General features: G+C 63.4%; 58 protein-coding genes and 1 pseudogene (1 of these 59 cut by a window edge). 35 read left to right on the top strand and 24 right to left on the bottom strand.

The window, feature by feature from the left end:
- The 5 genes in view from PMI42_RS02530 to PMI42_RS02510 are tightly spaced (at most 25 nt apart) and all read right to left on the bottom strand, a layout consistent with a single transcriptional unit that may run on beyond the window.
- A protein-coding gene (locus PMI42_RS02530) for an ABC transporter ATP-binding protein (protein WP_008130286.1) crosses the window boundary here: on the bottom strand, positions 1-488 show its 5' end (the start). 1,045 nt of this gene lie to the left of the window's left edge; the window shows 488 of its 1,533 coding nt (coding positions 1-488); the start codon lies at positions 486-488; its stop codon lies beyond the left edge, outside the window.
- Entirely contained in the window at positions 485-1,168 is a 684-nt protein-coding gene (biuH, locus tag PMI42_RS02525; RefSeq protein WP_008130283.1) for a biuret amidohydrolase, read from the bottom strand. Before biuH ends, PMI42_RS02530 begins: the two co-directional genes overlap by 4 nt.
- 25 nt (positions 1,169-1,193) lie before the next feature.
- A complete protein-coding gene (locus PMI42_RS02520; RefSeq protein ID WP_008130281.1) occupies positions 1,194-2,120 on the bottom strand; it encodes an ABC transporter permease in 927 nt (308 codons plus the stop codon).
- Positions 2,120-3,232, bottom strand: coding sequence for an ABC transporter permease (locus PMI42_RS02515; protein WP_008130279.1), 1,113 nt, complete (start codon positions 3,230-3,232; stop codon positions 2,120-2,122). The genes PMI42_RS02520 and PMI42_RS02515 overlap by 1 nt, the downstream gene beginning before the upstream one ends.
- Complete coding sequence (locus PMI42_RS02510) at positions 3,229-4,341, bottom strand: BMP family ABC transporter substrate-binding protein (RefSeq protein WP_008130277.1); 1,113 nt, start codon at positions 4,339-4,341, stop codon at positions 3,229-3,231. Before PMI42_RS02510 ends, PMI42_RS02515 begins: the two co-directional genes overlap by 4 nt.
- Positions 4,342-4,748: 407 nt before the next feature.
- Between PMI42_RS02510 and PMI42_RS02505 the strand changes: the two genes are divergently transcribed.
- On the top strand, positions 4,749-6,008 hold the full coding sequence (locus tag PMI42_RS02505; RefSeq protein ID WP_008130275.1) for an allantoate amidohydrolase: 1,260 nt from the start codon (positions 4,749-4,751) through the stop codon (positions 6,006-6,008).
- A gap of 111 nt (positions 6,009-6,119) precedes the next feature.
- Positions 6,120-7,499 carry a hypothetical protein gene (locus PMI42_RS02500; RefSeq protein WP_008130272.1) on the top strand — a complete coding sequence of 460 codons (1,380 nt, stop codon included), beginning with the start codon at positions 6,120-6,122 and terminating at the stop codon, positions 7,497-7,499.
- Here PMI42_RS02500 and PMI42_RS02495 read toward each other — a convergent pair.
- A complete protein-coding gene (locus PMI42_RS02495; protein ID WP_008130269.1) occupies positions 7,496-8,815 on the bottom strand; it encodes a dicarboxylate/amino acid:cation symporter in 1,320 nt (439 codons plus the stop codon). The genes PMI42_RS02500 and PMI42_RS02495 overlap by 4 nt on opposite strands.
- A gap of 86 nt (positions 8,816-8,901) precedes the next feature.
- On the bottom strand, positions 8,902-9,915 hold the full coding sequence (locus PMI42_RS02490; RefSeq protein ID WP_008130268.1) for a formamidase: 1,014 nt from the start codon (positions 9,913-9,915) through the stop codon (positions 8,902-8,904).
- 242 nt (positions 9,916-10,157) lie between these two features.
- Here PMI42_RS02490 and PMI42_RS02485 point away from each other — a divergent pair, with 242 nt between their 5' ends.
- From PMI42_RS02485 to PMI42_RS02475, 3 genes are read left to right on the top strand one after another with little or no spacing between them, the layout of a single operon-like run.
- On the top strand, positions 10,158-10,820 hold the full coding sequence (locus PMI42_RS02485; protein ID WP_008130267.1) for a TetR family transcriptional regulator: 663 nt from the start codon (positions 10,158-10,160) through the stop codon (positions 10,818-10,820).
- A 13-nt stretch (positions 10,821-10,833) separates the two neighbouring features.
- Positions 10,834-12,699 (top strand): adenine deaminase, encoded by a 1,866-nt coding sequence (locus PMI42_RS02480; protein ID WP_008130266.1) that lies wholly within the window; start codon positions 10,834-10,836, stop codon positions 12,697-12,699.
- A gap of 19 nt (positions 12,700-12,718) precedes the next feature.
- On the top strand, positions 12,719-14,101 hold the full coding sequence (locus PMI42_RS02475; RefSeq protein ID WP_240535195.1) for an NCS2 family permease: 1,383 nt from the start codon (positions 12,719-12,721) through the stop codon (positions 14,099-14,101).
- Positions 14,102-14,109: 8 nt separating this feature from the next.
- On the opposite strand, the gene PMI42_RS02470 is transcribed toward PMI42_RS02475, so the two are convergent.
- Positions 14,110-14,331 carry a hypothetical protein gene (locus PMI42_RS02470; RefSeq protein WP_008130262.1) on the bottom strand — a complete coding sequence of 74 codons (222 nt, stop codon included), beginning with the start codon at positions 14,329-14,331 and terminating at the stop codon, positions 14,110-14,112.
- A 351-nt stretch (positions 14,332-14,682) separates the two neighbouring features.
- On the opposite strand from PMI42_RS02470, the gene PMI42_RS39615 reads away from it, so the two are divergent.
- Complete coding sequence (locus PMI42_RS39615; protein ID WP_008130260.1) at positions 14,683-14,865, top strand: hypothetical protein; 183 nt, start codon at positions 14,683-14,685, stop codon at positions 14,863-14,865.
- Positions 14,866-14,891: 26 nt separating this feature from the next.
- On the opposite strand, the gene PMI42_RS02460 is transcribed toward PMI42_RS39615, so the two are convergent.
- The 3 genes from PMI42_RS02460 to PMI42_RS02450 form a co-directional block, all read right to left on the bottom strand.
- Positions 14,892-16,280, bottom strand: a complete 1,389-nt coding sequence (locus PMI42_RS02460; protein WP_008130258.1) for a vWA domain-containing protein — start codon at positions 16,278-16,280, stop codon at positions 14,892-14,894.
- Positions 16,281-16,285: 5 nt separating this feature from the next.
- Positions 16,286-17,233 (bottom strand): AAA family ATPase, encoded by a 948-nt coding sequence (locus PMI42_RS02455; RefSeq protein ID WP_008130256.1) that lies wholly within the window; start codon positions 17,231-17,233, stop codon positions 16,286-16,288.
- Between the two features lie 147 nt (positions 17,234-17,380).
- Positions 17,381-17,581 (bottom strand): hypothetical protein, encoded by a 201-nt coding sequence (locus PMI42_RS02450; RefSeq protein ID WP_008130254.1) that lies wholly within the window; start codon positions 17,579-17,581, stop codon positions 17,381-17,383.
- A gap of 224 nt (positions 17,582-17,805) precedes the next feature.
- On the opposite strand from PMI42_RS02450, the gene PMI42_RS02445 reads away from it, so the two are divergent.
- Complete coding sequence (locus PMI42_RS02445; protein ID WP_008130251.1) at positions 17,806-18,780, top strand: quinone oxidoreductase family protein; 975 nt, start codon at positions 17,806-17,808, stop codon at positions 18,778-18,780.
- A 40-nt stretch (positions 18,781-18,820) separates the two neighbouring features.
- On the opposite strand, the gene PMI42_RS02440 is transcribed toward PMI42_RS02445, so the two are convergent.
- Complete coding sequence (locus tag PMI42_RS02440) at positions 18,821-19,096, bottom strand: hypothetical protein (protein ID WP_008130249.1); 276 nt, start codon at positions 19,094-19,096, stop codon at positions 18,821-18,823.
- A 99-nt stretch (positions 19,097-19,195) separates the two neighbouring features.
- Complete coding sequence (locus tag PMI42_RS02435) at positions 19,196-19,804, bottom strand: S24 family peptidase (RefSeq protein ID WP_008130247.1); 609 nt, start codon at positions 19,802-19,804, stop codon at positions 19,196-19,198.
- Between the two features lie 167 nt (positions 19,805-19,971).
- Here PMI42_RS02435 and PMI42_RS02430 point away from each other — a divergent pair, with 167 nt between their 5' ends.
- Together PMI42_RS02430 and PMI42_RS02425 are read left to right on the top strand one after the other, a co-directional pair.
- Complete coding sequence (locus PMI42_RS02430) at positions 19,972-20,505, top strand: GcrA family cell cycle regulator (RefSeq protein ID WP_008130245.1); 534 nt, start codon at positions 19,972-19,974, stop codon at positions 20,503-20,505.
- 47 nt (positions 20,506-20,552) lie between these two features.
- A complete protein-coding gene (locus tag PMI42_RS02425; RefSeq protein ID WP_008130242.1) occupies positions 20,553-21,128 on the top strand; it encodes a hypothetical protein in 576 nt (191 codons plus the stop codon).
- Between the two features lie 45 nt (positions 21,129-21,173).
- Here the strand turns inward: PMI42_RS02425 and PMI42_RS02420 are convergent, their stop codons facing one another.
- Positions 21,174-21,530 (bottom strand): hypothetical protein, encoded by a 357-nt coding sequence (locus PMI42_RS02420; RefSeq protein WP_008130240.1) that lies wholly within the window; start codon positions 21,528-21,530, stop codon positions 21,174-21,176.
- 299 nt (positions 21,531-21,829) lie between these two features.
- Here PMI42_RS02420 and PMI42_RS02415 point away from each other — a divergent pair, with 299 nt between their 5' ends.
- The 3 genes from PMI42_RS02415 (at position 21,830) to PMI42_RS02405 (ending at position 23,245) form a co-directional block, all read left to right on the top strand.
- Positions 21,830-22,189 carry a hypothetical protein gene (locus tag PMI42_RS02415; protein ID WP_008130238.1) on the top strand — a complete coding sequence of 120 codons (360 nt, stop codon included), beginning with the start codon at positions 21,830-21,832 and terminating at the stop codon, positions 22,187-22,189.
- Positions 22,190-22,578: 389 nt separating this feature from the next.
- Positions 22,579-22,764: a hypothetical protein gene (locus PMI42_RS39610; protein ID WP_007601490.1), complete on the top strand. Its 186-nt coding sequence runs from the start codon at positions 22,579-22,581 to the stop codon at positions 22,762-22,764.
- Positions 22,765-22,903: 139 nt separating this feature from the next.
- Positions 22,904-23,245: a phasin gene (locus tag PMI42_RS02405; protein ID WP_008130234.1), complete on the top strand. Its 342-nt coding sequence runs from the start codon at positions 22,904-22,906 to the stop codon at positions 23,243-23,245.
- A gap of 193 nt (positions 23,246-23,438) precedes the next feature.
- Here the strand turns inward: PMI42_RS02405 and PMI42_RS02400 are convergent, their stop codons facing one another.
- The 3 genes from PMI42_RS02400 to PMI42_RS02390 all read right to left on the bottom strand — a co-directional run bounded on the left by PMI42_RS02400 (position 23,439) and on the right by PMI42_RS02390 (position 26,816).
- The gene (locus tag PMI42_RS02400) at positions 23,439-23,759 is read right to left on the bottom strand and encodes a c-type cytochrome (protein ID WP_008130232.1); all 321 of its coding nucleotides are present in this window, start codon (positions 23,757-23,759) and stop codon (positions 23,439-23,441) included.
- A 276-nt stretch (positions 23,760-24,035) separates the two neighbouring features.
- A complete protein-coding gene (locus tag PMI42_RS40320; RefSeq protein WP_008130231.1) occupies positions 24,036-24,866 on the bottom strand; it encodes an alpha/beta fold hydrolase in 831 nt (276 codons plus the stop codon).
- Positions 24,867-25,019: 153 nt separating this feature from the next.
- A complete protein-coding gene (locus tag PMI42_RS02390) occupies positions 25,020-26,816 on the bottom strand; it encodes a ShlB/FhaC/HecB family hemolysin secretion/activation protein (RefSeq protein ID WP_008130230.1) in 1,797 nt (598 codons plus the stop codon).
- A 130-nt stretch (positions 26,817-26,946) separates the two neighbouring features.
- On the opposite strand from PMI42_RS02390, the gene PMI42_RS02385 reads away from it, so the two are divergent.
- Together PMI42_RS02385 and PMI42_RS02380 are read left to right on the top strand one after the other, a co-directional pair.
- Positions 26,947-28,179, top strand: coding sequence for a FecR domain-containing protein (locus PMI42_RS02385; protein WP_008130228.1), 1,233 nt, complete (start codon positions 26,947-26,949; stop codon positions 28,177-28,179).
- Between the two features lie 61 nt (positions 28,180-28,240).
- Positions 28,241-30,982: an EAL domain-containing protein gene (locus PMI42_RS02380; RefSeq protein WP_008130226.1), complete on the top strand. Its 2,742-nt coding sequence runs from the start codon at positions 28,241-28,243 to the stop codon at positions 30,980-30,982.
- Between the two features lie 18 nt (positions 30,983-31,000).
- Here PMI42_RS02380 and PMI42_RS02375 read toward each other — a convergent pair whose 3' ends face one another.
- Positions 31,001-31,264 (bottom strand): hypothetical protein, encoded by a 264-nt coding sequence (locus PMI42_RS02375; RefSeq protein WP_035964294.1) that lies wholly within the window; start codon positions 31,262-31,264, stop codon positions 31,001-31,003.
- 268 nt (positions 31,265-31,532) lie between these two features.
- On the opposite strand from PMI42_RS02375, the gene rocF reads away from it, so the two are divergent.
- The 4 genes from rocF (at position 31,533) to PMI42_RS02355 (ending at position 34,876) form a co-directional block, all read left to right on the top strand.
- On the top strand, positions 31,533-32,510 hold the full coding sequence (gene rocF, locus PMI42_RS02370; protein ID WP_008130224.1) for an arginase: 978 nt from the start codon (positions 31,533-31,535) through the stop codon (positions 32,508-32,510).
- 165 nt (positions 32,511-32,675) lie between these two features.
- A complete protein-coding gene (gene soxC / locus PMI42_RS02365) occupies positions 32,676-33,947 on the top strand; it encodes a sulfite dehydrogenase (protein WP_008130222.1) in 1,272 nt (423 codons plus the stop codon).
- The gene (locus PMI42_RS02360) at positions 33,934-34,476 is read left to right on the top strand and encodes a c-type cytochrome (protein WP_008130221.1); all 543 of its coding nucleotides are present in this window, start codon (positions 33,934-33,936) and stop codon (positions 34,474-34,476) included. The genes soxC and PMI42_RS02360 overlap by 14 nt, the downstream gene beginning before the upstream one ends.
- Positions 34,477-34,579: 103 nt before the next feature.
- Entirely contained in the window at positions 34,580-34,876 is a 297-nt protein-coding gene (locus PMI42_RS02355) for a hypothetical protein (protein WP_008130219.1), read from the top strand.
- Between the two features lie 6 nt (positions 34,877-34,882).
- Here PMI42_RS02355 and PMI42_RS02350 read toward each other — a convergent pair whose 3' ends face one another.
- Together PMI42_RS02350 and PMI42_RS02345 are read right to left on the bottom strand one after the other, a co-directional pair.
- Positions 34,883-36,097 (bottom strand): mandelate racemase/muconate lactonizing enzyme family protein, encoded by a 1,215-nt coding sequence (locus PMI42_RS02350; RefSeq protein ID WP_008130216.1) that lies wholly within the window; start codon positions 36,095-36,097, stop codon positions 34,883-34,885.
- Between the two features lie 139 nt (positions 36,098-36,236).
- Entirely contained in the window at positions 36,237-37,487 is a 1,251-nt protein-coding gene (locus PMI42_RS02345) for an NRAMP family divalent metal transporter (protein WP_008130214.1), read from the bottom strand.
- A gap of 184 nt (positions 37,488-37,671) precedes the next feature.
- Between PMI42_RS02345 and PMI42_RS02340 the strand changes: the two genes are divergently transcribed.
- Entirely contained in the window at positions 37,672-38,361 is a 690-nt protein-coding gene (locus PMI42_RS02340) for a phytanoyl-CoA dioxygenase family protein (RefSeq protein ID WP_008130213.1), read from the top strand.
- Between the two features lie 39 nt (positions 38,362-38,400).
- Here the strand turns inward: PMI42_RS02340 and PMI42_RS02335 are convergent, their stop codons facing one another.
- Complete coding sequence (locus tag PMI42_RS02335; protein ID WP_008130211.1) at positions 38,401-39,132, bottom strand: Crp/Fnr family transcriptional regulator; 732 nt, start codon at positions 39,130-39,132, stop codon at positions 38,401-38,403.
- A 259-nt stretch (positions 39,133-39,391) separates the two neighbouring features.
- Between PMI42_RS02335 and PMI42_RS37750 the strand changes: the two genes are divergently transcribed.
- Positions 39,392-39,565 (top strand): DUF3606 domain-containing protein, encoded by a 174-nt coding sequence (locus PMI42_RS37750; protein WP_008130208.1) that lies wholly within the window; start codon positions 39,392-39,394, stop codon positions 39,563-39,565.
- A 109-nt stretch (positions 39,566-39,674) separates the two neighbouring features.
- Positions 39,675-39,911 (top strand): DUF6894 family protein, encoded by a 237-nt coding sequence (locus tag PMI42_RS02330; RefSeq protein WP_008130206.1) that lies wholly within the window; start codon positions 39,675-39,677, stop codon positions 39,909-39,911.
- A gap of 27 nt (positions 39,912-39,938) precedes the next feature.
- On the opposite strand, the gene PMI42_RS02325 is transcribed toward PMI42_RS02330, so the two are convergent.
- Together PMI42_RS02325 and PMI42_RS37745 are read right to left on the bottom strand one after the other, a co-directional pair.
- The gene (locus tag PMI42_RS02325; protein ID WP_008130203.1) at positions 39,939-40,124 is read right to left on the bottom strand and encodes a hypothetical protein; all 186 of its coding nucleotides are present in this window, start codon (positions 40,122-40,124) and stop codon (positions 39,939-39,941) included.
- Positions 40,125-40,323: 199 nt separating this feature from the next.
- Positions 40,324-40,524, bottom strand: coding sequence for a hypothetical protein (locus PMI42_RS37745; protein WP_008130201.1), 201 nt, complete (start codon positions 40,522-40,524; stop codon positions 40,324-40,326).
- 309 nt (positions 40,525-40,833) lie between these two features.
- On the opposite strand from PMI42_RS37745, the gene PMI42_RS02315 reads away from it, so the two are divergent.
- The 6 genes from PMI42_RS02315 to PMI42_RS37740 all read left to right on the top strand — a co-directional run bounded on the left by PMI42_RS02315 (position 40,834) and on the right by PMI42_RS37740 (position 46,571).
- A complete protein-coding gene (locus tag PMI42_RS02315; RefSeq protein ID WP_008130198.1) occupies positions 40,834-41,220 on the top strand; it encodes a response regulator in 387 nt (128 codons plus the stop codon).
- 211 nt (positions 41,221-41,431) lie between these two features.
- On the top strand, positions 41,432-41,680 hold the full coding sequence (locus tag PMI42_RS02310) for a hypothetical protein (protein ID WP_008130194.1): 249 nt from the start codon (positions 41,432-41,434) through the stop codon (positions 41,678-41,680).
- Positions 41,681-41,805: 125 nt separating this feature from the next.
- Positions 41,806-42,063, top strand: coding sequence for a hypothetical protein (locus tag PMI42_RS02305; protein ID WP_008130192.1), 258 nt, complete (start codon positions 41,806-41,808; stop codon positions 42,061-42,063).
- Positions 42,064-42,540: 477 nt separating this feature from the next.
- Complete coding sequence (locus PMI42_RS02300) at positions 42,541-43,314, top strand: DUF4261 domain-containing protein (RefSeq protein WP_008130190.1); 774 nt, start codon at positions 42,541-42,543, stop codon at positions 43,312-43,314.
- A gap of 207 nt (positions 43,315-43,521) precedes the next feature.
- Entirely contained in the window at positions 43,522-44,154 is a 633-nt protein-coding gene (locus PMI42_RS02295; protein WP_035964279.1) for an imm11 family protein, read from the top strand.
- Positions 44,155-44,921: 767 nt separating this feature from the next.
- The gene (locus PMI42_RS37740; RefSeq protein ID WP_008130186.1) at positions 44,922-46,571 is read left to right on the top strand and encodes an AHH domain-containing protein; all 1,650 of its coding nucleotides are present in this window, start codon (positions 44,922-44,924) and stop codon (positions 46,569-46,571) included.
- Positions 46,572-46,720: 149 nt separating this feature from the next.
- Here the strand turns inward: PMI42_RS37740 and PMI42_RS02285 are convergent, their stop codons facing one another.
- Positions 46,721-48,253 carry an FAD-dependent monooxygenase gene (locus PMI42_RS02285; protein ID WP_008130184.1) on the bottom strand — a complete coding sequence of 511 codons (1,533 nt, stop codon included), beginning with the start codon at positions 48,251-48,253 and terminating at the stop codon, positions 46,721-46,723.
- Positions 48,254-48,945: 692 nt separating this feature from the next.
- On the opposite strand from PMI42_RS02285, the gene PMI42_RS02275 reads away from it, so the two are divergent.
- The 8 genes and pseudogenes from PMI42_RS02275 to PMI42_RS37365 all read left to right on the top strand — a co-directional run.
- Positions 48,946-49,281 carry a hypothetical protein gene (locus PMI42_RS02275; RefSeq protein ID WP_008130182.1) on the top strand — a complete coding sequence of 112 codons (336 nt, stop codon included), beginning with the start codon at positions 48,946-48,948 and terminating at the stop codon, positions 49,279-49,281.
- Between the two features lie 141 nt (positions 49,282-49,422).
- Positions 49,423-50,709 (top strand): PBSX family phage terminase large subunit, encoded by a 1,287-nt coding sequence (locus PMI42_RS02270; protein WP_008130180.1) that lies wholly within the window; start codon positions 49,423-49,425, stop codon positions 50,707-50,709.
- An 89-nt stretch (positions 50,710-50,798) separates the two neighbouring features.
- Complete coding sequence (locus PMI42_RS02265) at positions 50,799-51,059, top strand: hypothetical protein (RefSeq protein WP_008130179.1); 261 nt, start codon at positions 50,799-50,801, stop codon at positions 51,057-51,059.
- 37 nt (positions 51,060-51,096) lie between these two features.
- Positions 51,097-51,441: a hypothetical protein gene (locus PMI42_RS02260; protein WP_008130176.1), complete on the top strand. Its 345-nt coding sequence runs from the start codon at positions 51,097-51,099 to the stop codon at positions 51,439-51,441.
- A 119-nt stretch (positions 51,442-51,560) separates the two neighbouring features.
- Entirely contained in the window at positions 51,561-52,406 is an 846-nt protein-coding gene (locus PMI42_RS02255) for a hypothetical protein (RefSeq protein WP_008130174.1), read from the top strand.
- A 78-nt stretch (positions 52,407-52,484) separates the two neighbouring features.
- Positions 52,485-53,117, top strand: coding sequence for a portal protein (locus tag PMI42_RS02250; RefSeq protein WP_008130172.1), 633 nt, complete (start codon positions 52,485-52,487; stop codon positions 53,115-53,117).
- Between the two features lie 175 nt (positions 53,118-53,292).
- Positions 53,293-54,108 (top strand): Ivy family c-type lysozyme inhibitor, encoded by an 816-nt coding sequence (locus PMI42_RS02245; RefSeq protein WP_008130171.1) that lies wholly within the window; start codon positions 53,293-53,295, stop codon positions 54,106-54,108.
- A gap of 187 nt (positions 54,109-54,295) precedes the next feature.
- Positions 54,296-55,354: pseudogene (locus tag PMI42_RS37365) on the top strand (hypothetical protein); the annotation flags it as partial.

The following is a 55,354-nucleotide window of genomic DNA, read 5'->3' as shown; positions in this document are numbered from 1 at the left end:
TGCTTGAGGATCTCGCATTTCTGCCGTTCGCCGGCGGAGATGTCGGAGACTTTTGCGGAGAGCGGCACCTTGAACGGCATGCGCGCCAGGAAGGACTCGAGCTCCTTCATCTCCTTCGGCCAATTCACCACGGCCGGAACGTCATCGCGCGCCAGCACGAGATTTTCCGCGACCGTCATGGCCGGCACCAGCGTAAAATGCTGATAGACCATGCCGAGGCCGAGCGCGTGGGCGTCCTTCGGGTTGGCAATCGCCTGCTCGCGGCCGCCGACGATGATGTCGCCTTCGGTCGCGTGGTAGTAACCCATGATGCATTTGACGAGCGTCGACTTGCCGGCGCCGTTCTCGCCGAGCAGCGCGTGGAATGAGCCTGGCCGCACCTTCAGCTCGACATTGTCCAGCGCCAGGAAGTCGCCGAAGCGCATCGTCATGGCGATGGCGTCGACGCCGAACGCGCCTGAGGGTGGGGGCGTCTCGCCGATGATCACGAAATCGCTCCGATGAAGGCGTCGGAGGTCGAGACAGCCCCGAACACGCCGCCCTGCATCTTGATCATCTTCAGCGCGTGCTCGTGGTTGCTCTTGTCGGTCGCGCCGCAGCAATCGTGCAGCAGCACGCATTCGAAGCCGCGGTCATTGGCCTCGCGCATGGTGGTGTGGACGCAGACGTCGGTGGTGATGCCGGTGAGCACGATGTTCTCGATGCCGCGCACGCGCAGGATCAGTTCGAGATCGGTGGCGCAGAACGAGCCCTTGCCAGGCTTGTCGATGATCGGTTCACCCGGCAGCGGCGCCAGCTCCTCGATGATGTCCCAGCCGGGCTCGCCGCGCACCAGGATGCGGCCGCAGGGGCCGGGATCGCCGATGCCGGCGCCGATCTGGCGCGAGCGCCAGCGCTTGTTGGCGGGCAGGTCGGAGAGATCGGGGCGATGGCCTTCGCGGGTATGGATGATGTGGAAGCCTTGTGCGCGCATCGCTGCGAGCAGCTTCCTGATCGGCTCGATCGGCGCCCGCGTCAGCGAGAGGTCATAGCCCATCTTGTCGACATAGCCGCCGATCCCGCAGAAATCGGTCTGCATGTCGATGATAACAAGCGCGGTATTCTCGGGGCGGAGATCGCCGTTGTAAGGCCAGGCATAGGGCTCGGACTTAATGTAGCGCTCGGGCATGGACGACCTCTTTGCGTGTCGCGTGTTACCGTGTGATCGAGAGTTCGGCGGGCGCGCCGGTGAGCGTTCGCTTCGGCGAGCAGGTGATGATCATGATCGCCAGCGTCAGGATGTAGGGCGCGGCGTTGAAGAGGTGATAGCCGGAGGTGACGCCGACCGATTGCAGCGCAGGTCCGAGTGCTGCGGCGCCGCCGAAGGCGAGCGAGGCCCACAGGCAGAGCAAGGGATCCCAGCGCGCGAAGATCACGAGCGCGACGGCGGTGATGCCCTGGCCCGAGGACAGGCCCTCGTTCCAGCTGCCGGGATAGAACAGCGACAGGAACGAGCCGCCGATGCCGGCGAGGAAGCCGCCAACCATGGTCGCGCGCAGGCGGATCAGCAGCACGGAATGACCCATCGCACGCGCGGCATCCGAACTTTCGCCGGCGGTGCGGATCAGGAGGCCCCAGCGCGTGGTGCGGAAGGCCCAATAGAGGATCGGCGCAAGCGCGACGCCGATCAGGAAGAGGACATTGACCCGCAACGCGGCGCGCACCTGCGGGACGTCGCTCCACCAGCCGAAATCGATCGCAGGCAGGCGGGGCGCGGTGGGCTCGATCAGCGGCTTGCCGAGATAGAAGGCGAGTCCCGTGCCGAACAGCATCAAGGCGATGCCGACCGCGACGTCGTTGACGCGCGGCAACGAACAGATGCCCGCATGCAGCGCCCCGAGCAGTGCGCCGGTGATGCCGGCTGCGAGGACGCCGAGCCAGGGCGAGCCGGAAAGATAGGAGATGCCATAGGCGCTCATCGCGCCCATCACCAGCGTGCCTTCGAGGCCGAGATTGATGCGGCCGGAGCGCTCGGTGATGCATTCGCCGAGGCTCACGAACAGGAATGGTGTTGAGACGCGAATGGCGCCGCCGAGCACGGCGAGCGGGACGGTCCAGAGTCCGATCGATCCGTCTGCCATCAGGACTTGCCTTTCAGAAATCCGATGCGGCCATAGAGAGCATCGCTGGCCAGCACGAAGACGAAGATGATGCCTTGCAGCACGAGCACGGACGCATCGGGCAATCCGAGCCGGCGCTGCAGCAGGCCGCCGCTGGCGCTGATGCCGCCGAGCAGGATCGCGACCGGGATGATGGCAAGCGGATTCTGCCGCGCGAGGAACGCAACGAGAATGCCGGTGAAGCCATAGCCCGCGGCGAGGTTGGCGTTGGTGCGTCCCTGCACGGCGGCGACCTCGACCATGCCGGCAAGGCCCGCGGCGCCGCCGGCGAGGAAGCAGATGGTCAGGATCAGCTTGCTGACGCCGAGGCCGACGATTTTGGCGGCGCGGATGTTGCCGCCGGCCACGCGCGCGGCAAAGCCGAACACGGTGTGATAGATCAGGATGTAGGCGGCGATCGCGGCGACGAGGCCGAAGACGAGGCCCCAATGCACGTCGGTGCCGGGGATGGAGCCGATCATGTTGGCGGCGCCGATCTCGCGGGTCGACGGCTTGTTGAGGCTGGCGGGGTCGCGCATCATCCCCTCGACGAGATGATTGAGGATCGCGAGCGCGATATAGACCAGCAGCAGGCTCGAGATGGTCTCATTGACGCCGCGGTACTGCCGCAGCGCGCCCGAGAGCATGATCCACAGGCCGCCGCCGGTCACGCCGGCGATGACCATGGCGATCTGCACGACCAGCGGCGGCAGGCCCTGAAGCGCGAGCGCGGCGCTGGTCGCCGACAGCGCGCCGATCAGCAGCGCGCCTTCGCCGCCGATGATCACCATGCCGAGCTGTGCGGGTAGCGCCGTGCAGAGCGCAGTGAGGACCAGGGGCGCCGCGCGCGTCAGCGTGTTCTGCCAGGAGAACCAGGTGCCGAAGGCGCCGTAGTACATATAAAAGTAGAGATCGAGCGGGTTCTTGCCGAACATCGCCACGAAGATGCCGAACACCGCGAGCGCGCCGGCCAGCGCCGCGCCCGGGATCAGGATGTATTCAATTGTCGCGCCGTGGCGCTGGAGGAAGCCGGGATCGGCGGCCGGGGCAATCGTCCCGACCGCTTCAGTGGAATCCGCCGCTTCCGTCGTCACGAAGTCGCTCCGATCACGCCTTCGACGAGGTAGTCCATCTTCTCGAGCTCGGGATCCTTCTGGCCCCGATCGGTGCCGGCCGGGATGACGGTCTTGCCCTTGTTGTCGACCTGTCCGCCCTTGAAGATGGCGTAGCCTTCGGCCGACAGGAATTTTGCCTTGACCTCGTCGGCATGCTTGCGTGCCTCGGCGGAGACAGCTTCGCCATAGGGCGAGGTCTTCACGATCTCTTCCTTGAGGCCGCCGCGATAGAAGTTCGGAATGATTTCGCCGGCGGCGATCATCTTGACGAACTTCGGATAGAGCGCTTCCCAATTCCACTCGGCGCCGGTGAGATACGCCTTCGGCGCCAGCGGCGACTGGTTGACGTGATAGCCGCAGACCATTGCGCCGCGGCGCGCAGCGTTCTCGACCATGGTCTTGGGGCCGTCGACGTGGCAGGTGAGCACGTCGACACCCTGGTCGATCAGGCTGTTGGTCGCCTCGGCTTCCTTGACCGGCATCGACCAGTCGCCGGTGAAGATGACTTGCGTCGTCGCCTTGGGATTTGCGAGCTTGGCGCCGAGCGCGAAGGCGTTGATGTTTCGCAGCACCTGCGGGATCGGCTTTGCCGCGACGAAGCCGAGCTTGCCGGTCTTCGAGGTGTAACCGGCGACGATGCCGGAGATATATTGGGCTTCGTCAATGTAACCGAAATAGCTGCCGGCGTTCTTCGGGTCCTTGTCGCTCCAGAGGCCGCCGCAGTGCTCGAAGCGCAGCTTCGGGAACTTGTTGGCCATCTTGATCATGTGCGGGTTGTAGTAGCCGAACGAGGTCGGGAAGAGCAGGGTGGCGCCGTCGAGATTGATCATGGACTCGATCGTCTTTTCGACCGCGTCGGTCTCCGGCACCTTCTCTTCCTCGACGACCTTCAGTCCGGGAATCTTCTTCAGGGCCGCTGCGCCCTGCGCATGGGCCTGATTGTAGCCGTAGTCATCGCGCGAGCCGACATAGATGAAGCCGATGGTGGTGTCGGCCGCGAAGGCCGGGCGGGCACCGGCGGCCGCGCCGAGGGTGAGGGCCGCGCCGCCTTGCAACAAATGCCGTCGTGAAATCCTGCCAAAATCCATTGCTCGCTCCCTTGGCGGATGCACCGCCTTAATCTCGCGGCTGCGCCGGTCTGGCGGAGCCCGGAACAAGTTGTCGCAAGCTTCGTGCCAGAGATTACCGATCATGCATTTTGATATAAGAGACTGAAATATATAGACTATATCTCGATACTCGATGCTGGCGAGGAAAGCGGCAGGCTAATTTATAAGCACTATCTAATCGTTGTATGCAATTGAGTTGAGCAATCCAAACCCGCTTCAGGGTGTGCATGACCGGGCCCGAACGGTCTGCCGGCAAGGCACATTCATGCTAACCACGCGCGGATTGGGGCGGTGCCGGCTGCACGATCTTGCTGGCACCGAACTTGTATCGATTGTCGTCAGGGCCGCCGCCGCTGTGGTCCCTCGAAGATGGAAAGCTCGCCGAGATGGGTGCTGGTAACGCCGTTCACGATGCATCGCTCGGCAAGGAGATCGTTCGCCGCATCAACGAGCTCGGCGCGATCTCGGAAGACCCCGAAAAGCTCACTCGCATCTATCTCAGCAAGGAGCTGCGCACGGCCGCGGACCTCATCCTGACCTGGATGCGCGATGCCGGCATGAGCGCGCATCTCGATGCGATCGGCAATGTTTGCGGCCGGTATGAAGGCGAGCGGCCGGGTTCACCCTGCCTGATGCTGGGCTCGCATTACGACACCGTGCGCGATGCCGGCAAATGGGACGGCCCGCTGGGCGTCATCACGGCGATTGCCTGCGTCGCCGATCTCAACCGTCGTGGCAAGCGTCTGCCGTTTGCGGTCGAGGTCATCGGCTTTGCCGATGAAGAGGGCGTGCGTTTCGCGTCCACGCTGCTGGGCAGCCGCGCCGTGGCCGGCACCTTTGACGAGAGCCTTCTCAACACGCGCGACCGCGACGGCGTCTCGATGAGCGATGCGCTCGTCACGTTCGGCCTCGATCCCGATCATATTGGCGCGGCCGCGCGGACCCGGCGCGAGCTGCTCGCTTATCTCGAACTGCACATCGAGCAGGGGCCGGTGCTGGAAGCGCAGAACCTCCCCGTCGGCGTCGTCACCGCGATTGCCGGCGCGACGCGGCTTGCCGCACGGCTGACCGGCATGGCCGGTCACGCCGGCACGGTGCCGATGGCGCTGCGCCGTGACGCGCTCACGGGTGCGGCCGAATGCATCGGCGCGATCGAGCAGTTCTGCCGGACCGACGAGGCTGGCCTGGTCGGCACCGTCGGCTATATCCAGGCGCGGCCCGGCGCGACCAACGTCATTCCGGGTGAGGTGTCCTTCACCATCGACATGCGAGCGCCGACCGACATGCATCGCAAGCGCGCGGTGGCCGACATCGTCAGGCAGATCGAGGCGATCGCAAAACGCCGGCAACTGGCGCTCCAGCTCGACGTCACCCATGAAAACCGCACCGCGCCTTGCGCGTCCTGGCTGAAGGGCCAGATCGCGCAGGCAATCGCCGCGGAGGGCTTTTCCGTGTTCGAGCTGCCGAGCGGAGCCGGGCATGACGGCATGGCGATGATCGACATCGCCGACGTCGGCATGATCTTCGTCCGCTGTCGCGGCGGCATCAGTCATCATCCGGATGAGCATGTCGAGCCGGCAGATGCCGACGCCGGAGCGCGCGTGCTGCTGCGGGTGATCGAGAACTTTAAGCCGCGGCAGGGATAGGCCGGCCCGAACGGATCGTCAGGAGTTCGCACGTCATCGAGGCGAGACACGAATCAGCCATGCTTGGAATGGTGACCGGCCATCGCCGGGATCACGAGACGTCAAGCGCACATGAACAGTGATATGTCCTTGCGATCACATCGCGGAAACCGGTTCTACCAGGGCGGCGCTGCGACCTTCGTCGCCAACGTGCTTCAGGCGGTCAATTTTCTCGGTGATCGGTTCCTGAGGCAATCGAAGCATTCGTTCTCGGCCATCGAGGACCTCTACCGGCACTCGATGGACAGCGCGTTTTCGGTGACCGAAGCTTTCCTCGTCACGGGGGCCCCGCACGCCTCCGCCTATTACCCGCGAGACTTCGCCTGGTTCTACCCTGATGTTCTCGACTCCGAAACCATCATGGATGCGCAGGACGCGGTGCGGCGGGCGCGCCTGCTCGAAAGGAGTGTCCGCCTGTTGCTGGAGGCGGTTCGCGCCGACGTCGTCACGACCACCATCGTTCCGGCGGGGCGCGGCCGGTATCTCGGCGTCAACTATTTCTCGCGGCCCTCGGATACGCTGCTCGGCATTCTCGCCGGTCTCCAGCAGATGATTTCTGCCGGGGAGCGGGCGTCATCCTACCTGGCGATGTCGCAGTGCGCGCATGCAGGCCACCTGTTGCTGGCCGAATACAGCGGCGATCTGAAGCGCGCGATCCTGAAGCTCGCAAGCGAGCTTGAGTCATTTGATGCTGACGGCAGCCGATATTTGCTGTGCGATGCGAACGGGCCTCGTTCTGCGGCAACGGACACCCGCGCCGAGCGCCGGCGTTTTGTCACCAACGCCTGCGTCTACACGACCTTCGTGTGGGGTGTGCAGCTCGGGATCGTCAGCGAGAGCGAGCTGAAGCGGCTGCTCGGGCGTGATCTGGTGCAATACAAGAGGGACCTGCTCCGCCTGTTCGGCAAGGGTGGCTATATCAGGCACTCCCTGGATGGTCCGGCCAGCTCGCCGGCCTCATCGGTGGCGCTGGATTTCGTCAGCGTGCATCGCGGCTTCTGGGATATGAGCGATGTGAGCGAGCGTGCGCTGTTCGCTGCCACAACCGATCTGATCCTTGCCGAGCCGCGCTTTCGTATCCCCAGCACGTTCCACTTCCTGGTGTCAGCGGATAATCCCCGCAACAAGATGATCCACAAGATCGCGGCGCCGGCCTATCAGGGGCGGTCCTCCTGGCCGACATTCAACGTCGAGTTTGCCGATCGCATGCTCGACTTCGATGAATTCTCGGGAGGCGATACCTACCGGGCCTGCGCGCAGGGCATATTGAAGGACATCCGGACCGCGACGGAGATCCACGGCGGCTATCAGGAACTGATCTCCGAGCGGGGTCTGAAATATCGCACCTGGGCCTACAAGGGCGCGGTGGCGCACTCCTGGTTTCCCCGCTTCCTGTCCGTCTGGGGGAGGGCGTACGGAACGCCGCTCCTCCGTTGGGATGACGGGCGCTAGCCCGCGGTCACGTCCACGAGCTCGCCGCCTTCGAGCACCTTGGCCGCCTTGGCGCGGTCGAGATCGCCTTCCCAGGCAGCCACGACGACCGTTGCCACGCAGTTGCCGACGAGGTTGCCGAGTGCGCGGGCCATGCCGATGAACCAGTCGACCGAGAGCACCAGCACGAGGCCGATCGCCGGGATGCTCGGCACCGCATTGAGCGTCGCGGCCAGGATCACGATGGCCGAGCCCGGCACGCCGTGCGCGCCCTTTGAGGTGATCAGGGAGACGCCGAGCACCAGAAGGAGATCGCCGAAGGAGAGTGGCGTGTTGGTGGCCTGTGCGATGAAGACGACGGCAAGTGTGAGGTAGATCGAGAAGGCGTCGAGGTTGAAGGAATAGCCGGTCGGAATCACGAGTCCGACGACGGAATCCTTCACGCCCATGCGCTCCAGCTTTTTCATAATCTGGGGCAGCACGGCATCCGAGGACGCGGTCGCGAGCACGATGGTGAGCTCCTCGCGCAGGTAGGCGAGGAATTTGAGGATGTTGATGCCGGCGAGCGCCATCACGCCGCCGAGCACGCCAAGCACGAAGATGCCGACCGAGACGTAGAACAGCATCACCAGCGAGACGAGCTGTTTCAGCGAGCCGACGCCGTATTTGCCGACGGTGTAGGCGACCGCACCGAGCACGCCAAGCGGGGCGACGCGAACGATGAGCCCCATGACGCGAAACAGCACGGTCGAGGCCGCGTCGATCATGTTGGTGACGAGCGCCCCCTTCTCGCCGCCGACGAGTGCGAGGCCGACGCCGAACAGGACCGCGAAGAACAGCACCTGGAGCACGTCGTTGCGCGAGAGCGCATCGAAGGAGGTGGTCGGGATCACATTCATCAGGAAGGCGCCGATGCCGCCGCCGGACAGCTTGTGGGCGTTGTCGGCGTAGGTGTTGAGCGCCTTGGCATCCAGCGTCGAGGGATCGATGTTCATGCCGTGGCCTGGGCCGAACAGATAGGCGAGCAGCAGGCCGACCACGAGCGCGACCGTCGTCATGACCTCGAAATAGAGCAGCGCCTTGACGCCGACCCGGCCGACCTTCTTGAGGTCGCCAGCGCCGGCAATGCCGTGCACGACGACGCAGAACACGATCGGCGCCACGATCATCGAGATCAGCTTCAGGAAGGCGTCGCTGAGGATCTTGAGGCCGATGGCGAAGTCCGGAACGGCCATTCCAAGGATGACGCCAAGCAACAGCGCAGCGAGGACCTGGACGAACAGCGAGGTATAGAGCGGCTTGGACTCGGCGGCCGGGGCCGCAGCAATGGTCGACATGAGAACTCCCCCGTTTTGACGTCCCGATGTCAAAAAAGGGAGCAACTACCGTGCCAGAATGTCGCGGTCACCCGCCTGAAGCCGGGCTATTCCGCCGCCTTCGCGGTCTTGCCGAACATCCGTGTCGGTACCGGGAAGCCGCAGGAGGTGCCGTCGGTAACTTTCACCTGTTCCTCCCAGGGCAGGCGAAACGTGCCCGCGACCATGTCCTGCATGAAGGTATAGGGGCAGTCCATCGCACCGCCCTTCACCGCGACGTAGCCGCGGTGCCAGAGCTGGTAGATATTGTTCTCGACACCCCAATTGATCCGGGCCTCGCGCACGAGGTCGGGGCGCACCTCGGCGGTGATGATCTCGTCGGCGCGGCCGGTGGTGCCATGCGCCAGCACACTGCCGTCGAAATTGACGATCATGCCTTCGCCCATGGAATCGAAAGAGCCGTCAGTGCCGCACATGCAGACGTTCGCAGTGACCATCAGGTTCTGGAACGAGTTGGCCTGGTTGGTGAAGCGCCAGGCGTCGCGGATCGGTGCGGTGTAACCGGCGGTGCGGATCATGATCTCCGCGCCCTTGTAGGCGCATTCCCGCGCCATCTCCGGAAACATTCCGTCATGGCAGATGATCAGCGCGATCTTCGCGCCCTTCGGCCCCTCGATCACGGGAATGCCGATATCGCCGGGCTCCCACGGTTCGACGGGAATCCAGGGATGGAGCTTGCGGTAATACAGTTTGATCTCGCCGACATCGTCGATGATCAGGCCGGAATTGTAGGGATTGCCGTGCGGGTTGAACTCCATGATGGAGAAGCAGCCCCAGATCCTGTTGTCGATGCAGGCCTTCTTGAAGGCTGCGACCTCGGGCCCGTCGAGCCGGCACATGATCTCTGGATTGGTGTCCATCGAGAGGCCGTGCAGCGAATATTCGGGGAACACCACCAGATCCATGGTGGAGAGATTGCGGCGGGCCTTGCCGACCATCCAGACGATGCGTTCGGTCTGTCTGGCCAGATCGGCGCGGGTCACGACGTTCGGCAACTGCAACTGAACCACTCCGATGACCACGCCCTCGGGTGATTTGTTCAATCCGCCAAGCCCGTTCATGACCAGCTCCCTTGCTGTCCGCGCGGCGGCTCCCTTGCCGTCCGCGGCGCCGTTGCGCGCAGTTCTCGGCAGAGCAAATCCGATTTTGGCGGCGGGCAAAAGTCCATTTTTCAGGCGGCAGGCGATCATCGGGCTCGCGGAGGTCGTCAGCCCCGTCGAGCATGCTGACGCCCATTGTTGCGGCGCGGGCTGCCTCAAGTCTCGGCTTGACCCTCCAATCTGCGTGATGTCAGACTTATGACATGAGTACAGCAAAGCGACATATCGCCAGCCTTCGCGACGAATATGCCGAGATGACGCGGCAGCGCATCGTTGCGGCTTTCGTCGAGACGCTGGAGGACGAGGCGGCCGACGACATTTCCATGGCCGCCGTGGCCAAGCGCGCCAAGGTGGCGGAGCGGACCATCTATCGGCACTTCAAGACCCGTGCGGAGTTGTCCGCTGCGGCCGGCGAATGGATCGAGGACAACGTCTTCAGCTACATTCCCTTCACCTCGCCCGATGAGCTGCCCGAGATTTTCCGCAAGCTATGCAAGCGGTTTGATCGTCATCCGCATCTGGCGCGCGCCATTGCGGTGACGCGGGCGGGCAGGCGGATGCGCGCGGACTTCCGGCGGCACCTGATCGGGCAGCATCACAAGGCGATGGCGCCACTGGTGCGGCATCTTCCCCCGAAGGAGGTTCGGCAAGCGGAAGCGCTCGCGTCTTATCTCAACAACGTGCTGGCCTGGAATGCGATGCGCGAGGACTTTGGCATGTCCAGCGCCGAGATCGCAGACGCGATCGAGTGGGCGCTCACCACTCTTTTGAAGGATGTCCGTCAGCGCGACGCCGCCGCGGCGCGCGGCAGCAAGGCCGGGAAACCGGCGCGGAAGCGAGCCGCGGCCGCGAAAGCACCGGCGTAGCGTGAGGCAGGCCATGAATGCGATCCCCGACGACCTCCTGATCAACGCGCCCGATGAAGTTCGCATCCGTCAGGATCTGGTGCTGACGGCGCTCGGCCGCCGCCCGGCCGATCGCGCCTTGCGGGTTGGCAAACTGCTCGACGTGCACAGCCGGACCTGGAGCGAGGATCAGGAGATCGTCTTCAAGGGCCGGCGCATCGCCTGGGTCGGGCCGGCCGGCAGCTATCCCGGCGAGGTGCGCGAGCGCGTGCATCGTCCAGAGCTTGCGGCCGTGCCCGGCTTCGGCGAGGTGCACAAGCATATCGAAAGCTCGCATCTGACGCCGGAATGGGAGGCAGCGCTGGTGCTGCCGCATGGCAATACCTGGACCTGCGAGGCGAGCCACGAATTCTCCAACGTCAACGGCGCGCGCAATCTCGAATTCTGGTTCGAGGCGCGTCGCCGGGGCTCGCCGCTCAAGATCTTTCCTCAGCCTGGGTCGGCGGTGCCACCGACGGGTTACGAATGGGGCGGCGGCTGGTATGGCCACGACGAGCAGGCCGACTTCATGGCCGAGAGCCTGATGGTCACCGGGCTCGACGAGGTCATGGACTGGCCGGCGGTCTGGAATCCCGACAATCCCTCCTACAAACGGCTCTGGGGCATGATCGAGGCGACGTTCGCGGCGCGCGGCGTCGTCGAAGGCCATGCCTCCGGCTTGCGGGATCTGCCCTCCATCAACGCCTTTGCCGCGGCCGGGCTCGCGTCCGACCACGAAGTGCAGACTCCGGAGGAAACCTGGGACAAGCTCACCCGCGGCTTGTTCATCGAGCTGCGTGTCTATGCCATGGACGAGATCGTCAAATGGCTGCTCGCGAAGGGTTTGCAGGACTGGTCGCAGATTGCGTTCACGACGGATGACCGCAGTGCCAGCCACACGCTCGAACTCGGCGCCAGCGACCACAATGCGCGCATCGCGATTGAGGCCGGTCTTGCGCCGGAAATCGCCATCCAGTGTCTCACCATCAATCCGGCGCGGCACATGCGCATCACGCCGTTCGTCGGCAGTCTGGCTCCCGGGCGTTTCGGCGACGTGGTGCTGCTCTCCGATGTTGCCAAGCTGACGATCGCCGAAGTGTGGGCCGATGGCGCGCAGGTGTCCGAAGGCAAGCGCTATCTGGGCAAGGTGCCTGAAATCCAGTGGCCGGAATGGGCGACGAAGACGGTCAACATCAAGCGCACCGTCAAGTCTGAGGATTTCGAGCTGCGGGCCGAGCCCGGCCGCAGCACGATGAAGGCGGCGGTGATCCGTCCCTTCCATTGGCATCCCGAATTCTACACGCTCGAACTCCCGGTGCGTGACGGGGTCGTGCAGCGCGACGAGAGCGAGGCCATCACCAAATTTGCCATCGTCGACCGCTTTTCCGGCGACGGGCGTGTCGCGAAGATGTTTTGGCGCGGCTGCGGGCCGCGCACGCCGGAGACGGCGGTCGCCTGCTCGGTCGCGCACGACAAGCACAATATCTGGGTGGTCGGCTCGTCCGACGCGGCGATGGCGAAGGCGGTGAACGCGCTGATCGAGCTTCAGGGCGGATGGGCGCTGGTGCGCGAAGGCGAGCTCGTTGCCACCGTGCGCTTCGAGGTCGGCGGGCTGATGAGCTGTCGTTCGGCGCATGCGCTCGATGCCGAGATGCACGCACTCTACGCGGAAGGCCGCAAGATCGACTGGATGTACGAGCCGACGTTCCGGCCGCGCTGGTATCCGGGATTCCCGGAGAGGCTGATGTTCGCAACGCTGACCTGCGCGCCCTGGAGCTGGGTGTTGGTGGCGCCGTGCGAGCAGGCGCCGCTCGGTTTCATCAACGTGCAGACCGGCCAAGCGCACCCGGTGGTTTGGTAGGGGGACTGGGATGGACGAAATGACGAAGCAGCAAGTCGCTTCCGCAGAGCCTGAGCCGCGCGCAGCCGCCGGATCGCTCGATCGCTTCTTTGGCCTTACCGAGCGCGGCACGAGCGTCGGCCGCGAGGTGATGGCCGGCGCGACCACGTTCGCGGCAATGGCCTATATCATCGCTGTGAACCCGGCGATCATGTCCAACGCCGGAATGGATCGTGCCGATCTCGTCAGCGCCACGGCACTCGCCGCAATCCTCGGCTCGGTGATGATGGGACTGTGGGCCAACCTGCCGCTCGCGGTCGCGCCCGCGATGGGATCGAACGTCATCTTCACCTATGTCATCGTCAAGCAGATGGGCATGCCCTGGCAGGGCGCGCTCGCCATGGTCGCTTTCACCGGCGTGCTGTTCCTGATCCTCAGCCTGTCGAAGCTGCGCGAGAAAGTCGCGAAGGACGTGCCGGAGGCGCTGAAGATCGGCATCCAGGCTGCCGTCGGCACGCTCATCGTCTTCATTGCGCTCCGCGGCGCGGGCTTCGTAGTCCAGAACCCCTCGACCTACATCGCGATGGGATCGCTGCGCAGCCCGCCGGTGCTGCTGACGCTGTTTGGTCTTCTGCTCACGCCGGTGCTGGTGGCGCGTCGGGTGCCGGCGGCGTTGATCCTGTCGATTGCGTTGCTGACCGTGATCGGATTTTTCGTTCCCGGCGCCAACGGCAAGATGGTGACGTCGGTGCCATCAGCGATCATGGCGTGGCCGCGCTGGCCGACCAGCACCTTCATGGCGCTCGACATCGGCTATCTCTTCAGCCATTTCGTCGTGGCGCTGCCGCTGCTGTTCTATTTCCTGTGCGCCGAATTCTTTTCGACGCTGGGCACGCTGATCGGCGTGACGGGAGCTGCCAATCTGCGCAAGTCCGATGGCTCGATCCCGAATGCCACCGCCGCCTTTGCCACCGATGCTACGGCATCGATTGTCGGACCGCTGCTCGGGACGTCCGTCGTCACGGCCTACATCGAGTCCATCACCGGCGTGCAGGCCGGTGGCCGCACGGGGCTGACTTCGGTGACCGTCGCGGGGCTGTTCTTTCTCGCGCTGTTCTTCTGGCCGATCTTCGTCATCATCCCGCCGCAAGCGACCGCGCCCGCGCTGGTGCTCGTCGGCGTGTTGATGATGCAGGGGCTTGCCCGCATCGACATGACCGATCTCGGCAACGCGGTTCCGATCGTGCTGACGCTGCTGGTCACCGTGCTGACCAACAACCTCATCAACGGAATGGCCTTGGGCACGCTGAGCTACATCGCCCTCGAAGTGGCGGTCGGCCGGCGGTCGCAGATTCCGGCGATGGTGTGGGGCCTAGGTGTCGTGTTCGTCGCTTACGCGATCGTGATCGCACAGATATTTTGACGCGGGCGTCAAGCTGCGAGGTCCAGCAATCTGCACGATCCGCGCACCAGCGCCGTGCGTCCGGCTGGTGTCATCACGGGCACGTCATCATCGACCGCGACAAGGCCCAGCTCGACCAGGCTTTTGACGACATAAGCCTTCGAGAGACGACCGTTCGACACCGGATTGCGAAGCGCTTTCAGCGCTTCCCACTGATCGGGTGAAAGATCGAAGTCGAAATCGTTGCTCATGTTGCCTCAAGCGATAGTGCTGTTCGCGGGCCTCTGTTAGCGGCGCTGCATGAAGACCGTGCGACGACAATGAGTCGGAATTCAGTGTGCTGTCTAGAACATCTCTTCACGAATTGCCGCACTTCGTTGCGTCACAAGAGTTAAGATCGGTTGCGCATGAATATCGTCCCGATCTCCGATCACTAATTGATGATTTGCGCTTGATCGTGCGGCGAGCGCCGCCGCGGTGCACGGGAAATATCACTGTCCCATTCTGCGTCGCAATATGCACAGAAATCGTGAGGCGAGAGGGACGTGATTCTGCTACGTTGATTCGCGGGGATTAGCTTCACACGACAGGAGTGTGAGTGCATGAAGAGGCTGGTGGAAATTCGCAGTCAGGAATTCCTCTGCCGCGAGCGTGCCGCGCTGGATGCGGAGCGCCGGGTGTTTTGGCTCGCGCAGGCCCAGGAATGGGAGCAGCGCGCGCTCGACGAAATTGCGTATCACTTCCGGGAGTGCAACCTCGTCCAGGCCGAGTTGGCTGCCGCCTGACGCCGGACGACAGGTTTGATCGCCGTCTACTGATAAGTCGCCACGATGTCGGACACGGCCCGCTCGAGCTGCTGGGCGGTGGCGCATTGGCGCACCACGCTGCAAAAGGTCGCATAGCGCGGCATCTCGGAATCGCCAAAGCCCCAGGCGAGCCGTCCTTCGGGATTGAGCCAGACCAGCCGCTTTGAACGTTCGGAGATGCGGCGCAGAATGTCGGCACGCGGATCGAGATTGTTGCTGCGGGCATCGCCGAGCACGATCACCGTGGTCTGCGGGGTCAGCGTGCTCATGAACTCCTTCTCGAAATCGACCAGCGAGGAGCCGTAGTCGGACGAGCCGAAACCGACCTTGGACATGATCTCGGCCATCGCCTCTTCCGGCGATTTCTTCTCCAGGATGTCGCTGACCTCGATCAGGTGCGAGGAGAAGGCGAATGAGTGGACGTCGTCGACCACCTCGTGCAGCGAGTGGATCAGGAGCAGGAAGAAGTCCGAGACCTGCGCGACCGAGCCGGAGACGTCACAGATCGCCACGATCTTGGGCCGGTCGCGATGTTTGCGCTTCCATGCGGTGAGGAACGGCACGCCGCCCCAGGCGGCGTTGCGGCGGAGCGTGCGGCGGACGTCGAGATGGCCGCGCCGCTGGCGCTTGCGCGGCTTGGAATAACGCTCGCGCAGGCGGCGTGCGATCTGGCGGATGAGGGCGCGCATCTCGGCGACCTGGCGCCGTTCGATGCGGGCAAGCGGCGCGTTGCGCAGGATCTCGTTGCGGAGGTTTTCGGCCTCCTCGCGGGCATAAAGTGCAAGGCCTTGTGCGACGGTGTCGCGGACTGCTTCGCGCAAGGCGTCCAGCGCCCCGCGCAAACGCTCCGCGAGCGCGGGGTTGGTCGCGGTCAGCTCGTCGAGCTCGTCGCGCAGGCGCTGCAGGCCCATGGCGTCGAGGATGCGGCTGGAGAAGATGCCGCGCTGGGTCGAATAGCGGATGTCCGTGAGCGAGGCTGCACCGGAGGCACTGGCAATGGCGGCTGCGATCGCATTGCGATCCTGCGACAGCAGCATCTGCGCTAGCGGACCTAATCCCTCGGGAGCTTGCCCTTCGCCTGCGTCGCTGTCCGAACCGGATGAGGGAGATTGATTGGCCTGTTGATCGGCGTCCTGCGAAGCGTCATCATTATCGGATTGAGGCTGGTCTTCCCGCGGCTCGGGCTGGCTGAAGAAGAGATCAAAGCAGTCGCCGAGCGCGAGCTTCTCGTCCTGCGACTTGGCGAGCGTCAGGAGCAGGGTATCACGCAGAATCGTGCGGTCTGACACGCCGACCTGCGCGACCGCGCGCATCGCATCGATGCTTTCGGCGGGCGAAACGTGGACGCCGACGCCCCGCGCCGCCCGAAAGAAACGATGGAGATTCTCGCGCATCGGCGTCAACCGAAGACGTTGGACCGGGCCGCCTTGGCAATGAAGGTCGTCACGTGCGGCGCCGCGGCCTCGATGTCGGCTTCATATTTCAGGAGCACATTGAGCGTGTCCTTGACGATTTCCGTATCGAGCTCGGTGGCCTGGAGCAGCACCAGCACGCGGGCCCAGTCGATGGTTTCGCTGACGGAGGGCAGCTTCTTCAGGTCGAGCGAGCGGATCTCGTGGATGAAGCCGACCATCTGCCGGCGCAGCGTCTGCGAGATGCCGGGCACGCGGCTCTCGACAATGCGCTCCTCCAGCCGCTGCTCGGGGAAGCCGATATGCAGATGCAGGCAGCGCCGCTTCAGGGCGTCGCCGAGGTCGCGCTCGCTGTTGGAGGTGAGGATCACGGTCGGAGGCGTGATCGCCGAGACGGTGCCGAGTTCGGGGATCGTGACCTGGAAGTCCGAGAGGATTTCCAGCAGCAGCGATTCGAATTCGGCGTCCGACTTGTCGATTTCGTCGATCAGAAGCACGCAGCCGCCCGGCTGCTCCAGCGCCTGGAGCAGGGGGCGTGGCTCGACGAACTCCTTGGAGAAGAACACGTCGCCGAAATCATGGAGCTGATTGAGAGCATCATGCAGCGTCTGCGCGCCGCCGAGCACTTCGCCGAGCTTGTCCTTGAGGATCTGGGTGTAGAGCAGCTGCTTTGCGTATTTCCACTCGTAGAGCGCCTTGGCCTCGTCGAGGCCTTCGTAGCATTGCAGGCGGATCATCTTCATGCCGCGCCAGGCGGCAATCGCCTTGGCAAGCTCGGTTTTGCCGACGCCCGCGGGGCCCTCGACCAGGATCGGCTTCTCGATCTGTTGCGACAAATAGACGGCGGTCGCGATCTGCCGGCTCGCGATGTAGCCCTGCGCGGCGAGGCCGCTCTCCACTGCCTCGATCGCGGTCGAGGGCTTTTGCTCAGCCACGAAATGGCGCTCCCAAAGGTCTTGCTTGAGCTTGTTCTGCCTGCGTTCCCGGCAAAGAACAAGCCTCGTTTGGGAGGCATCTGACCCGCGCGGACCGCGCTTTTTCCGCTCAACGCAAATACTTGGGCTGCCCGGCTGTCGGTGCGATCAGTGCCGCAGCAACTCGCCCTTGCGGATCGTCTGCCGGACCTCGGCGCCGCAATCGGCGCATTCATAGACGAAGTCGATCTTGGCAAGGCTCCAGTGCGGCTCGACCTCGCGCACATACATTGGCAGGAACCCCATGCATGTCGGGCAAATCACAGGCGCGATTTCGATATCCTGATGATGCTGTACATAAGCTGGCATCTCGGCTCTCCTTCGCAGGCGACCACCAAACCCCGCGCAAAGGCTACTGCCGGTCGGCTCAAGGCCGTCATCAACTCTTTCGAACAGAGGCGGAACGGCGGGCGTTTGTCGTTCGCTGTGACATTCTTGTTACGTCTTCTATACTGTAACAGGCGGACCAAATGCCTATTTCACAAGCCGATCCGGTTCTCGGACCTTCACTGCAACGATAAGGGAGCAACCCCATGACGCACGCCATTCGCTTTCACAAGACTGGCGGCCCGGAAGTCCTGGTCTGGGAGGAGGTCAGTGTCGGCAAGCCCGGACCGGGCGAAGCGCGCATCCGCCACACTGCCGTCGGCCTCAACTTCGTCGACATCTACAATCGCTCTGGCGTGTATCCGGTTCAATTGCCGAGCGGTCTCGGCAGCGAGGGAGCCGGTGTGGTCGAGGAAGTCGGGCCCGGTGTCACCGATCTGAAAGCCGGCGATCGCGTCGCCTATGGTGCCTCGCCACTTGGTGCCTATGCCGAGGCGAGATTGATCCCGGCCGACCGGCTGTTGAAGCTGCCCGACGGCGTCGATGACAAGACCGCGGCGGCGATGATGCTCAAGGGGCTCACCACGCAATATCTGATCCGGCAGACCTATCGGGTGAAGGCCGGGGATACCATCCTGCTGCATGCGGCGGCCGGTGGCGTCGGCCTGATCCTGAGCCAGTGGGCAAAACATCTCGGCGCGACGGTGATCGGGACGGTCAGCAGCGACGAGAAGGCAAAACTGGCCAAGGCGCATGGTTGCGACCATGTCATCATCTACACCCGCGAGGATTTCGTGAAGCGCGTCGACGAGATCACGGGCGGCAAGAAGGTGCCGGTGGTTTACGATTCCGTCGGCAAGGACACTTTCCTGAAGTCGCTGGACTGCCTTGCGCCGCTCGGCGTCGCCGCGCTGTTCGGTGCGTCCTCCGGCGCTGTCGAGCCGCTTAATCTCGGCCTGCTTGCGCAAAAGGGCTCGCTCTATGTCACCCGTCCGACGCTGTTCACCTACGCCGCCAAGCGCGAGAGCCTGGTGGCGATGGCGAACGAGCTGTTCGACGTCGTGAAGTCCGGCGCGGTGAAGATCGAGGTGCACCAGACCTATCCGCTGAAGGACGCGGCCAAGGCGCATGCCGATCTCGCTGCGCGCAAGACCACAGGATCGACCGTGCTCACGGTGTGATCTCCGTCCGGACGGTGGCGCAGGCCGGCAAGAGCCTGCGTCACGTTCGCTCGTGCTTGCGCAGGTCGCGGGCGTGATCGAGGCGGATCGCCTGGAGGTCAACTTCTTCGGGGGCGATCCGGGGAAGGGCAGCCTCGGCCAGGATGGTCTCGGTGACGTCCTCGACGGAGTTGTCCACGATCTCGTGGATGAACGAGATGTTTTGATATTCACCTGACGTAACGCGGGAAATGACCTCGCGCCGCGTGATTTCAGGATCGACGACCGCTTCGCGGCCGCGCCGCCCATAGTCGATCATCACGACGAAATACTGCATGAAATAACCCTGCCGCGCCCCTGTGGTCCGGGCACGGCAGAGTATTTCCGAAAAACGGAATCAAGTCAAGCTGGATTTCCAAAAAACAGAAATCGACGCTCACTTGCCCTTCTTGCGGGGGCGCGCCGACTTGGCGCGCAGCCGCTCGAGCTGGCCCTTGGGCATGGACAGGCAGATCTCCCCGACCCAGTCGAGCTTGACGCCGACGATCGGCTTGGCGTTGAAGCTGTTGAGATTGACGACGGAGGGGGTTTTGCCCCGCTCGATGGTCTTCAGATAGCGCTCGCCGGTCTTGAGCCGGACCACCGCCTCTTCGCCGTAGAAGCTCGACAGCGGATGGCGCTGGTCCTTGTAGACCACGATCACGTCGCCGCTCTCGTATTTGGGCAGCATCGAATCGCCGACGATCTCGAATGCGACGGTTTCTTCCATGATCGGGAAGGGCAGCGCGATGTCGCCGAGACCTTCCGGAGGAACCTGCTCGTAATCCGGCTCGATCACGGCGCCGGCACCGACGCGGCCCATGATCGGCGCAAGATTGAGCTCGAGATATTCCATGATCGGAATGATTTCCGACGCCTTCACCAAGCGCTCGCCGCCGAGGATCTCAGAGACCGCGCCGGGCCGAACGCCCATCGCCGCCGCAAGACCGCCCTTGCTCTTGCCCGTCTTCTCCAGGCCCCGTTCGATCATTGCAACGTCCAACATGGTGATTCCCTCGATTGCCCATCGTCTTGCCTCTTGTAATCCGAAATTCGGAATTGATGCAATTATGAATATCAGAATTATTGCTTGACACTATCTTCGGAATACCGGAATGTGTGTTTCGCCATCTGGTCGTGCGACCGGGCAAAGGCGCATCACAGGACAGCAACATGGAACCGGGCCATTGGCCGTCGGAGCACTCCGACGCGCTTCGCGACTATTTTCTCAGGGGTATGTCTTATGCCGAGATCGGCAAGCAGATTAACGCAAGGTTTGGAACGGCTTACACGCGCAGCGCTGTGGTCGGCCGCGCCAAGCGCCTTGGGCTCGTTGTGCCGCCACGGATGACGAGTCCGCCAATCGTGCCGTCTTTGCCGGGTGAGGGCGGCCTGCCTTCGCCGCGCCGGTCGGCGTTACAGCACCTGAATCTGCCGCCGGAATCCGCAATGAAGCCTGCCGCGCGGGTGACGCTGCGCTGCGTCGGCGTCCAGCCGCGCCTGATCCAGCTGGTCGAACTTGAGCCGGCCGACTGCCGCTATCCCTATGGCGGGGACAAGGACGGGGAGGAGATCTCCTTCTGCGGCCATCCGTGTCAGTCGGGCTCCAGCTATTGCGCGCCGCATGCGCGCCTGACGCAGCGTTCCGTGGCTGCGTCCGGCCGTGGCGCCGGTCCCGTCGTGCTGAGACTGGTCTCCGCCGCCTGAAGCGGCCACCGCCCGTTCAATCGTCAACTTTGCAAAGGAGCATCCGAGTGGCACGTGCCCGACGCAACAAGTCCTACAAACTCAGTGAGATCTACGACCGGCGGTCGCGCGAAGTGCCTTTCAATGCCGAATTGGCGGAGGTCGAGGTCGATAATCCGCTGGCGCTCGAGCCCGGCGAGAAAATCATGGCGCTCCGGGCGATCCGCAGCGATCCGCTCGGCCGGCTGCACGCTCACCACCAGATCGACGAAGCGCAATATCGCGGCGGGCGTGCCTTCCAGAACGATTGGGAGCGTGCGGAGCGGGGCCCTCAGGCGGTCGACACGACACGCGAATATGTCGATAGTACCGCCACCCGCGAGCCTGTCACCGAGAGCCAGCGGCAGGCGGTGCTGCGGCTGAACCGGGTTGAGCGTGAACTCGGCACCGATGGTGCCGCTCTGGTGCACGACGTGCTGGTGCTCGGCCTGACCATGGATCAGATCGGGGAGCGCCGCGCCGTCCGGACGCAGCGCTGGAACGACTATTTTGCACGACGCTTTCGCGAATGCCTGGACCGGCTGGCGCTGATCTACGGCTTTGCGACGGAAATCGGGACACGGCGTGCAAGTCAGCGCAGATAATTGCAGCCCGCCGGCGGTGTTGGCCGCCGGCGGGCCAGCTCGCGCTTAGGGGTGCGGCACGATCTGATAGGGCGTCGTGTAGGGCTCGACACGGAGCGAGGCGTTCGCCAGAAGCCCGATCTTGGCGGTCGGCGCCTGCTGCAATTCGCCGTTCGGGCCGCGATGCACGTTGTATTGCCAGACGGTGAGGTCGCCCTTCTGCGCCAGCGCGTGTGCAACCGCGCTCGCATCGCTGCCGCCGAGCGCCTGAAGCTCTTCCGACGATAGCCCGACGACGATTTCGTCCTTGATGGTGACGATCTTGAACAGGTTCATCCTGGTCTCCTGCGCCCATGCGCCTTGTATCGAGAGGGTGAAAAGCGCGACCGCGGCGCCCTTGATGAGATCGCAGCGAGAAAGCATGCCGTCGTCCTTTGGTGCTGAGGCGCGCCCGAATCGGTTTGAGGTCCGTCAGCCATGGCGCCCGTGATCTGCGTGGCCGTTCCGCAACCGCTTGGTCGCTCGGTCTTGAACAATGGTTCACGCCCGGAAATATGCCGGGAGCGATGAACCTCGATGCGAAGGGGCGAGTCCAAGCCGAGAGCTCAAGGGGATGGATCGGATGAAATTCGCCGGCATCGTTTGCCTTCTCGCGTCGGTCGGAGCCGCGGGCACGGCCGCGGCGGCCGAATCTTATCGGCAGGTGGACATTCACGGCCGCCGTGGTCGCGCCATGGGCCGATCAGCAACGCAAGCCCGAGGGCGCTGAGCGGGCACGGCTGATCGGCAAGGCAATCGTCCTGAAGGCGAAAGAGATATCGGGGCCGCAGCCCTTTGCCTGTGCCAAGCCGCAATACAAGGTGACGGATTACGGTCCCGACATGATCTTCCAGGGTGCGTTCGGCGAGATGCAGCGTGTCGACAGGAAGGCCGATCCGAAGGCGTCTGCCGCCTCGCTCGGCTTCGCGGGAGCCCCGATCAGGACCCTGGAGACCGGCTGCGAGATCGACGTTCATTTCGTCGACGATACAACCGCCGAGGTGGGACTCAACAATTACGTGTATACGCTGAAAAAGCGCTAGGTGGTCTCCGCCAATGTCCGTTCACATCGGAAACAAGGCGAAATGCTGTGTCGGTCGACGGTAATGATAGCCTTGTGCGTGATTGATGCCGCTTCTTGACGCAGGTGGGTGACTGCGCTCCATATTCCTGTTATCCGGAATTGCCGTGCTGCGATGCAGACGAAGCATCGCTAAGCTGGTGGTTGGGCTTGCCGGAGGGGTTGTTCCTTGGCATAATTGCAACCTGTTCGGTTAAGCCCTTCCGTTCGGATTTGTCGTTCAGCGTGCTAACCTGCCGGGGCCTCCCGGCCGAGAATTCGTAGTCGCCATAGCATTCCGTCGTGGCATCGGATTCTCGCATGGGACCCCGATGTCGGATCAGGAATGCCGATGCCAGTCATAGGTGCGAGATGAAGAACCTCAATTTCGCGGCTGAACTGCACCTCAAGCTCGGCGCGCCTGCGAGTGGCACCGTCGAAAGCCTGCGTCTGCTCCGCGCGTTTCTGAAGCTTGCACCTCGGCAGCGTTTCGAGGTTATCAAGCTCGTCGAAGACCTCGCCACCGAAGAAGCCCTTCCCGAACACCCCCTGTCCTGAGGCCGGGCCGCGCGCCTTAAGCCTTTTGCCTCGTCTGGCTGCCCAAGCCGGACCGCCGGGGACGTCTGCCCGGGGTTCGCCGCTGGAATGCGGTCCGGCAAGTGTGGTATTCAGCTAAGAAAAAGGGAGGAGTGCGACCATGATCGAACCGAAGCTCGAAGTTCCGGCCGAACTGCGCGACCTGGCCGAGAAGACGATCGACCAGGCGGAGAAGGCCTTCGGCATGTTTTTCGAAGCCGCCACCAAATCGATGACCTCGGTTCCCGGAGCGGGTACCGAGGTGTCGAAGCAGGCGCTCGCTTTCACCGAGCAGAACATGAAGTCGGCGTTCGAGCATGCGCGCAAGCTTGTTCATGCCACCGACCTTCAAGAGGCAATGCGAATCCAGTCCGATTTCCTGCGCAGCCAGTTCACCAGCGCAGGGGACCATATGCGCCAGATGACGGGCAGTTTGATGCAGCCGGGCAAAGGCAAATCCTGATTCCTGGTCTGTGCGCTGCGTGCCTACAAATTGATCTTGCGCGGCGTCGAGATCCGCATTTCGATGCTCGTGCAGGTCCATGATGGGCCACCGAATGGGTCTCTCATTCGCCGTCCATCATCCTTTCTGCTGATCCCTGTCGGTCCTCCGGCAGGGATTTGCATTTTCTGAAGTGTCGCGCCTGGCCGGCGCCCTACGGACGCAGCGATCCGATATAGGCCGCGATGTCGCCGGCTTCGGTCCTGCTCAAGGGAAAGCTCGGCATCTTCGGATGCGGGTCGAGCAGGAAGAAGGCGAGCTTCTCCGGACTGAAGTCCGGCCGGCGCGCAACGGATGCGAACGAAGGGACGTCGGCGCTGGCTGCCGCCTGGCCATTGGCGACGACATGGCAGCTTGCGCACCAGCGCTGGGCAAGGTCGGCGCCGTGACCGGCATCGGCCGCGAGAGCGGACGACGAACCCGAACCCGAGGCCATGGCGAGCAACAGGTAAATTCGTCTCAAATGCTTGTGCATCGGGTAGCCCTCATGCGTTCGCTTGCGGACGCGGGGGTCACCCGCAGCACGAACCCGGAAATTGCGAGAGATCGATCCGGGCTATGATCGACCGCAGCAGCCTGCGGGCCGAACGATAGAGATGCCGCGCGAATGCCGGGGTCCTGGTCGTGGGCAGGCCGAGGCCTTTCGTATCAAGACTTTCGGAATAGTGCGACACGTGTCTCTCCGACGCTGCCTGGCCTTTCTATCGCAGCCGGTCCGAAGCAACCTTGATCTGCCGCAAAGCTTCCCGGGCTAATAATCGCCGGGGTTCATGATCATCGGGCTTCTCGTATCGGCTGGCGCCAGTGCGCTGCTGGCGCTGTCGCGCAGGAAGCGGTCGAGCGTCTCCTGGATCTTTTCCTTGACCGCGTGGGGTCCGCGGTCGCTCATCTCGGTGTGCTGAGCGCCGGTATTGACGATATCGATGCCGCGTGCCTTGGCCTCTTCCGGCGTTGGCAGCACGCCGGGATCGGTCTGGAAATGCGGATCCTTTGAGCGGAACGACAGGATCTTCATATTGTCGCTGAGCACGAAGGGCACCCGCAGATTGTCGAGCGTGATCACTTTCGACACCAGTTCCGGGTGCTGATGGGCGACATACATCGAGACGTCGCCACCATTGGAATGGCCGACGAGTGTGATGTGGTCGTAGTCGGCATTGTCCTGTCGCCTTTTCAATTCGCCCAGGGTGAAAAGGATGTTGGCCTCGCAGCGGATATAGACCTCGCGACGTCCGACATATTGCTGGCCGACATGGGTCATCAACGGCGGATCGCTCGGCAGGTCCTGCTGGATGCTGGCAACGAGATAGCCGCGTGCCGCGAGCACGTTGGCGAGGAAGGAATATTCGGTGGCCTTGACGGTGTTGCCGTTGCTGATGATGGCGAGCGGCAGCTTCCAGAGGCCGAGATTGGCTTTGGTCTCGTAGTCGCGCCGCACCGCGATCTCGACCGAGATCGGCCGCTGGCGGGAGGCGTCGAACAGGTGCAGGACCTCATGGCGGATCGCGAACCGGCTGACGACGACATACTGGCCGACGCCAAGGACGCAGAGAAAGGCCAGGATTGCAAACACCCTTTTCATGGTTCCGTCTCAAATCACTTTCGGCTGAACATGGTCATCGGAGGCTCCCGGATCGAGCGATCGTGAGCAGGGTACGGGATTAAATTTAGGCAAGTCTGTGAGAAGCGCCGCAAAAGGGCCGCATCAAGGCATGCGGCGGCGACGGCCGTTCGGCTAGAGGCAGCCGCCCTTGCCGCGTTCCGGACAGAGCCGGAAGGCGCTCGACAGGGTGAACAGGAAGCGCGGGCTGCGGCGCTCGTTGTCCGGCGCCCGGTAGCTCAAGGGGACAGCCACGCCGAGATCGGCCTGCAAATCATCCGGCAGGAAGAACCGCACGCCGGCTCCCGCTGACGTCAGCGACAGGCCGTCGCTCAACCGGTAACCGTCGTTCCAGACTGCGCCGGCGTCGCCGAAGGCGTAGAGCTGATAGCCGCTCCAGTAGCGGAAATTGAGCTTCTGGTCGAAGCGCAGTTCGAGCGAGCCGGCAAGGCCGTTGTCGCCGCTGATCTCGGCCGCGCCATAACCCCGGCCGAAGGCTGCACCGCCGAGATAGAATTGCTGCGACGTGAACAGGGGCCGCGATGCCGTCTGGCTCGCCGCGGAGAGCTTGAGCGACCAGGCGTCGCTGAGCGTCTGGTAGCGCGTGAACCAGATGTTCAGCACCGAGAAGTTCGATGCGGCACCGTCGCGCGACAACAGATCGTCGTCGAAATGCGAGGCGCCGAAGATGTCGAGGCCCTGACGGTAGGTCAACGTCGCGAAATTGGTGCCGCCGAAGCGATCCTGGAGCCGGTAGTCGGCGGTCAGGCTCGCGGTCCTGATGTGGTCGTTGTACCAGGGGCCGTAAAGGTCGTGCTCCGACACGTTGCTGAAGGTGCCAGCCATGGTCAGCGTCAGCCCCGACGATTGCGACATGAAGGGTACCGTGCTTGCCCGCACCTCGAAAGCTTCGGTCGTGGTGATGTCGCTGTCGAGGCGGCGGGCGTCGCCCGGCCGCACCGCGCTGTACAGGACGGAGGCACCGAGACGCACGCCGTCGACGCCGACCGGTGCGTCGTAGGATAGCCGGGCAAAGCCGAGCTCGCGCGGGTCGTTGGCGATGGTCGACAGGTTGACGGCCAGTGTGTCGCCGGGGGTGAGGTAGGAGTTGAACGCGCCGGTCGCGTAGGTCTGCCACGGGCCGACCGAGGACGAGCCGAGATTGTCCATGCCGAACGACGAGAAGACGTGCCAGGTCTTCAAATAGACGACGAGGCGGAAGCGGCCGGTGGCGCCGCCGATCTCCTCCAGCGCGGTATCGGTGATCCGGACGCCAGGCCTGCCATTGATGAGGAAGAGCTGGCGTTCGAGCGTTGCCAGCCGGGACGGCTGTTCCGCCAGAACCGGCCCGAGCATCGGCCTCACGCCGAACTGCTCGGCGCCGTCGCCTTTCAGTTCGGCTTGCACGATGGCGCCTTCGATCACCTGGATCCGGACGAGGCCGTCGGCGATGTCCTGCGGCGGCACGATGGCCCGGCTCAGATGGAAGCCGGCGGCACGGTAGAGGTCGCTGACCGCGCCGGCGATCGCGGCGAGATCGGCCTGCGAAACCTTCTTGCCGAGATAGGGCTGATAGGCCGCGGCGATGCGATCGCCGGGGACGGCGCGGGCGCCGCTGACATTGACGCCGCGGAGGACGAATTGCGGCTTGGTGTCGCCGCCGGTATTGGGCTGACCAACCGAGGGCAGCTTGACCGGCGGCCGGCTCAGCGTTTCCTGCTCGGATTGGTTCTCAAAATATTTCTCGGGCTGGCGGGGATCGAAACCGGGTTGGTTCGCCTGCTGCGCGAGGGCTTGCGGGATTCCCGCCAGCGTCGGGACGCAAAGGACGAGCGCGGCAGCCAAATACCGTCCCGCCATGGTTTGCGGGAGCTGCGCTCCGTAGTTCAACGGAGAAATGCGCCGGGGCCGGTAAGGAATCGTTAGCCGCATGATTTTTCATAGTTTTTTATGGTCAATGAAAGGTTAATGCGGTCGTTCGATTTGCCGGTTCTAGCTAATCGGATCTTGAGTGATTTCGGATACGCCTCATGTCCGGCTGTTAAGCGGACTGAGGATCGTCATGTTCGGTAGAGATGGACTGCTGCGGACCTTGATGGTCGCGCTGGTACTGGGAGCGGCTTCCGGCGCATCGGCGGCGGATGACGGTGTCTGGTCGGTGAGCAAAGCCTCGGGCGAGGTCTGGATTGCCGCCGACGGTGCGCAGCCCGTGTCGCTGAACCAGGAAGAGACGCTCAAGCCCGGCAACACCATTCGCACCGGACGCAACGGGCGTGTGCTCCTGGTCCGCGGCGAGGAAACCATCCTGATCTCTCCGAACTCGGTGGTCGGCCTGCCGGTGGAGAAGAAGGACGGTCTCTCGACCACCATCATCCAGCGGGCGGGATCCATCCTGCTCGAGGTCGAGAAGCGCAACGTCAAACATTTCGAGGTCGAGACGCCCTATCTCGCCGCCGTGGTCAAGGGAACGCAGTTCAGCGTCACCGTTGGTGCGGGCAGCACCAAGGTCGGCGTCGTTCGCGGCCAAGTCGAAGTCTCGGACTTCAAGACGGGGCAGATCGCGCAAGTCATGCCGGGACAAGCGGCTACCGTCTTTGAACACGGCAAGCCCGGTCTCAGCCTGAGCGGTGCCGGCACCTTCAATCCGATCGAGCACGGCAAGCCGCGCGCGCCCACGATCGAGCGCGTTCCGGTGCCGAAATCGGGACTGTCGGCGCCGCGCAATGCAGCGAACGGGCATGCGATCCACGCACTCGGTCCGATCGACAAGGGGACCAAGGCGGCCGGCGCGCCGGCGCTGTCGCGTCAGGCGGCTGGAGGCCAGGCACCCAGGGCGGGCGTCGTGCGCATCTCGAGCTCGCTCGGTGAGGTGAAGCTGAACTTCCACAAGGTCACGAATGGTCTTGCCCATGGACCTGTTGCAACGGGGCGCGTGCGTAACGCGAACGCCAGCGCCGGGACAGCCACGGTGTGGAGCGATAGCTCGACGAGCACCACCACCACGGCCTCGAACAGCTCCAGCGTAACAGCGGTGATCGCGAGCAGCAGTGCTTCCACCGCCAGCGCTGCATCGACGTCGTCGAGCGCAACCACGACTGTTGCGGCCACCGCCGGATCGAGCAGCACCGGATCCAGCGGGAGCTCTGGGAGCGGAAGCAGCGGGACTGGCGCGACGGGTAACGGAAGCAGCGGCACCGGCAACAACGGCAACAGTGGAAACGGGAATAACGGAAACGGCAATAGCGGCAACAACGGCCACCACTACGGTTGGTATTGGGGCAGAGGCCATCACTAGGATCGCATCGTCGGCATAGGGGAAGCGCCTGGGGCAAGCGCCGCCGGTGCAGGGGAGCAAAGTGAAACGCTATCGGCCGCATATTCTTGTCGTGATCGCGTTGGCGGTCGTGCTGTCCACGGGATGGCATGGCGCGCTCCGCAACGCGCTCACCGATCTGCGGTTCGCCTGGCAATCGCGCGCGGCCAGCGGCAATGTCGTCGTGGTTGCCATTGACGCGCCCTCGATCGACCAGATCGGGGTGTGGCCCTGGCCACGCCGGCTCCACGCGGAGCTGTTGCACAGGCTCGAGGCTGCCGGAGCGCAGGACATCGCCTTCGACGTCGATTTCAGCACCCCGTCTGATCCGGTCTCCGACGAGGCCTTCGTCAAGGCGCTTCGGGAGATCGGCGGCTCGACGATCCTGCCGTCCTTCAAGCAGCCGGCGCCGAATGGCGGTACCGCTCACATCAATCGCCCGCTGAAGCCGTTCGGCAACCAGTCGTGGCCGGCCGTCGTCAATGTTTCGGTCGAGTCCGACGGGCTCGTCCGCCGTTATCCGTCCAGTGAGAAGCTCGGCGATACCACGATGCCGTCGATGGCCGTCGTGCTGGCCGGGCAGGACGCCAATCGCCGGCCCCCTTTCCTGATCGACTTCAGCATCAAGGCGGCCTCGATTCCGCGGGTCTCCTATAGCGACGTGCTGCGCGGCGATACCGCGACGCTCGACAAGCTGAGGGACAAGAAGGTCATCGTCGGCGCCACGGCGCTTGAATTGGGCGACCGGTTCAGCGTCCCCAATGGCGGCGTCGTCTCGGGACCCGTGCTCCAGGCCATGGCGACCGAATCCATCCTCCAGAACCGGATGCTGCGCTGGACGTCCGATGCCGGCATGATCGCCGGCCTGGGCCTGATCTGCCTGCTCATGATGTATGCGTGGCGCCGCTTCGCGCCTGGCTATCGCGTTGTGATCCTGATCGCAGCCGGAGCGGTCGTCGAACTGGCCGCGATCTTCGTGCAGGCAAGATGGCCCTTCGTCATCGACACGTCGCTGTTCCATATCGCGATCGTCGCTTACCTGACGGCGATCGCGCTGGACGAGATCGATTTTCGTGGTCTCCTGGGACGCATCGCCGAGAGCCGCTTTCACCGCATTGCGATGTCGCTCGGCGATGGCCTCGTCTGCACCGATGAGGATCACCGGATCACGGTCTGGAATCCCGGTGCGAGTGCGATCTTCGGTTACATGCCCGCCGAGATCATCGGCCGTCCGTTCGAAACGCTGTGCGCCGTGGCGGCGGACGGCGATACGAAGCCGTCCATGCGCGACGCCGCGCGCCAGGCGCTGCTGGTCCCCGGCGGGGCTGTGGTCGTCGAGTTCGAGAGCCGGCGCAAGAATGGCGAGACGTTCCCCGTCGAAGCGAGTTTCTCGGGCTGGCAGGGCACGGACGGATTCCAGTATGGAGCGATCCTGCGCGACATCTCGGTCCGCAAGCGCGAGGCCGAGCGCGTCAGATATCTCGCCGAACACGACGCGCTGACGGGTCTTGCCAACCGCAATATGCTGCATGCAGGCCTTGCCAATCTGATCGTCGCGGCGGAGCGGCGGTCTTCCGACGTCGCCCTGCTTGTGCTGGGCCTCGATGGCTTCCAGCAGATCAACGATATGCTCGGACATTCGGCCGGCGACCTCGTACTGCGGGCCGTCGCAGAACGTCTCCGAGCCGAGGTGAATGGCAAGGCAGTCGTCGCCCGGCTCAGCGGCGACGAGTTCGCCATCGCGCTCGATTGCGCCGAGGCCGGCGAGCCGGCCGCGGCGTTTGCCGAGCGGATCGCGCGCGCGTTCGAAGCGCCGCTCGCAACGGTGGCGCGGCAGCACCGCGTCAGGATCAGCATCGGCGTCGCCGTCTATCCCGAGGGGGGACACAACGCCGACGATCTCCTCAGCAACGGCCATCTCGCACTCAGCCGGGCAAAGGCGACGCGGCGCGGCAGCCATGTGATCTTCGAGAGTGCGATCAGGCAGGAGCTGGAGGACCGGCTGACGCTGGAGAGCGAGCTGGCACTTGCCGCGGATCGCGGCGAGTTCGAACTGTTCTACCAGCCCCAGGTTCGCCTGATCGACGGCAGCCTGGTCGGGGCTGAAGCGTTGATCCGCTGGCGGCATCCGGTGCGCGGCTACGTCTCGCCCGGGGAGTTCATGCCGGTGGTCAACACCTCGGCTCTGTCCGAACGGATCGCCAATTGGGTGATGGAGACCGCCTGTCGGCAGGCGCGCGTGTGGGAATTGTCGGGCAACAGCGTGCGCGTCGCGATCAACCTCTCGCCGTCGCAGCTCCATTCCGGCGATCTTGCGCATGCGGTTGCCGCACTGCTCGAAGCGACGGGGCTCACGCCGCAGCTGCTCGAGATCGAGGTCACCGAGGACATTCTGCTCCACGACGAGAGCCGCGTGCTCGACATGTTCAAGCGGATACAGCAGCTCGGCGTCCGCGTCCTGTTCGACGATTTCGGCACGGGTTATGCGAGCCTGAGCTATCTGAAGAAATTTCCGCTCGACGGACTCAAGATCGACCGGTCGTTCGTGCTCGATCTGCTGGCCGACTCCGACGATGCGGCGATCGTCGGCTCGACCATCGGCCTCAGCAAGCAGCTCGGACTCACGGTCGTGGCCGAAGGTATCGAGAACCGCGCCACGGCCGATTTCCTCGTCAGCATGGGGTGCGAGGAAGGGCAGGGATATTTCTTCGGCCGCCCGATGCCGGCGGAAGCCTTCGACCGGCAATTCCTCGCAGCTAAGCTCGAGACCGTGAGCGCTGCCTAGGCACGTTCCGCGCGGCTCTTACCGGCGCCGCCGCGTAACCGCAACACCGAACAAGAAAGCGATGAACAGGCTGGCAAGCGGCGCTTCGCGCGTGATCGCAGCGACCGTCGCGAGTGCCCCTCCAGGCTTTCGCGATTCCTCGAGGGCAGACGTCAGGCGATCGACTGCCGAATGCAGGCCTCCTGCGACCTCACCGATCGTCTGGGAGACGTCGGTTGCAGCATCAATCGCACGCTCGGCCAGGCCGGGCTGGGTGGCGGATTGCGGAATCTCCGTGCTCAAGTTCATAAACTCCGCGTTTGATGGAATGGATGAGGCCGGTACCTTTGGCTATCCGCGCGAGCGCTCGTTTTGAACAGCGGGTCGAACGACCTTTGGCTATCCGCGACAGGCGCCGTTTTGAACGGCGGGTACCGGCCTTGCAGAGAAAATGCGGTGGGCGGGCTTTGGTTCCGGCGGGAGGGCTCTCCTCGCTGCGAAATCCCCGTGAAACGACGGATGCGAATCTCTGTTAGGCTGGCTTGGCCTTGCTGATCTCGGGAGACAAGCCGTGACCGATCGGACCATGACGGATCGAGCCCGGCGCATCGCCTTGCTCGGCGCTCCCATCGACATGGGAGCCTCGCAGCGCGGCACCCTGATGGGCCCGGCGGCGCTGCGCACCGCCGGCCTTGCGACACTGCTCGAAAGCCTGGATCTGGAGGTCGTCGATTACGGCGATCTCTCCGTGGCCGAGGTCAGGGACCTTGCCGACGAGCCGCCCGAGAAAGCCAACCACTATCGCGAAATCCAGCGCTGGACACGCGTGCTGAGCCGCCGAGGCTATGAGATCGCGAAAACCGGAGCGCTCCCGATCTTTCTCGGCGGCGACCACACGCTGTCGATGGGCTCGGTCAATGCGATGGCGCGCCACTGGCGGGAGCACGGACGCGAGCTGTTCGTGCTCTGGCTGGATGCGCATGCCGACTACAACACGCCGGAAACCACGATCACGGCGAACATGCATGGCATGTCGGCGGCGTTCCTGTGTGGCGAGCCGGGGCTCGATGGCCTGCTCGGCGACGACCCGCGGGCGTCGATTGACCCTGACAGGCTCGACCTGTTCGGTGCGCGCTCGATCGACAAGCTCGAAAAGGAATTAATGCGCGCGCGCCGGATCAGGGTCGTCGACATGCGCCAGATCGACGAGTTCGGGGTCGCCGTGCTGATCCGCCGCGTCATCGAGCGCGTCAAGGCCAGCAACGGCGTGCTTCACGTCAGCTTCGACGTCGACTTTCTCGATCCCTGTGTCGCTCCGGGAGTGGGCACGACGGTGCCGGGAGGGGCGACCTACCGCGAGGCGCACCTCATCATGGAGCTGCTGCACGATTCCGGTATGGTGGGATCGGTCGACATCGTCGAGCTCAATCCGTTTCTCGACGAACGCGGCCGCACCGCGCGGACCGCGGTCGAGCTGATCGGGAGCCTGTTTGGCCAGCAGATCACCGACCGCCCGACACCCAGCAACGCGATTGCTCCTGGTGAGTGAATCAGGCGGGTGGTGTTTGTGCGCTGCAAGGGAAAGGAACTGCTCTGGCCGCCGGCCGATTTAGATCAGCCCTGATCGGAATCGCCTGCTTTTGAAACAGCTGCGAATTGCAAATGCGGTCGCCGGACTGTTTGATGCGGGCTCAGCGCCAGCCGAGGGCCCGCAATGAGCAGCACGATCCGTCCCGACGATGATCCCGTGAAGACCACTCGCCGCCGCTTCCTGACGGCCGGCACGGCAGCGGTCGGAGGCGCCGCCGTTCTTGGCGCTAGCGCAACTGCTGCGGAGACCGACAACCTGCCGCCGAATGTTCCCGAATGGATGAAGGCGCCGGGCGAGCCGACGGGAGGCCAGCTCTATGGCGCGCCCTCGCCCTTCGAGAAGGGCATCGTCAGGAACATCTCGAAGACCCTCAAGCAATACATCTCCGCGTCCAGCCGATCGCCCTTGCAGGACCTCGACGGCATCATCACGCCGAATGGGCTATTTTACGAGCGGCATCATGGCGGCGTTCCCACCATCGATCCGGCGCAGCACCGGCTCATGCTTCACGGTTTGGTCGAGCGCCCCCTGATCTTTACCATCGACGATCTCAGGCGCTTCCCGTCGGAATCGCGCATCCACTTTCTCGAATGCTCCGGCAATCCCGGCTACAGCAAGCCCTATGGCAAGACGGCATCGGACCTCGTGGGCCTGGTGAGCTGCGCGGAATGGACCGGCGTCAGCCTGAAGCTGGTGCTTCAGGAAGCCGGATTGAAGCCGGAGGCCAAATGGGTGGTCGCAGAAGGCGCCGATGCGGCCGCGCTGACGCGAAGCATCCCGATCGAGAAGTGCCTCGAGGATGCCATGCTGGTTTACAGCCAGAATGGCGAGCGGCTGCGACCGCAGCAGGGCTATCCGCTGCGGCTGTTCCTGCCGGGCTTCGAAGGCAATATGAGCGTGAAGTGGCTGCGCCGCCTACATGTGACCGCCGATCCGGTTTATTCGCGCGAGGAGACTTCGAAGTACACCGACCTGCTGCCTGACGGCACCGCGCGCGAGTTCTCCTTTTACATGGAAGCGAAGTCCATCATCACGCGGCCCTCGGGCGGCCAACGCCTGAGCGCGCCCGGTTTCAACGAGATCACAGGCATCGCCTGGAGCGGACACGGCAAGATCGCGCGCGTCGAGATATCCGTCGATGATGGAAAGAGCTGGCAGGACGCGCGATTGCAGGAGCCGGTGCTGACGCGTGCCCTGACGCGCTTCCGTTTGCCGTGGCAATGGGACGGCAGACCCGCGGTGATTCAGAGCCGTGCGATCGACGAGACGGGCTACGTACAGCCGACGCTGGCCGAACTGCTTGCGGTGCGCGGCGAAAACTATTTCTACCACAACAACGCGATCTGGCCCTGGCGCATCGCGGCCGACGGCGAGGTGACCAATGCGCTGGCGTGAGATTTGCGGTGCTGGCTTTGCAATCGTGCTGTGTGCCCTCGCGAGTGGAGCGCGGGCGCAAAATCCCTACGGCATTGGACACCCCGCGACGGCTGCGGAGATCGCGGGCTGGAATATCGACATCGGCCGCGACGGCAGCAATCTGCCGAAAGGGAGTGGTTCAGTTGGCCACGGCCGCGACGTGTACGCCCAGCAATGTGCCTCGTGTCACGGCGATAAGGGCGAAGGCGGGTTGGGTGATCGGCTCGCCGGTGGGCAGGGTACGATCGGAACGCCGAAGCCGATCCGCACCGTCGGCAGCTATTGGCCTTATGCGCCGACGCTGTTCGACTACATCCGGCGCGCCATGCCGCAGAACGCGCCGCAGTCCTTGAGCGATGAGGACGTCTATGCCGTGTCAGCTTACATTCTCAATCTGAACGGGCTGGTGGGAGCGGACGCAACGCTCGATGCGAAATCGCTCGCGGCGATCAAAATGCCGAACCGGGACAGGTTCGTCGGCGACGCGCGCCCGGATGTGGGCAAGTAAACGCATAGTGATGATCGGGTTCCGCGCCATGGCTTGGAACTTGCTTAAGCGAACGGTGGAACTCGCGGGACGCATGTGAATTAACCCGCGAGAGGAAAAAACTATGGGTTCTTCGATGCCAGCTGATCGCTTCGCAAACTCCATGTCCTCGGCGCTTCGCCATCCCGGTGTGATTGCGTTGATCATAGCCGGCCTGACGATTGCTGCGATGCTGATCGTCGATCACGGACCGTGGAGCCGGGCCAAGACGCAGCCGGCTCATGTCGCAATGTTCGCGACCACGGGCGAGGCCGCGCATGCGGTTGGCGCCAAGGTGCTTCCGACCGAACAGAAATCGCCGGTCGAGCCGGAGCGGCCGGGGCCGAAGACGTCCCCGACCGTCAATCCCGTGACGCCGTAATCCTCGTCAACTCCTGCGTCCGTAGTTGAGGAGCCCGCCGCTGGTCTTTGGCGGATGCGCGCGGATCGCCTCCTCGTTCGGCTCAGTGCCCCAGCCCGGCCGGTCGGGAACGACGAGATGGCCGCTCTCGATTTCCGGCTCATGCGTGAAAAGCTCGCGATCCCACGCCAGACGGTCGATGTCGATCTCCATGATACGCAGGTTCGGCACCGCGGCACAGAAATGTGCGTTCATCATCGAGCAGAGATGGCCGTAGAAATTGTGCGGGGCGACGTTGACCTCGAAGGCTTCCGCGGCGGCCGCGATCTTCATCGACTGCCAGACGCCGTTCCAGGGCGTGTCGATGATCGCGACGTCGATCGCCTGCTCGTGGAAATAGGGCAGGAATTCTCGCAGGCCCAACAGCGTTTCGCAGGACGAGATCGGATGCGGGCTTTGCCTGCGGATGTAACCCAGCGCCTCTGGATTGAAGCTGTCGATCTCGATCCAGAACATGTCGAGGTCCGCGATGGTGCGCAGGATCTTCAGATAGCCTTCGGTCTTGGCGTTGAAGTTGCAGTCGAGCAGGATATCGACGTCGGGTCCCGCGCCGTCGCGGATCGCTTCCAGATGCATGCGCAGGTCGCGCAGGATTTTCCGGTCGACATTGATCTCGGGCGCGAAGGGCGAGCCGAAGCCGGGCCGCCAGCCGGTCGGCTTGCCCTCGTCATAGGAGAAGATGTTGGTCTTGAGCGCCGTGAATTTCTTCTCGCGTACCTCGCGTCCCATCGCCCTGACGCCGTCTAGGCTTTCGATCGGCGGCTTGTACCAGGAGGGATGATTGATCCGCCAGGTCGCGCAATGCGACCAGTAGACCCGGATGCGATCGCGGATCTTGCCGCCGAGCAGCTCGTAGCACGGCACGCCAAGACACTTGGCCTTGGCGTCGAGCAGCGCATTCTCGATCGCGCCGAGCGCCTGCGCCACCACGCCGCCGGCGGCAGGGCGGGTGGCTGCGAACAGCTCGGCGTAGATGCGCTCGTGCTGGAGAACGTTTTGTCCGACGACGCGGGCGGACAGACGCTGGATCGCGGCGCCGACGCCGGGCGACCCAAAGCCTTCGTCAAACTCGCTCCAGCCGACGATGCCATCTTCGGTCGTCACCTTGACGAAGTGGTAGTTTCGCCAGCCGGCATCGCAGGCGAGGATTTCGAGACTCGTTGCTGTTGATGATTTGGTCATGTCGCTCCCTGCTCGCCCGGCCGGGCTTCTTTTTCGTGGCCCGATCTCAGGCCGGGCCCGACCGCATTGTTAAGCCAAGCGCGGAGCGGCGGGAAGGGCAGCGATGCAACGCGGTAGCGCGTCTGAAGCAGCGCTTGCCTCAGCCGATCATGGACGAGCCGAGCAGCGCGAGCACGGCCAGCGCCATCAGCGCGGTGCCGAGCCAGCCCAGAGCGATCAGCCACGACCGGGCCCTGAAGCGGCCCATGATCTTGCGGCTCGAGACGATCAGCATCATCATCGCCATGATCGGCACGGCGACGATGCCGTTCAGTACCGCGCTCCAGACCAGCATGTGGATCGCGCTGATGCCGGTGAATCCGAGCCCGAAGCCGATCGCGGTTGCGGCCGCGATGATGGTGTAGAAGCCGACGGCCTCGTCGGGTTTGGCCTCGAGCGTGGCGTGCCAGCCGAAAATCTCCGCAACGCCGTAGGCGGCCGAGCCCGCCAGCACGGGGATCGCGAGCAGGCCCGTGCCGATGATGCCGAGCGCAAACAGGGCGAACGTGAAGTCGCCGGCAAGCGGCCGCAGCGCCTCGGCGGCCTCCGTCGCCGAACCGATGTTGGTGACGCCATTGGCGTTCAGCACGGCGGCCGTGGTCAGGATGATGAAGAACGCGATGCCGTTGGACAGCAGCATGCCGAATATGGTGTCGGCCCTGATGCGCGCGATCTCGGGATCGCCGCCGCGTCGGGTCTCCTCGCGCAGCGGCCGGTCGCGCTTGCCCTGGTTCATCTCCTCGACCTCCTGTGAGGCCTGCCAGAAGAACAGATAGGGGCTGATGGTGGTGCCGAGCACGGCGACCACCATCATGAAATAGTCGGCGCTCACATTGGCCTTCGGCCACACCGCGGCAAGCAGCGCCGTGCTCCACGGAATCTTCACGGTGAAGGCGGTTGCGACATAGGCGAACAGCGCCAAAGTGAGAAATTTCAGCACCGGCGAGTAGCGCCGATAGGGCAGAAACACCTGAAGCAGGGTCGAGCCCGCCGCGAAGATCAGGGCATGCTCGTGGTTGAGGCCGCCGATGACGAGCGAGAGCGCCTCGGCCATCGCGGCGATGTCGGCGGCGATGTTGAACGTGTTCGCGGCGACCAGCAGGGCGACGAGCGCCAGCACCGTCCATCGGGGCACCAGCTGCATGATGTTGGCGGCGAGCCCCTTGCCGGTGACCCGGCCGATCTGCGCGCTTACGAGCTGAATGGCGATCATGAAGGGCGTGGTCAGAAACACGGTCCAGAGCAGCCCGTAGCCGAATTGCGCGCCGGCCTGGGAATAAGTGGCGATGCCGGACGGATCGTCGTCGGCAGCTCCGGTGACGAGGCCGGGACCGAGCCGTTGCAGCAGCATCGGCCCGGACTTCGTCGGCGCGTCAGCGCGATCGTGCTTGCCGGGAGGGTGGTCCGATCGGTTCGACAGGGCTGGTCTTCCGGATTTGCGAAATCAGCTTCTAAGCGCCAGCATGGCCGTAAAGTTCCAAACTCGGCCAGCGCCGTCCCCTTGCGATTGGCACGTACAGGTTGTACGGAGCGTCATGAGCCATTGTCAGACGCTTACACCGGTCGCTTCCCTGCAGACCCGGCAGGCTGCCGATCTCGATCGCGAGGGTTATCTGCTGCTGCGGAGCGTCGTTCCGGTGCCGTGGCGCGATGCGCTGCGCGCCGCCTTCGACGCGGGCGTGGGGGGCGGCGACCAATGGGCTGCGCCGCGGGGCGTCGGCTGGCGCCACGCTCTCGTCGATCTGGATCCGACGGTGCAGCGGACCTGCCGCCTGCCTCCGTTGCTGGCGGCGGCCGCGCAGATGCTGGGCGGTCCCTTCTTTCTCACCCAGGTCGAGGGTCGTGAGCCGCTGTTGGGCGGCGGCCATCAGCCCCTGCATCGCGATGGCGCGGGCATGAAGGCCGTCGCCGCGCTCGTCTTCCTCGACGATTACGGGCCGGACAACGGCGCGACACGGCTCGTCCCGCGTGCGCTGGACCGCGGCGAGCCGGACGAGCTCCGGTCGCTGGTCACGGCGGGTGAGGCGGGAGACATCCTGGTGTTCGACGCCGATCTGCCACACGGGGCGACTTGCAACCGGTCCGGCGCGCGGCGTCGTTCGCTGCTGCTGAGCTTCATGGAGGAACGCAGCCGGGCGGCGATGGAGGCCTGCCGCGCCATTCGCAACGTGCGGATGGACACGAGCGAGGTGTTTGTCCCCTGCGCGGAAAGTCCGGCAAGCTGACGGCGTGAACCGCCGGTTCTCCCAGCGATCGCCGTCAGCTCAGGACGATGGCGACAGATGCAGATAGCGTCCGTCGAACTGCGCCAGCTCCTGGAGCTTGTGCTCGTTGAGAATGCGCACCGTTCCGCGCTGAAGCTCCAGCACCCCGGCGATGCGGAGATCGCGCAGGATGCGGTTGGTGTGAACGCTGGTCACGCCCATGGCCTCGCCGAGCTGCTCCTGGGTCAGCGGCAGGGCGAACATGTCGTCGATGACGCGGCCGGCGAGGCGTAGCCGCTCACGCAGCTCGACGATCAGATGGGCCAGCCGGCTGGTGGTCGAGCGCTGGCCGACATTGACGATCCACTCCCGCGAGATGGCGGCGTCCACCAGCGTGTCGCGCCAGAACATGTTGCCGACGCCCGGCCGCTGCGCGATGAGATCCTTCAGCGCCTTGTGGCCGATGAAGGCCAGCGTGCAATCGGACAGCGCGACGAGGTCATGGTCGACGGTCGCATAGTGCAGGTTTTGCAGATTGGGAAGGTCGCCGGGGATGTGGATCGACAGGATCTGCCGCTTGCCGTCGGCGATCGTCTTGGAGCGGACGCAGAAGCCATCGACGATCAGGCAGCAATCGCTTGGCTGTTCGCCGTCGCGCAGCACGGCCTGGTTCTCGCCGTAATGGCGCAGCGCGATCGGCAGCGCCGCCAGGGCCTGCAGGTCCTCCTGGCCGGCGCCGGTCGTGGTTCGCAGGCGCTCGAACAGCGGCGCCCAGGTCTTGTCGGTTGTCACGCGTACTGGCCCCCCGCGCGACGAATCGCGCGGAGGGTGAAAAAGCACAATCCCGGGCTGCTGATCACAACAAAGGTTAAACGGCGGCGCGGCGGTGTCTCAACATTGTGGACGATGGGTTGCCGGAAACGGCGCACCCAACAAATGTTAAGTCGGGGCGTGAGGTGGGTTGCGGTGGGCGAAACGTCCGGATGATCGGCCCGCTCAGGAACGGCATGGCCATTGCGGGGTTCTCCGTCCCGGAACGAGGATCAGCCGCATGGACAATCTGACGAAACGTGAGCAGCCCGACCGCAGCAAGATCAACATGCACGAAGCCTTCGAGGTGAAGTACTGGACCCACGCGCTCGGCGTGTCGAAGGAGCAGCTGCAAAGGGCCGTCGACAAGGTCGGCAATTCCGCCGCCGCCGTTCGCAAGGAACTGGCGGCATAGCGCGTGCAACGCCGGCTCGGCACAGCAGGGTTGCGCCCGCCCGGCTCCTGATTAGGAACGGACGCCTCGCGCCACCGGTTGTCCCGCATTGCCCGACGAGGACGCCCGCATGACGCGATATTTCTTCGACATTCAGAGCGGCCGCGACTGCTTTGCCGACGAGGAGGGGCTCGAGCTGCCGAACCAGAAGGCGGCCGAGATCGAGGCGATGCAGACCCTGCTCGGGATCGCGCGGGACTCGATTCTCGGCGACCAGCGGCCCGACATGTCGGTCGAGGTTCGCTCGGCGACCGAACGGCTGTTCTGCGCCGCCCTGGTCTATCGGACGCCGGGCACGCGGCAATGAGCCGCCGGCGCAGGCGCGGCGAGGTGGCTACCTGATGCTGACGAACATGCCCCAGGCTGCGGCCAGCGCCGCGCCGGTGAAGACGACCACCGGGTTCTCGCAGAACGCGCTGCCATAGGTGCATACGTCCGCGCCGAACTGGCCGAGCTCGTGATGCGCCGCGGAGTAGAACAGTCCCGACAGCAGCAGCAATGCGGCGGCGACGTAGTACATCGCACATCTCTCCTCAGAACGAATGTGTGCCAACATGGCGCGGAGAGATTTCAGTTCGCCGAATCCGCTTCACTGCATTTGGATAAAGTTTGATACGTCGGGCAAAGCACCGGCGCCGCGGCAACGGCTGTGCTGTTCGTGCACGCGCCGTACGTCACCGCGATCGGGCCCAAGGCGCTGAGTTTTCCGTTGAAGTGTCCTATTCGGGCGGTTGCAGCCCGGGCGATCTCAGCCACTCGCTCATATGCGAGCCAGTTTCAGCCTGCCTGGCTTTGCGCAGAAGGGCTTCACGCTCCGCACCGTGCGGAAGCTTGTTGGCTTGCTCTCTCAGGCCTTCTGCTTCTACGGCAAGGCGCTCCTCGATGGTTTGGGTTTGCTTGAAACGACGGCGCTCAGGCATGACACGACCTCGTCTTGCGGGTCCTAACCGTGCGGTTAGAGTTTCCGCCGAGCGTAATATGCGGAAGGGCAGCCTTCTGTTCCAAAGTGGACATTTCAAATCAGCCCCGCGTGATGTCAAACCAGGCCACAGAGGTCGGAATCAGAGCCGGTGCCCGGCACCCCCCACGGTTTTAACCCTCGGTTGGCTCAGTCGAATTCGAGGTGCCCGGATTATTTCTGTGCACTTTTGCACACTTCCTGCGGAACCATTATCCCCTGGCCGCGTGTACCCGCGCCGCTGTTATGGCGGCGCGCGGGGAGTTACCGAATGGCGGGCCAACTGCTTATCCTGGTCGTGGAAGACGATTCGGATATTCAAAATATCGTCCAGGAATGCCTGAGCGACGGAGGATTCGAAGTCGTCATGGCTTCGACTGGCGAGCGCGCCATCGAGCTGCTGGATGTTGCCGGCGGCAAATACCGGGCGCTTGTCACGGACATCAATTTGCGTGATGGCGGGGTCGACGGATGGCACGTCGCACGGCACGCCAGAGAAATCGACCCTGACTTTCCCGTCGTCTATATGAGCGGAAAGGACGCCGACGATTGGGCATCACAGGGTGTCCCCCACAGCATCATGTTGGCGAAGCCGTTCGCGCCCGCGCAGCTTGTCACCGCCGTTTCCAGCCTCCTGAACGCGGGGTCGCAGACCTAGCCGGGGACGAAACATTCCTGAAACGATCCTGAAACCCGATTGTCCTGAACGCCTGTTCCGCTTGGCTCGACCAACCAAGCGAAAAGGAGATCATCATGATCCAGATCGGTTCGAAGGAAGAAGTCGCATTTTTGCTCGCGTTGTTCGGCACCCACACCCAGCCCGTCAAGAAGCCGAAGCCGAAATCCTCCCGCGGGTGAGGGATGAGCCCATGCCCGGTTTGGCCGAATGCCAGAGCCTGCTGCGGCTCCTGATCGCGAGGGGCGATCCGAAGGCCATCCCGCAGGCCAAGGGCGCCATCGATTCCTTCCTGAACACCGCACCTGACAGCGCCCGCGGGCGCGGCCTGCGGGTGCTCCAGCGCGATGCGCTCGACCTGCACGTCGCCGCGGTCGGCGTGCAGCGCTCCTTTGCGGAGACGGTGGACGCCTATATCGAGCGCAAGCTGGCGGAGGAATGAGACGCGGTTCCCCGCTGCGCCTGGTCGCGTGAAGGGCGCGAGGTCCTAGGTCTGGCATCGCTCTTGCTGCATGAGGTCTTAATCCCGGCCCGGCCGTTCGGGCTGATCCAGATTGAGGCGATCCCATGCAATCAACGTCCCGTTTCGAAGCGACCGCGTCCCTGCAACTCCATGCGCTGATTTCCGACCTGAACTGGCGGATCCAGATGCTCGAGGGCGACATCCTTGAGGAGGAGCGCGCCACCGGGAATGCCGACCCCGGCAGTGCCACCTATTCCATGCTGGCCCAGACGCTGCGCGCGCGCCGGGACAATCTGCGGACCTCGGTTGCCCTGCTGGAGGCGCGGATCGAGCGGAAGGTGGAATTGTCGCGGGCGGCGTAGCCGCCGCCGGTCGCCATCGTCGCGGCTTCAGCCGCGGCGAAGCGGCCTGGAAGGGCGGCGCCGGCCTCGGGAAGGTCGGGCGCAGGCCCATGCGCGCCGGGGCAACTTCGGTTTATCCTCAAAAAAGAGGTTGACCCGTCGGGCAAAACACTGGCAGAATGCCATCATCGAAGAAAGTTTGGTTCGGCCCGCGCGGAGTGATCCGCCGCGGGCTTTTTGTTACCGGAAACGCCCCTCTCTCCTTCAGAGAGGATTTCGCGATCGGCCCGATTATGAGCATGGACGAACAGTCTCTCTCGTTGCTCAGCTCCTCGTGCGGATTACCGCAGTCCCTTGCAGTCTCATGCAGAACACCCAAAGAGATCAAGCGCAGGGCAGGCGCATATTGACAGTGTTCTTGATTTGTTCCATTTAAGGTAGCGTCTCAACCTTTGGGCGAATTGCAGTTTTACGTTAGAGCATCCTTGGGGACGGCCGATGAGTAAGTCTTTCCTTGCTTTGGTCTTGTTGGAATCCGCTGCAACTCCCGACATGGTCGCGCTGACTGAGGCTATTCGTAAGCGCCATCCCCAACTTCCCGTAGGTCTAGACGAGACTGGCGAGGACGGAGCTCGCCGAGATTCGCCGCTCATCCACTGTGGCAATGAACTCGTTGCCGTGATGGCGATGCCGGCGCCTATCCCGGACGATCCGGGCCTGTGGTCGCGCGCTTCCAGGGCGTGGCCGGAGGGTAAGGCGATTGCGGAGCGGCACCGAGGGCATCTGATCGTTTCGGTGCTCGGTCAAAACCAGCGACCGCTGCCGACTGCTCGTCTGATGACTGCTGTCATCGGCGCATTGATTGCTACGATGCCGCAGTGCTGCGCCGTGGTCTGGAATGGAAAGGTGGCGCGACCGTCCGATCTGTGGTTGGACTGGTCCAGCCGATCGTTTGCACCGTACCCCGACTATCCCTCCTCGTTGTGGGTCGACATACTGCCGTTCCGATCAGCGGCGGGTATTGGCGCAGTAACGATGGGTCTGTCAGCTTTTGCCGATCGTGAAATCGAGTTCGAGACCCGCAGGCTGACACTCGCCACCTTGATCGACAAGGTGGACGGTCTTGCTGTCTATCTGGTTGAGCACGGACCTGTGGTCAAAGACGGTGATACGTTCGGTCGCGACTCGCGCGAGCGCTTCACGGTCCGTTACAGGAATTCCGATCGATTCGAGAGGTTGCCCGTTTTTTTCTGCGCTGACGGTCCGGCATAATTGAGTTTGGTGATACGCTGAAGTGACTTGCGTGTGTCACATTCAGGGCCGATCGTTTGACACGTCGGGCAAGACAGGGGCAGGGTGGCATGATCAAAATGAATTCGGATGGAGCCCGCGGGATATCGCGGGCTTTATTGTTGGGCCATTGGTCTTAGGGCCTTTACGTGGCGTCATTGCGGGCACGATGTTCCGCGGGGCTCAGTCATGAGTGATGAAGGTGAAACCTCTATTGCGAAACGATCCAGGGCGCGAAAGCGCCGTTACTACGAAATGGGTCCCGACTTCGGCGTAGGCGGCAAGCCGGGCTATTGGCTCGAAGACGAAAGTATTCTTCCTCCCTACAAGGTCTTCCGTCTGCCGGCTTCTACCGCGCGTGCACCGTTTGTGTTTGATAAGTCGATAGGCAGTTTGCCGTACGACCTCGAGCCTTACTATGGCTGGTGGTTGATTTCGGATCGGACAAAGGTGCTCTTTGAAGCGCTGGATCCGGAGGCCTTCGTGTTTGTACCATGCGATGTGCGCGTACCGCAGGGTAGCTATCATGGACCAGGCTATTGGCTCTGCGATGTTGTTAGAGTTCTCGACGCCCTGGATGAATCGCAATCACGCCTGATCATCCGGACTGAAGACGATCCTCGCTCTCTCAAATTTGGAAAGAAGGTCTATTTGACCATGCCAGGCTCCAAACTTGTCTTCACGGAGGCTGCAATCGGTGAAGCCCATATCTTTCGTATGGCTCATAGCGAGTCGGACGTCATATGCGATCAAGAGATGAAGGATGCCTGCAAGGCGGCAGGTCTCAAGAGAATACGGTTTGATAACGTCTCAAAGCTTTGAGCCAGCCTGGGCTCGCCGGGTGCAATGCGGCTCGACTTTATGAGGGGCGATGCGTCAACTTAACGAGTTGGACGAAGCTCGCGTGGTTCGGTTTAGCGGGCGATGCTTGCGGTCGAGCGAGCAGAAAATCTGCAACTCTTTGACAAAATTACGAGTATCTTGGATTGCCTCACCGTCGAAAGCTCGTGCGGCACGGCGATCACTGTGCGACTGCGATCGTTACTCGAATAGTATCTAGCTGTGACTTTTCGACGGTCCATGCACATTTGCGTACAGATCGACGCTGCGGGTTGACCTTGGCTACACTGCAGCGAGAAACCCGAAGATCGTGCTGTCGATCCTTCTCGCGAAGCACGATCAGTATCGACGCGACTGGCCGATGAAGGTGGCTTGCGCAGCCGGCTTGCACTGGTTCTTGATTGCGGCTCTCGATCTGCGCCATTGCTCCTTTCTGGAACAGTAGTTCTACATATTCGGCGTTGATGGCGACTTTGACGCCGATGCTTTCTTCGAAGGATCTGGATCACTAGCAGAAGGGCCCTGCTCTCGGCCGACGGCTGGTCCGGTGTTCTGCGAGCCGTGCACTTCGCAAGCAATCTGACTTGGCGTTTCCTCTACAAGACCGAGCATATCGGAAGCACCGCTATCCGAACTTGACGAACTTGAACGCGAATCGGCCGCCGTGGTCGGGCTCGCTCGCATCGACACGTCTCCAAAGCAGATTTCATCGGCGCACCTCCCAATGAGCCCGCATCTCGTGAGGGTACATGTCAATTCTCGATGACCATCATATTATCCCTGAGCGTTTTCGCAATCACCAGGCCTTTCGCGGTATCGACAAGCAAACCTTCGATATCGATTCGCCCGCCAACCGCATCTACTTGCCAGGGGATCGGGCTGTGGCAGCAGAATTGAATGCTCCGCCGCATCCCAGCCGGCACACGTCTTCTTATATCAAGGCCGTCTGCAAAAGACTTAATGAGATCGCAGAAATTGAGAGTCCAAGTAATCGAATGGCTGAGATAAACACGCTCATCGATGCAATGCGTGTCGGGTTTGCCAACGGGGATCTCAACACCAATGTGCCGTTTGATAAAACGCGCGATGAAGTTGATCGCGGTATCGCGAAGGTTTTGACGAACGACAAGGCCTATATCGGTCAGCACCCAGTTAGGCTGAGAGCAATCAGAGACCTCCAGCAGAGAGGTGTGGATGCCGGCTTGGACCATCTGATTAAATGGCTGCTCTATCTGGATGATCCGCAGAAGCAGAAACAGCTGGACGAGATAATAAAGCGAAATCCCGAGGTCAACATAACCGCAGGCAATAAGGACTTGCAGGGAACGCCGTGGGGACCCAAGTTCGCAACGCTCGATCCTTCCTTAAATAATCTTCGCATACCTGGCTCGACTCCGGTCGACCCTGCTGACTTTCCGCCGCCGTCGGGCTCCACGCTGCCCTCTCTCGGTGCCCTGAGCGGAACGGAAGGGTTTACGCGGAGCGATCCGCGCTTCTCAAGCGGAATCCCGGCCTTTCCGGCGTTAGGCGGAGATGAGCGGCGGCTTGGTCAATTGCCTCCCAGCACGGCCGTGCCACCGGAGCCGCAAGAGTTGCAGTTCCATTCCGAGACAAGCGATTTACTCAGGTTTACTGATGGTTCGCCAACGCTGGGGCCGAATCCATACAAGATGCGTTCTGATCAGAATGACGGTCCAGCGGTTCTCGGCGGATTAGCAATATTTGCGGCGGCAATGGCGGTACCTGCATTGATGCCACTGTTACCGGTATTATTACCAATGGCGACTCTTGGGCTCATTGGAGCAACGGCCGCTAGCGCGAAACCGACTGGCAATGCTGGCGAGAGAGAGACTATTTCCGAAGCTCCTTCTCTCCATCCATTTGATCCGGCCCAGGACGCATTGAATATCGATGGTCATCCGTTCGGGGCGCGTTCCGCGGCAGCGCAAGTTCCGAACGGCTCGTTCGATCAAGGGCCGATGCGGGCCGGCACATTTGCGGATCGCTTCGGAAGCTGGGCTGATACGCCGGCCGGCGCCGTGCCTGCCCCGAATGGGCAAGAAGTGTCGGTCCCTCCTGCTGCGGAAGCTGCCGCACCGCAAGACGTTCGCCGTCTCACCCGCTTGAACACGTCTAACGCGGGTAGCGTCTTCACGTCGGGGAGCGCGCCTGTTCCATATCTGCCTTCCACTGAATTCAACGATCGGTTTGGCAACTGGATTACGTCGACAGCTAGCGGCTGGCCTTCGCAGGCGAGCAAGCCGATCGGTCCGCTTGGGGATGAGCCGAGCTACATCATACCGCCGCCGATCTTCGGAGTAGATGGCACAGGCAATCCGCGCAATGATGGCGAGGAGTGGTTCTCGCGCTGGATACGGCCGTTGCTTCCGCCGGAGTGAAGGTTGATGACGGAGCCGTGCGTATGCCGTTCGAGTTCGCTCGATTGACACGTCGGGCAAAACACTGGCAGAATGGCATCATCGAAAGAGTTTTGATCAAGCCCGCGGGATGCCGCGGGCTTTGTTTGTTTCGGTCGTCGTGAGACATGCTACGCCGCAGCCGGTCCGAACCAGGTACTCAGCGCATCCGCAAGTCCGTGCTGGCCGTCGTTTCCCACCCAGGCCACATGCCCATCGGGCCGCACCAGCACGGTTTTGGGCGCCGCGACCTCTCCGATGGCCGGAAGCTGCCACGGGCCGTCAGTGGCGGCATCGATGAGGCTGACGCGATCTGCCCAGGGCGCGATGTCGATGCCGCGGGCCTTGCCGAAATCGAGCAGCACGCCGCGCGCACCGTGCAGCAGCGTGAAAAACTTCAGTGGCTGTCCTTCGACCGTCAGGTCGAGATCGGGCATGCGCCGTCCGAGCAACGGGTGGCCGTCGCCGCAATCGTAGCTGATATCGAGGCCGCTCATCATCGCGCCAAAGCGTTGTCGCGGCTCGTCCATGCCGAGCAGCTCGGCGATGACGTCGCGCGCGGCCGCGAGGCCCTCGCTGGCGCGGCGGAGCAGGGCGATCTGCGCCATGGTGTTGCGCAAAGTCCGCGCGGCGACGGGATGGCGCTCGGCATGGTAGCTGTCCAGCAGGCTGTCTTGCGAGGTGCCCTTGACGACCTGCGCCAGCTTCCAGCCGAGATTGACCGCGTCCTGCAGGCCGGTGTTGAGGCCCTGGCCGCCGACGGAGTGATGAATATGCGCGGCATCGCCGGCGAGCAGCACGCGTCCCTTGCGATAGGACGCAGCCTGCCGGCTCGCGTCCGTAAAGCGCGAGATCCAGGTTGGATTTTGCAGGCCGAAGTCGGTGCCGTACACGGCCCTGAGCGCGTTGCTGAGATCGGCCAGCGTGGGATCGCCGGTGCGGTCGAGCGTGGCTTCCGTCACGACCACCAGCACGCGTCCGCTCTCGGTCTTGCTGAGGCCGTGAAAACCGAGCGCGTCGTGACGCAGGCCCCATGCCGGCGCCTCGCGCATCTCGACCTCCGCCATGAGGTTGCTGAGCGTCGGACCGGAGCCGACGAAGTCGATGCCGGCGGTCTTGCGCACCAGGCTGCGGCCGCCGTCGCAGCCGACCAGATAGTTTGCCCGCAACGTCTCGCCGCCGGACAGCACGACATCGACGCCGGTCTCGTCCTGGGCGAAGCCGGTCACCTCGGCGTTTCGATAGACCGGCACCGCGAGCTCCTCGGCCCATTCGGCGAGGATGCGCTCGATGTGGCTCTGCCGCAGTGCGAGGCCGTAGGGATGCCGGGTCGGCAGGTCGCCGATGTCGAGCCTGGTCCAGGCGAAGCCTGTGAGCTGGACGATCTGTCCTTCGCGCAGGAAGCGTTCCGCGACGCCGCGCTGATCGAGGATCTCGATGCTGCGCGCGTGCAATCCGCCGGCGCGCGTTCCGGTGAGTTCCTGATCCGCGCGTCGCTCAACGACGGCGACGTCGACATTCGCGAGCGCGAGCTCGGCGGCCAGCATCAGCCCGGTCGGACCGCCGCCGGCGATGATGACGGCATGGTCTGTCGTCGCCGGGTTCTTCGCGCGGATGCCTTCAGTCTGGCTGCGCGCACGGGACGTCGGAAGCAGGACAGGCATTCGTGACCCCTCGGCTTGTTGTCGGGTCCGGGGTTCTACGCGATGGTCGGGGACTTGAAGCAAGCCCCTTGCGCACCACATATTGAGTTGGGAGGAAGGGCTGCTCTCTTCGCGCTCGATTGACACGTCGGGCAAAACACTGGCAGAATGGCATCATCGAAAATCTGGTTCGGCCCGCGCGGAACACTCCGTGGCGGGCTTTTTCATGTCGACGATCGATGGTGCCCGGCTTCCAGAAAGCCTGTTGCCGATCTAAGTTCGTAAAAAACGAAATAACGGTTGACCCGTCGGGCAAAACACTGGCATAGTGGCATCATCGAAAAGTTCGTAACACCCGCGCGGGACACATTCCGCCGCGGGTTTTTTCGTACCCAGTTTGCGGAATCGGACGGTGGCCACGCAACACGGCCACGCACTCAGCTGATACGCGTTCAGGCAGCGCCGATCGGCGTGCCGCCGTCCGAACCATTGCTGGCCGTGCACGCGCGAACGTGCCGGCTCGCGGTGCGAGCGCCGTTCGCTCGCGCCGCTGCGGTCTCCGGAGACACGGAGATAGGGTTCGCGCCCGAAACGATCGCGCCTCATTCGCGATCTGCCGCGCATTTTTTCTGTCGGGGAGAGACGATGACCGCCTATCTGATATCGCTCGCGCTCGCGGGCCTGGTCGCAATCGTGCTGTGGGAGATGTTGTCTTGATCGAGGAGATGGAGATTGCGCTTGTGCGTGAGCCGGTCCGCGCGCCTGCGCGACGGAAGACGTCCAGTGCGCGCACGCTGACCGAAATCCGCTCGCTGGCGCGCAGCCACACCAGGACGGCGCTCAGGGTGCTGGTCGGCATCATGCGCAGCGACGACGCAACGCCGGCCGCGCGCGTCTCGGCCGCCAACGCGATCCTGGATCGCGGCTGGGGCAGGGCGGCGCAACCGGTCGAGAACGGCGAAGACGGCGTGCTGGAATTGATCCACCGCATCGAGCGGATCATCGTGTATCCCGGAAGCGCAAGCGATGATGTTGCGTCCGATCCATGACCGACGTTAGCCGGCACAGGCACGTTGCACGCAAGTGCTGCAACAAGCGGAGGCAACGCGGAATACCAACAACGAAGACTGGTCCGCAATGTGGCGCAGGCGCATAGGCCTGCCCTGGCCTGGGGCGAGCGAGCGCATCCATTGTCCATCCTGAAAATTCCGACCGCCAAGATATTCGAACCACTGCTCAAGCCAGCGCGCTACAAGGGCGTCTACGGCGGGCGCGGCTCGGGCAAGTCGCATTTCTTCGGCGAACTCCTGGTCGAGACCTGCCAGGCCGATCGCGGCACGCTCGCGGTCTGCATCCGCGAGGCGCAGCGGACGCTGGCGCAGTCCTCGAAGCGGCTGATCGAGGGCAAGATCGGCAGCCTCGGTCTCGGCCATGGCTTCAGGCTCTTCAGCGACAAGATCGAGACGCCCGGCGACGGGCTGATCATCTTCCGCGGGGTTCAGGATCACACGGCCGACTCGATCAAATCCCTGGAGGGGTTTCGCATCGCCTGGATCGACGAGGCGCAAAGCCTGAGCGCACGCAGCCTCGCGCTGCTGCGGCCGACGATCCGCGCCAGGGACTCCGAGCTGTGGGCGAGCTGGAACCCGCGCCGCAAGAGCGATGCGATCGACGATTTCCTGCGCGGGCGCCAGCCGGAGGGGGCTGTGGTCGTGAAGGCGAACTGGCGCGACAATCCCTGGTTTCCCGATGTGCTGGAGGAGGAGCGGTTGCTCGACCAGAAGCTCTATCCGGAGCGCTACGATCACATCTGGGAGGGCGAGTATGCGCGCGCCTTCGAGGGCGCCTACTTCGCCTCGCTGCTATCCGAGGCGCAGGCGCAGGGGCGGATCGGCAAGGTCGCGGCGGATCCGCTGTTGCCGCTGCGCGCCTTCATCGATATCGGCGGCGCAGGCGCTGCGGCGGATGCGTTCGCGATCTGGATCGTGCAGTGGGTCGGGAACGAAGTTCGCATTCTCGATTATTACGAGAGCGTCGGCCAGGTGCTGGCATTTCACGTCAACTGGCTGCGCTCGCGCGGCTACGACAACGCCGTCCTCTACCTTCCGCATGACGGCATCGCCGCCAACAACATCACCGGCAAGCGCTATGAGGATCATCTGCGCGAGGCCGGCTTCACGGTCGAGCCTCCGGTGAAGAACCAGGGGCCGGGCGCGGCGATGATGCGGATCGAGGCGCTGCGGCGACTGGGACCGCAGCTCTGGTTCAACAAGGACACGACGGAGCCCGGCCGCGAAGCGCTCGGCTTCTATCACGAGCGCAAGGACGAGGCGCGCGATATCGGTCTCGGCCCCGAGCACGACTGGTCGAGCCATGCCGCGGATGCGCTGGGATTGATGGCGATCTGCTACGAGCAGCCGGGCAGGGTATCGGCGTTCAACCGGCCAATCCGCTATGCCGAGCAGGGCTGGGTGTGAGTAACGAGCGGGTCGCGATAAAACCTGGGGTTGACGATGTTCTTGTTATGTTCTATGGAGTGTAGTCTCTACCGCTGCGCGAGTTTGCGATGTCGGCGTTCAAAATACTGGTCGACCTGATCGGATACGCGGTGGCCCGAGCCGTCTTGCCGTTCCTCTCCTTTGGACGGATCTATGTTGAGCCCTTCAATGCGGTCTCACAGCCGTTGCGATGGCCGTGTTATCGCCGTGACGCGAATGGACGTTTCGAATTGCGACAGGGGGCTGCCGGCTGGATCGGATTTGGGATTTGTATCCTCGTGCTGCTGGCCGCGGCGTTGGCCATCTATACCGCTTTCGGACGGGCCTGAGGCGAGACGCGATCGCGGATGACAGGAGGCAAGGGGCGTGAAGTTCAATCGAGGTGGCCTGATCTGCGTTGGCCTCTATGCGTCTTATGTTCTGTTCATGCTCGCCGTGGCCTATCTCGCGCTTGACGGCAAGACGCGTGGATTTTTTCTGGCACTCAGCGCTCTTCCCGGCTGGTTGGTCGTTGGAGCCATGCCGGAAGCGCCGATGGAGTGGCTGCTCGTCAACTATTATCCCGTCGTTGGCGTCGGCGTGTATCTCGTGAGTTTCGCCGTCGCTTATTTGTCCGGATGCATCCTCGAGCAGATCATCATCAGCATCGCGCCGACGCTGAGGCGTATCGATCATTGGTGGTTCGACCGCGTCCGCGGGGACGATCGATGAGTCCTGGTGCCTGATCGACGGGCTGGCCGCACCGCCGGCGCGCCTTTCGATGAATGAAACGTCCCTATTCCAGTGCGCCGGGGCTCCGCGGGGGCAGGCGCCGAGTTCAGGAGCGATCGATGCCGGATCGACATGCGCTGACAATTCAACTCAATCCGTATGGGGTCGGTCATGCGGCCGTCACCCTGACCGATCCGTCGGGGCAGACCTACGCAGGCTTCGGTCCGGGAAAGCACAACATGCCGATCTGGCCCGGCAAGCTTGACGTCCATACCGTTCCAACGGGAACGACGTCGCTGCCTTCTGATTTCTCCAATGTGTTCGGCGAGGACCATCGGACCTATACGGTGCCGATCACCGCAGAACAGGCACGCGCCGCGCATGCCGAGATCGATCGCATCGGCCGCGAGGGACGCTGGTACAACGCCTTGAAGCTGGATCCCCGCGTTTGTACGACGATCGTGGATCGCATCATGCGGGCAGCCGGCGTAAATGCGGGACTCTATGTGCTTCCCGGGATCAACGATGAGTATCTCTCCGATATTGCCGACACGCTGGCGCGCGATCCAAAAGCGAAGGTCATGCGACAGCACCCGCTGCCGATCCCGGACGCGCTCCGCGATCTCCAGCGGGATTACGCCTATATCGGCGGCGGATACGATACGCCTTCGGAGCGTGTGCGACGCTTGCCACCCGCTCAAGGCCGTGACGATGCGGCGCAGCCGGATCAGGGTGCGTCGTTTGCAGAGAGGTTCGGCCGCTGGATGGCATCCCCGACCGGAAGCGCGCCTGCTCGCGATACGCTCGAGGACAACGCTCCCGATGCGCCCGGTGCCGCACGTCGCAGCGACATGCGCAGACTGACCCGGCAGGCGGCTCCGAACGCGGCGGACGTCTTCACAGCAGGCACTTCGCCAGTGCCCTACCTGCCGTTCTCTGGATTCAACGAGCGAATTGGCGGGTGAGGCCATTCAAGTTTGCCGCGCTCGATTACTGCGTGCCCGTTCGCTGCCGCGAACAAGTGCTGATCCGAAAGGTGGTCCATGGCCAAAATGTCGATCTCCGAAGTCAAGGCGATGCTCGCCGCCGAGAAGGCAAATGCGCTCGCCGCGATGTCGGCGGCGCGGCTTGCCGAGGAGCGGGCGGACGCGATGGACTATTACCTTGGCGACATGCGCAAGGACATGCCGGCGCAGGACGGCCGCTCGCGCGCGGTGTCGACCGACGTCGCCGATACCATCGAAGGCCTGATGCCGTCGTTGATGGACATCTTCGCCGGCTCCGATGAGGTCGTGCGCTTCGAGCCGGTCGGCCCCGAGGACGTCGCGGCCGCGCAACAGGAGACGGACTACGTCAATCACGTCTTCATGCAGCAGAACGGCGGCTTCATGGTCCTCTATTCCTTCATCAAGGACGCGCTGCTGTCGAAGGCCGGAATCGTCAAGGTCTGGTGGGAAGAGCGGGAGGAAGAGAGCCGCGAGACTTACTACGATCTCACCGACGACCAGTTCGCACTGCTCGCCCAGGATGTCGCGGAATCGAACGGTGCGATGAAGATCGTGGCGCATACGGTGCATGACATGACCGATCAGAAAAATATGTCCCAGACGATGCCCTTGGGCGCCAAGGCCGCGGCGAACCGGGAGGCCACCGACGGCGCTTTGGCCTCGTCTTGAGGGCGACGGGTCTGCTCACCGGGCTCCTCTTCGCGTTTGACTACGGGGAAGCATTTGCAAGATGATGAACGTGGGGATCGTTGTGCCGGGGCCTGCCGACCTCGCCGCAGGTGTACGAGCATGTGCCACCTATGGTAGTGATGTCCCACGGTGTGGAGCGTTTGAGGGAGTAAGCATGCGGCGGCAGTTTCGTTGGATCGTGATGGCGGCGGCCCTGGTGACGATGTGTGTCGCGTACTCGCCTGCAATGGCGATCGGTTATCTGTCCGGGGTCTTGAACAAGCCGGCCTATGTGCAGACGTTGACGAAGCTGCTCGACGACGCGCCGGCCTGGACTCGGGAAATCCTCAAGAGGAACGGTGCTTATGCGAGTAGCGTTCGAATCACCACGGACATTGCCGGAACCAGCTACGAGCTGTTTGGCATGTGCGTGAGCGTGGCAAAGTGCAGCGATACCTCAATTGTTGTCATGTTTGCCCCGAACGCCACGCAGGCGTGGGCCGGGCTCAACGAAAAGGGAGTCGTGTCCTTCCTGGGATCTCCAAGTGATGCGCAGCAGGCGGTGCTGAAACGACAGCTATATGTTGCAGAGCCTCCACCGAAGGTGACGACCCCCTTTCTGTTCGACGTGCTCAAGAAGCCGGCCTACGCGCAAGCGTCGAAGATTCTGGTCGAGCATGCCGGCAAGCTGCCGCGCTGGGCCCGTGATGTTCTCGCCCAGAATGATGTTGCTTACAACAGTACCCCGGCCGAGCTGGTGGACATTGACGGGGTCACGTACGAGGTGTTCACGGTCTGCGCTAAGGAATACAGTTGCGCCAACACCCACCTGGCCGTCATGTTTGCGCCGAACGGCACCCAGGCGTGGGGTGTGCTCGTCCATGAGGGGGTGATGTCCTACCTCGGTGCGCCGAGCGGTGCGCAGGCCGCGGTGATGAGAGGGGAGCTCGATCCTGACGACCGCAAGTGGGGAGTTCCTGCTGGCAAGTAAGGGGATGAAGTTGCAGCGCGGGAAACCTCTACAATGGTGTGACGGTTCCTGGCTCGATTGCTGATCGACGATCGTTGACGAGATCGAGGCTCGGCTGCGCTTTGGTGCGGCTGGTGCAGGGAAAATTTCAATCGCTGGAATTGAACAGCGGTCCTCTCGGGCCGCTGTTCTCGTTTGTGGGGACCAGATGGATATTCATGACAAGATCATTTCAGCCGAGAGCAGCGGCGATCTGAAGAAGGCGAACAACCCGAACAAGACCTCGAGCGCACTCGGGCTCGGGCAGTTCATCAACGGGACCTGGCTTGATATGATCAAGCGCTACCGGCACGACCTGGCGAAAGACAAATCCGACGCGGAGATTCTCGAGCTTCGGAAAAACGCCGACCTTTCGAAGGAGATGACGGCCAGGTATGCGGCAGAGAACGGAGCGAGGCTTCGTCGGGCCGGCGTTCCCGTCACGCCGACCTCGACCTATCTCATGCACTTTGCCGGCCCGGGCGGCGGTGTCAAACTGATGAAGGCAGATCCGAATACGCCGGTGGAATCGATCCTCGACGACAACGCCATCCAGGCCAATCCTTTCCTTCGTGGCAAGACAGCCAGTTGGGTCATAGCCTGGGCAAACAAGAAGATGGCAGATGCTGCACCTCAGCCCAAGCAAGGGGGTGAGCAATGGGGTGCTGGAGCCCAACCGATTCGCTCTCTCGCGCAGACGCAAGCCGTGGAGCCGGCGTTCGGGGCGACGAGTTGGCCGGAGCGTCCTGCCTCGCCAAATGTGTTGTCGCCGGATGCCGCCCGGCGCATTGGCGGAGCGCCAAGAACCGCGCCGATCCCCTTTGTCGACGGAACGATACGTGCCCAACAGGCGCTGGACAACTCGCCTCCCACCTCAGGAGCCGCGCCTTGGGACCTCTCAGATCGCTTCGGCAATTGGAGCGGTCTGGGTAATGTACGCGGACCGGCGACATCCGGCAGAAGTGGCGCCCTTAGCCGAACTGACGGTGGAAATGGTCTTGGTGCGAGCGATTTCGCAGCGGTGCAGCGGACGACGACCTCCGGGACGAGTGGCGGCACGTCTTCGTTTCCATTCGTGCGGTTTCCGCTCGAGGCACTTCTTGCCCCTGAGCCCAGTCGCGGATTGAACGACTGGGCTTCGTCCGTGCGCACGAGAAGCGTGCCCTCGGCTGCGCAAAGTGCCGCTAACGGCAGCCTGGCAGACCCGATCGCGGCCGCCGCAGCGATC

Origin of the sequence: Bradyrhizobium sp. YR681, from assembly GCF_000282615.1 — a bacterium.
Classification (GTDB): domain Bacteria; phylum Pseudomonadota; class Alphaproteobacteria; order Rhizobiales; family Xanthobacteraceae; genus Bradyrhizobium.
Note: the sequence above shows the minus strand (reverse complement) of the source record. Positions and strands in the feature narration are given on the sequence as shown.

Excerpts from the sequence above, each read along its gene's own strand:
- biuH (WP_008130283.1), bottom strand. The coding sequence starts at position 1,168 with ATGCCCGAGCGCTACATTAAGTCCGAGCCCTATGCCTGGCCTTACAAC.
- PMI42_RS02520 (WP_008130281.1), bottom strand. The coding sequence starts at position 2,120 with ATGGCAGACGGATCGATCGGACTCTGGACCGTCCCGCTCGCCGTGCTC.
- PMI42_RS02510 (WP_008130277.1), bottom strand. The coding sequence starts at position 4,341 with ATGGATTTTGGCAGGATTTCACGACGGCATTTGTTGCAAGGCGGCGCG.
- PMI42_RS02505 (WP_008130275.1), top strand. The coding sequence starts at position 4,749 with ATGGGTGCTGGTAACGCCGTTCACGATGCATCGCTCGGCAAGGAGATC.
- PMI42_RS02500 (WP_008130272.1), top strand. The coding sequence starts at position 6,120 with ATGAACAGTGATATGTCCTTGCGATCACATCGCGGAAACCGGTTCTAC.
- PMI42_RS02495 (WP_008130269.1), bottom strand. The coding sequence starts at position 8,815 with ATGTCGACCATTGCTGCGGCCCCGGCCGCCGAGTCCAAGCCGCTCTAT.
- PMI42_RS02490 (WP_008130268.1), bottom strand. The coding sequence starts at position 9,915 with ATGAACGGGCTTGGCGGATTGAACAAATCACCCGAGGGCGTGGTCATC.
- PMI42_RS02485 (WP_008130267.1), top strand. The coding sequence starts at position 10,158 with ATGAGTACAGCAAAGCGACATATCGCCAGCCTTCGCGACGAATATGCC.
- PMI42_RS02480 (WP_008130266.1), top strand. The coding sequence starts at position 10,834 with ATGAATGCGATCCCCGACGACCTCCTGATCAACGCGCCCGATGAAGTT.
- PMI42_RS02475 (WP_240535195.1), top strand. The coding sequence starts at position 12,719 with ATGACGAAGCAGCAAGTCGCTTCCGCAGAGCCTGAGCCGCGCGCAGCC.
- PMI42_RS02470 (WP_008130262.1), bottom strand. The coding sequence starts at position 14,331 with ATGAGCAACGATTTCGACTTCGATCTTTCACCCGATCAGTGGGAAGCG.
- PMI42_RS39615 (WP_008130260.1), top strand. The coding sequence starts at position 14,683 with ATGAAGAGGCTGGTGGAAATTCGCAGTCAGGAATTCCTCTGCCGCGAG.
- PMI42_RS02460 (WP_008130258.1), bottom strand. The coding sequence starts at position 16,280 with ATGCGCGAGAATCTCCATCGTTTCTTTCGGGCGGCGCGGGGCGTCGGC.
- PMI42_RS02450 (WP_008130254.1), bottom strand. The coding sequence starts at position 17,581 with ATGCCAGCTTATGTACAGCATCATCAGGATATCGAAATCGCGCCTGTG.
- PMI42_RS02445 (WP_008130251.1), top strand. The coding sequence starts at position 17,806 with ATGACGCACGCCATTCGCTTTCACAAGACTGGCGGCCCGGAAGTCCTG.
- PMI42_RS02440 (WP_008130249.1), bottom strand. The coding sequence starts at position 19,096 with ATGCAGTATTTCGTCGTGATGATCGACTATGGGCGGCGCGGCCGCGAA.
- PMI42_RS02435 (WP_008130247.1), bottom strand. The coding sequence starts at position 19,804 with ATGTTGGACGTTGCAATGATCGAACGGGGCCTGGAGAAGACGGGCAAG.
- PMI42_RS02430 (WP_008130245.1), top strand. The coding sequence starts at position 19,972 with ATGGAACCGGGCCATTGGCCGTCGGAGCACTCCGACGCGCTTCGCGAC.
- PMI42_RS02420 (WP_008130240.1), bottom strand. The coding sequence starts at position 21,530 with ATGCTTTCTCGCTGCGATCTCATCAAGGGCGCCGCGGTCGCGCTTTTC.
- PMI42_RS39610 (WP_007601490.1), top strand. The coding sequence starts at position 22,579 with ATGAAGAACCTCAATTTCGCGGCTGAACTGCACCTCAAGCTCGGCGCG.
- PMI42_RS02405 (WP_008130234.1), top strand. The coding sequence starts at position 22,904 with ATGATCGAACCGAAGCTCGAAGTTCCGGCCGAACTGCGCGACCTGGCC.
- PMI42_RS02400 (WP_008130232.1), bottom strand. The coding sequence starts at position 23,759 with ATGCACAAGCATTTGAGACGAATTTACCTGTTGCTCGCCATGGCCTCG.
- PMI42_RS40320 (WP_008130231.1), bottom strand. The coding sequence starts at position 24,866 with ATGAAAAGGGTGTTTGCAATCCTGGCCTTTCTCTGCGTCCTTGGCGTC.
- PMI42_RS02390 (WP_008130230.1), bottom strand. The coding sequence starts at position 26,816 with ATGCGGCTAACGATTCCTTACCGGCCCCGGCGCATTTCTCCGTTGAAC.
- PMI42_RS02385 (WP_008130228.1), top strand. The coding sequence starts at position 26,947 with ATGTTCGGTAGAGATGGACTGCTGCGGACCTTGATGGTCGCGCTGGTA.
- soxC (WP_008130222.1), top strand. The coding sequence starts at position 32,676 with ATGAGCAGCACGATCCGTCCCGACGATGATCCCGTGAAGACCACTCGC.
- PMI42_RS02360 (WP_008130221.1), top strand. The coding sequence starts at position 33,934 with ATGCGCTGGCGTGAGATTTGCGGTGCTGGCTTTGCAATCGTGCTGTGT.
- PMI42_RS02355 (WP_008130219.1), top strand. The coding sequence starts at position 34,580 with ATGGGTTCTTCGATGCCAGCTGATCGCTTCGCAAACTCCATGTCCTCG.
- PMI42_RS02350 (WP_008130216.1), bottom strand. The coding sequence starts at position 36,097 with ATGACCAAATCATCAACAGCAACGAGTCTCGAAATCCTCGCCTGCGAT.
- PMI42_RS02345 (WP_008130214.1), bottom strand. The coding sequence starts at position 37,487 with ATGCTGCTGCAACGGCTCGGTCCCGGCCTCGTCACCGGAGCTGCCGAC.
- PMI42_RS02340 (WP_008130213.1), top strand. The coding sequence starts at position 37,672 with ATGAGCCATTGTCAGACGCTTACACCGGTCGCTTCCCTGCAGACCCGG.
- PMI42_RS37750 (WP_008130208.1), top strand. The coding sequence starts at position 39,392 with ATGGACAATCTGACGAAACGTGAGCAGCCCGACCGCAGCAAGATCAAC.
- PMI42_RS02330 (WP_008130206.1), top strand. The coding sequence starts at position 39,675 with ATGACGCGATATTTCTTCGACATTCAGAGCGGCCGCGACTGCTTTGCC.
- PMI42_RS02325 (WP_008130203.1), bottom strand. The coding sequence starts at position 40,124 with ATGTACTACGTCGCCGCCGCATTGCTGCTGCTGTCGGGACTGTTCTAC.
- PMI42_RS37745 (WP_008130201.1), bottom strand. The coding sequence starts at position 40,524 with ATGCCTGAGCGCCGTCGTTTCAAGCAAACCCAAACCATCGAGGAGCGC.
- PMI42_RS02315 (WP_008130198.1), top strand. The coding sequence starts at position 40,834 with ATGGCGGGCCAACTGCTTATCCTGGTCGTGGAAGACGATTCGGATATT.
- PMI42_RS02310 (WP_008130194.1), top strand. The coding sequence starts at position 41,432 with ATGCCCGGTTTGGCCGAATGCCAGAGCCTGCTGCGGCTCCTGATCGCG.
- PMI42_RS02305 (WP_008130192.1), top strand. The coding sequence starts at position 41,806 with ATGCAATCAACGTCCCGTTTCGAAGCGACCGCGTCCCTGCAACTCCAT.
- PMI42_RS02300 (WP_008130190.1), top strand. The coding sequence starts at position 42,541 with ATGAGTAAGTCTTTCCTTGCTTTGGTCTTGTTGGAATCCGCTGCAACT.
- PMI42_RS02295 (WP_035964279.1), top strand. The coding sequence starts at position 43,522 with ATGAGTGATGAAGGTGAAACCTCTATTGCGAAACGATCCAGGGCGCGA.
- PMI42_RS37740 (WP_008130186.1), top strand. The coding sequence starts at position 44,922 with ATGTCAATTCTCGATGACCATCATATTATCCCTGAGCGTTTTCGCAAT.
- PMI42_RS02285 (WP_008130184.1), bottom strand. The coding sequence starts at position 48,253 with ATGCCTGTCCTGCTTCCGACGTCCCGTGCGCGCAGCCAGACTGAAGGC.
- PMI42_RS02265 (WP_008130179.1), top strand. The coding sequence starts at position 50,799 with ATGTCGGCGTTCAAAATACTGGTCGACCTGATCGGATACGCGGTGGCC.
- PMI42_RS02255 (WP_008130174.1), top strand. The coding sequence starts at position 51,561 with ATGCCGGATCGACATGCGCTGACAATTCAACTCAATCCGTATGGGGTC.
- PMI42_RS02250 (WP_008130172.1), top strand. The coding sequence starts at position 52,485 with ATGGCCAAAATGTCGATCTCCGAAGTCAAGGCGATGCTCGCCGCCGAG.
- PMI42_RS02245 (WP_008130171.1), top strand. The coding sequence starts at position 53,293 with ATGCGGCGGCAGTTTCGTTGGATCGTGATGGCGGCGGCCCTGGTGACG.